Source organism: Pedobacter mendelii (assembly GCF_014635725.1).
In the GTDB taxonomy this organism is placed as follows: Bacteria; Bacteroidota; Bacteroidia; order Sphingobacteriales; family Sphingobacteriaceae; genus Pedobacter; species Pedobacter mendelii.
This window is the reverse complement of record NZ_BMDJ01000006.1, coordinates 173,014-222,533: the sequence shown is the minus strand read 5'-3', so window position 1 is coordinate 222,533 and position 49,520 is coordinate 173,014. Positions and strand designations below refer to the sequence as shown.

Here is a 49,520-nt window from a genome sequence, read left to right as displayed (position 1 = left end):
TAAACAGGACTTAAAAGATCGATTCTAAAAAGCCTTTTTGCACAACAACTTCTGCTTTTTTCAAGCAACAACTCTGGGGGTCAATTTAAAATTGGCGAAAGGGGGTCAAATTTATTGGTATATGCAGTATACCCTTTTTCGAGACTTAATCTGCTCTGAATGGTTTTAAACCTATCTTGGAAGTGGACAAATGATGTCTTAACAGGCGCAAAGATTGATTTCTCAGTTCTGGCTTTAGGGTTTCTAATGGCATGACCTAGGAAATAATCGGCTTGATTGTACTTACCAACCATCATACCTTGCAATTCTGCAACAAGGTCTCCATTAAGATATGTTACTTGTGTCCTGTCTGTTTTAATCTTTTCTCTGCTGAAAGTGACGCTACCAGTTGTAAAGTCGAAGTCCCTTAGTTGCAGTTTAAGTAACTCATCTGGTCGCCTTAGAGTTATAATAAGCAATCGAAGTAATAAATGAAAGTGGGGATCAAGCCGTTTCGCTTCATCCATGACTTTTTGCTGAAGTTCGGGGGAGTATGCTTTGTTTGTCTGTGTATCTTCGTTATTGATATTCTTAAGCGTCTTAATCGGACTCTTTGATATTATCTCTAAATGATCAATGCAATAATTAAAGAATCCCTTAAGATATCTTAAATAGTGATCTCGTTGCGCTTTTGAAGATTTACCTTGAATCTTGGCTAATACTTTCTCCACTATAGAACGGTCGACCTCATTCAACGAAGCATCTTGGAGACCTAATTCACTAAGTACAGCTTCAATGCGATTATTATATGATTTGTAAATAACTTTAGTGCTATCTCTTCTAACCTTATTAGGCGAATAATTTAGATAGTCAGCAAGCAAAGACACAAAGGATTGATCCGATTTATCAAGTGATTCAAACTCCTTTGTAATTGGATTGAAGTACATTGAATTCAAACGAGCAACTTCCTGTTTAATAAGTTCGGCAGCATAGAGAAGCCTGTCAGATTTGTTAATTGCTTTGTTAGCTCCTTTATCTTTCTTCAAGAAATCTGCACCATTTAAACCATAATCTTTCTTTCTGGTCTTGGTTTCGCCATCTACCTTATAATAGAAACGAATGCTCCAACGGAGTTTGTCCTTCAATAATTTGGGCTGACTACAGTGCGGATTTAATATACTTCTTTGTTCCATAATTGCTATAAACAAAGATAATAATTTGGGACTGTATTTGGGACTTTCAGGGACTAAATTGTATGATTTATATTGATTTTTATGCTTTTAAAGCTAGGTAAAGGCTGTCAATTAAAACAAGTAATTTATGGGGTTTGTATTTTGCTCCGTTAAACGGATTGCAAAGTTAGTAAATTTTTTCTGAATAATTTCAACCAATAAATTTGAGGTAAATTGTTCAGTTTCAAAGTGTCCTATGTCGGCAATGATTAATTTTTCCTCTGCATCAAAAAACTCGTGATATTTAAAATCTGCCGTAATAAAAGCATCTGCTCCGGCAGCAATTGCTTCCTTTAAAAGAAAGCTTCCCGACCCGCCGCAAACTGCAACTTTTTTTATCCTCTTAGTTAAAACAGAAGTATAGCGTACAACTTTTGCCTGCATTCTGTCTTTTACCATGTGCAGAAAATCATAGGCCTCCATATCATATTCTAACCAGCCAACCATTCCTGAACCAACCTGCTGATGCTTATTTTCAAGGTTATACAAATCGTAAGCAACTTCTTCATAAGGATGGTTTTCGAAAAGGGCAAGCAATATCTTTCTTTCTGATTGAATAGGATAAATAACTTCTATTCTAACTTCAGGCTCATGATGACGAATGCCTTTTTCACCAACGAAGGGATCGGCATTTTCATTTGCTTTGAATGTTCCAAAACCATCTGCATTAAAACTTGCTTCGCTGTAATTGCCAATGTTTCCTCCTCCTGCATAAAAAAGAGCTGAGCGTAATTGCTCGGCCTGCGCCTGCGGACAAAATGTAACCAACTTTTTTAATAACCCTGATTTTGGGGAAAGTACCTTTATCCCTGTTAACCCAAGCTTTTCACAAATTCTTGCATTAACACCGGTATGCACAGCATCGAGGTTGGTGTGAATGGCATATAATGCAACGTTGTTTTTAATCGCCTTTAAAACAACTCTTTCAACATAGTTTTTGCCATTTAACTTTTTTAATCCTTTAAAAACAATAGGATGATGAGTAATTATCAAATTACAGCCTGTAGAAATCGCTTCATCAACAATTTTTTCTACACAATCTAACGCAACCAATGCCGCGCTGATTTCCATATTTGGGTCGCCTACAATTAAGCCTGAATTATCGTAATCTTCCTGATAATTCAATGGCGCAATACTTTCAAGATAATTTGTTATTTCTGATAACCTCATGGTATAAAGATAGAAATTTGGGCAAACTTACGAAGTTTAAAAGGCAGGGCAAGCGAAAAACTCCGTAAGTTTTGGAGAAACCGATTTCAATAAATCAGACAGAAACAAAAAGCCCGCAAACCCGATTTTTCATCGGGTGCGGACTTGTAGTATATGGCGGGACTAACTTTAAAAATTGTTCTGTCTTTGCTTTTCTAAAAATTTTACATTTTACTGAAACCCACCCATTCTAACCATTTGCAAACTTTCAAAAACCATTTTTTGGTTGTGTTCAAAAGAAAGAGTTTTGTGGTTTATAATATCTACAATTGAGCCGATAAAACATAAACCTAATGTAAAAAAATACAAAATTCCCATGCCTACTTGTCCAATTATAAACCTTTGCAGTCCCGGCACAATTAACAATCCAATAATACAGAAAATTAACATGTCTGATGGGTTTTTTCTTTTACTGCTGTAAACCATCAGAAAGTTACGCAATTGTTGCTCGGTTAAGCCTGTTGTTGCTTGTTGTAAGTACGAATATTCCTCTGGTGTTATACCTGGTAACGACATTAGAGGTGATTGATATATATCCATGATTTCTATGTGTTTATTATTAAATATTTTTTATTTGTTATTAACGTTATTATTCTATATGCTATAATTATTAATGCCGGGAAACCAAACCAATGCTCTGAAAAGCTTTCGGTAAATTCGCCGTGTAAAATATGGCTTATCGACCTTCCTATCCCGCATCCCGGACACCAATCTGCAAAGCCTAAATTTGCCAGCGGACAAAGTGTGAAATGATGCTCATGCGAGTTTGCTGTTGCCAACAAAACCAATGCGGTTGCCCAGAAAAAAAGTTCTAAAGGGAAGCTTTTAAAGTGTCTCATCTCTTTAATATTTCTTTTTAATTGTGATGAAGCTGTCATGATTTTCTTGTTTATTATCCTCCTAGGTAAATCAATGATGGTCTCATGTTTCGCTTTTTATATAGTTTAGAAGTAAAGGAAAAAGTTTTGTTACAGGAAGAAGCATTAATTCGACCAACCGTAAAAAATAAACGACCAAGTGCTTTACAGGTTCGAAGAAATATTTTGAATATAACAAAAATAAAGCTGCAAACTTAAAAAAACCTTTACATAAGTTTTGCAGTTAAATATAAAAGATAAACTTATTTTTGTGCCTTGAACATTCGCGATTTAATAAACAGATACAAAACCGACGACAGGGTAACCCAATTTACCAAGGCGTTGAATATTTCGAAAAACCCGAAAATACAATTAAAGGGATTGGTAGGCTCTGCTGATGCTATAGTTGCACTCTCATCATACTTTTTACTACACAAACCTTTGCTTTTTATTCTTCCAGATAGGGAAGAGGCGGCATATTTCCTTTCTGATTTGGAAAGTGCTTTGGATAAACAAGTTCTGTTGTTTCCATCCTCCTACCGTAAATCTTTTGATTTTACGCAGGTAGATACTGCAAATGTTTTAGCCCGTGCCGAAGTTTTAAACGAACTTAACCACGATTCTGAATATGGAAAGATTGTGGTTTCTTATCCCGAAGCCATCGCCGAAAAGGTTATTGACCGCTCTGCTTTAGAAAAAAATACTTTAGAAATTAGCCTTGGAGCAAAGCTGGGCATCGATTTTATAAATGAGTTTTTGATTGATTACGATTTCGACAGACGGGATTTTGTTTACGAACCGGGGCAATTTTCTATTCGTGGCGGCATTGTAGATATTTTTTCTTTTTCTTCTGATTTACCTTACCGAATAGAGTTTTTTGGCGATGAAGTAGAAAGTATCAGAAGTTTTGAAATCGAAAGTCAGCTCTCAGTGGCCGATGTTAAATCGCTTACGATTGTACCAAATGTGCAAGCAAAATTTTTAACAGAAAGCAACATTAGCATACTGGATTATATTGATAAAGATACCCAACTCTGGTTTAAAGATGTCGAATTTACACTGGATATAGTTAAGGCAGGTTATAAAAAAGCCGTTGAACTTTGGAAAGCTTTATCATTAGCAGAGAAAACTCAAAACCCTGATTGGATTGACCCAAAGTTTGCGTTTACGGATGAGAAATTGCTTGGCGATCATCTTCAGGATTTTCCGATTATAGAGTTTGGTAAACAGTTTTTTTATCAAACAGAAAATCGTTTTGAATTTGAAACCCGACCACAGCCTTCGTTTAATAAAGATTTTAACCTGCTTATTCATAACCTGAAAGAGAATGAAAAAGCAGGTATCGTAAACTTTATTTTTACCGATTCGCCAAAGCAAATTGAACGTTTATATGCCATTTTAGAGGATATTGATAAAACAGCAAAGTTTACACCAATTAACAGCATGTTGCGTGAAGGTTTTGTTGATGGACAAATACAAACTGCTTTTTATACCGATCACCAAATTTTTGATCGTTATTATAAATACAAGCTTAAAAAAGGCTATCAGAAAAGTCAGGCGATTACACTTAAGGATTTACGTGAGTTAAAATCAGGTGATTACGTTACACATATCGATCATGGCATTGGAAAATATGCCGGGCTTGAAAAGGTAGAAGTTAACGGCAAAACACAGGAAATGATTCGCCTTATTTATGCTGATAATGATTTGCTTTACGTAAACATTAACTCTCTAAATCGCATTGCGAAATATAGCGGCAAAGAAAGCGGTGTGCCAAAAATGAATAAGCTTGGTACCGATGCCTGGGATAAGCTGAAGAAAACTACAAAAAAAAAAGTTAAAGATATTGCCCGCGACCTAATTAAGCTTTATGCTATACGAAAAACGCAGGCCGGAACAGCTTTCTCTCCCGATGGTTACCTACAAACTGAACTCGAAGCTTCTTTCATTTATGAAGACACGCCCGACCAGTTAAAGGCCACGCAAGATGTTAAAAAAGATATGGAATCTCCATATCCAATGGACAGATTGGTTTGTGGTGATGTTGGTTTTGGCAAAACCGAAATCGCTGTTCGTGCGGCTTTCAAGGCAGTTGCAGAAGGAAAACAAGCAGCCATTTTGGTTCCAACTACCATTTTGGCTTTACAGCATTTTAAAACTTTCTCTTCACGATTAAAAGATTTCCCGGTTACAGTAGATTACATTAATCGTTTTAAAACCAGCAAACAAATTAAAGATACTTTAGCCGAAGCCGCAGCAGGAAAAGTTGATATTTTAATCGGCACACACCGCTTGTTAAGTAAAGATGTTAAGTTTAAAGACCTCGGCATCATGATTATTGATGAAGAGCAAAAATTTGGCGTTACTGCCAAAGAAAGGTTAAAAGCTGTACGTGTAAATGTTGATACCTTAACGCTTACCGCTACGCCGATTCCCAGAACATTACACTTTTCTTTAATGGGCGCTCGCGATTTATCCATAATTAGCACACCTCCACCAAACCGCCAACCGGTTAGTACCGAATTACATGTTTTTAATGACAAACTGATTCAAGAGGCTATTCAGTTTGAATTGGATAGAGGCGGGCAGGCTTTCTTTATTCATAATCGTGTCAACGATTTAATGCAACTCGGTGGGTTAATTCAAAAATTAGTTCCAAAAGCCAGAATCGGCATTGCTCATGGTCAGCTAGATGGCGACGCATTGGAAGATGTAATGCTTGATTTTATTAACGGCGAAAAAGATGTTCTAGTTGCGACAACAATTATTGAAGCCGGATTAGATATCCCGAATGCTAATACAATTATCATTAACCACGCTCACATGTTTGGCTTAAGCGATTTGCATCAAATGCGTGGTCGCGTTGGGCGAAGCAATAAAAAAGCTTTTTGTTATTTGCTTTCTCCGCCATTATCAACTTTAACATCCGAAGCTAGAAAACGATTAAGTGCTATTGAAGAGTTTTCTGATTTAGGTAGTGGATTTAATGTGGCCATGCGTGATTTAGATATCCGAGGAAGTGGAAACTTATTAGGTGCAGAACAAAGTGGTTTCATCGCTGAAATTGGCTTTGAAATGTACCATAAAATTTTAGATGAGGCGATTCAGGAATTGAAAGAAGCTGAGTTTAAAGGTTTGTTTGAGAACGAACCTGCTCGTGCGTATGTGGGCTTTACGCAGGTTGATACCGATTTAGAACTTTACATTCCTGACGCGTATATTACCAATATTACAGAACGCTACAACTTATATACCGAACTTTCTAAACTGGATAACGAAATAGAACTCGCTGTTTTTGAGAAACATTTAGCAGACAGATTTGGGCCGGTTCCGCCACAGGTAAAAACCATGTTAAGTGTTGTTCGTTTACAGTGGTTAGGCAAAAAGTTAGGTTTCGAGAAAATTAGTTTTAAAAAGAACAGTTTACGCGGTTACTTTCTTAGTGATAAACAATCGAGGTATTTTGATTCAGAAACTTTTACTAAAATTTTAACTTTCGCACAAAATCACCCGCGAATGTGTAATTTGAAAGAGGTAAAAAATACTTTAAGAATCGCCTTTGATAATGTTGTTACTATTGAAGAAGCTATACAAACTTTAGAACTCATTGATTAAAAACATTAATTCAGCCAATCTGCTGACTGAATTAACATTAATTGAGTCAGCCTGCTGACTGAATTAATGTTTTTTAGTTATATTTGACTATGAAAAGTCAGATTTCAAGATATTTAAAATCTACAATCCTTACCAAAATAGGGAGGAACAAGGTTATTTTACTATTTGGAACCAGGCGAGTTGGTAAAACATGGCTAATTGAACAAATTACTAATGAGGCTAGCATTGAGCATCTTTTTTTAAATGGAGAGGATCAGGATGTTCAAACCCTGCTTGCCACAAGAACTATGGCTAATTATAAACGAATTTTAGGCAACGCCAAATTATTGGTTATTGATGAAGCACAGGTTATTCCGGAAATTGGCAAAATTTTAAAATTACTTATTGATAGCTTTAAAGATTTAACTATTATAGCCAGTGGCTCATCGGCATTCGATCTTTCAAATCAAACTGGTGAACCTTTAACAGGCCGAAGTTTAACCTACCATTTATATCCGATTGCGCAACTAGAATTGACGAAATATGAAAATGGATTACAAACCGCTCAAAACCTGGAAGAAAGGTTGATTTTTGGCACTTATCCAGAGTTATTTCAACTGGAAACACTGGCAGAAAAATCTCAATATTTAACGGAATTAGTAAAATCATATTTGCTTAAAGATATTTTGATGTATGAAAACATTCAGAATAGTAGTAAATTATTAGAATTGTTAAAGTTAATTGCATTTCAGGTTGGCTCAGAAGTATCTATTGATGAGCTTTCCCGTTCTTTAGGGATTAGTAAAAACACGGTAGACCGGTATCTTGATTTACTTTCAAAAGTATTTATAATTTATAAAGTTGGTGGCTACAGTAATAATTTGCGTAAAGAGGTAACCAAATCTTCTAAATGGTATTTTTATGATAATGGGATTAGAAATGCCATTATAAATGATTTTAGATTACTGGCGCTCCGTAATGATCAGGGAATTTTATGGGAAAATTATGGTTTTAGCGAGCGCATTAAAAAAATGTCGTATCAGCAGGAAAATGTTCAACATTACTTTTGGCGCACATATGATCAACAAGAAATTGATTTAATTGAAACCAAAAACGGACAAATCAATGCATTTGATTTTAAGTGGGGAAATCAGAAGAAGAAAATACCTGGTTTTTTTGCTAAAAACTACTCGAATGCTTCATTTTCAATCATTAACAAAGAAAACTACTTAGATTTTATACTTTAATGGATCCTACTCTATTACTCGATTTAGTCAAAATGCAAATGCCTTATGGAAAATACAAAGGTTACCTGATCTGCAATATTCCTGAAAGTTATTTGCTTTGGTATAAGGATAAGGGTTTCCCGAAGGGAAAATTAGGCGATTTAATGGCTACCATGTTCGAAATTAGAGTTAATGGCTTAGAATATTTGTTAACGCCATTGAAGGGGAGATAATTTTGTTTTGATTCATCTAGACCTAAAATGATTTTTTTAGCCACAGAAGCTCAGAATTATCGAAATACTTTTTCATGTGATGGTGATTTCTCAACATGCAAAATCTGCGTAATTAGCGTAATCTTCGGCGAAAAAATCTATATCTCACAGCCATTTTCATCGCAAATCGCATTATCATTTTTATTCAACGAGGTTAGGTTTGTTTTCGGCTGAGATGATTTCCACTCTGTAAAACTTTGCGTTAATACATCGGTAAAAGTCTGAATGGGTTGTGCTCCTGAAACAGCATATTTTCTATCCATTACAAAATACGGAACACCCCGAATACCTAAATTCTGACTTTCATATACATCATAGCGAGCGGCTTCAGCGAATTTATCGCTCTTCAAAACATCTTCTGCTTCCATTTTATCCAAACCTATTTCTTCTGCCAGTTGCAATAAAATGGCATCTTCTCCAATATTTAAGCTTCGTACAAAATGGGCTTCGAAAAGTTTTTCCTCTGCTAAATCCTGAAGATTATGTTTAGCTGCCAAATGAATTAAACGATGTGCATTAAAAGTATTTGCAGGGATGTTTTTATCAAAATCCATTTTTAACCCCGCATTAGTAGCCATCTCCACAACCTGTTTAGTCATTTGTTTGGCTTGTTCAATTGGCATGCCTTTGCTTCTCGACAAATAATCATAAACATTTTCGTTGTTTGTATTATGGTATTCAGGATTTAGCTGATAGCTTTTCCACTCCACTTCAATCTCATTTTTAAAGGGTAAAGCTTCTAAAGCTTTTTCAAAATGACGTTTCCCTATATAGCAAAACGGACACATTACATCCGACCAGATTTCAACTTTCATAATTCAAAAATACCTGATTAATAAATGGTGAGGGTAATTCAAAAGTCAAAAGCAATTGTGAGAAATATGTAAAATTTTATATGTTTGATTAAACAAATTTATAATGATGAAAAAATTCTTATTAACGCTCTTAGTCGTTGGCGCATCTTTTGGTGCATTTGCACAATTTGAAGGATCCAAACAAATTTTTGAAAGTCCAAAGTTAAATGCTGAAAAAGCAAAGCACAAGGTAGTGGCAATTTTACCTTTTGCTACAAAAATTTCTTACAAAAAAATGCCTAAAAATTTTAACGCAGAGGCAAACAGAGATCAGGAAAAAACAATGTCGAAATCCATCCAATCAAGCATGTATACTTTCCTGCTTCGAAAAGCGAGCGACTACACAGTTGAATTTCAAGATGTAGACAGGACGAATATTTTATTAAAAAAAGCAGGTATAGCCGATAAGCTTGAAGAAACGACTAAAGATGAAATAGCAAAAATTTTAGGTGTTGATGCCGTTTTAGGGGGAAGTTTTGAAACGGAGCAAACCAAAAGCGAAGCTGGCGCTATTGCATCTGCAGTATTGTTTGGTGGTTTTGGTGGCAAAACCGGAACAGGCACGCTAACCTTAACGCTAAACAATGGTTCAACCGGAGATTTACTTTGGCGTTTCTTTAAAACAATGAACGATAGCATAACAACATCAACAGATGATTTGGTTGAACACATGATGAGGAAAGTTTCGCGAAATTTCCCTTACTCAAAATAGAGAAAAGATAATATCAAAAGCAAGAAAGGCCACCAATTGGAGGCCTTTCTGTTTACGAACTATTTATATAACTGATTAAAAATCAGTTTAAATGTTCCATGTGTTTGAGCTCTGAAAGCAATCTCCGGACCAAATGCATAAAGTTTTCCTTTTCCAACATTGGCTTCGAAAGCGGTTACACCATCTTGCAAATAAGCTTGCCCCCAAGCCCATCCGCTACGCAGTGGCGTTGCAGAATTAAACCACATTAAAGGTTTTATTTTTCCTGATGTAATTGCATCACCTGTTAATTTGAACACCGGGCTATTGTCAAAATAAACATCGGCTTCGTGTTCCATTCCCCAGTTTGCCTGCTGTTTGTTATCAACTTTTACGTTAAGCACGCTACCAGGTACATAGTATTTTTCATCAGGCAATCTTTTTTCCGTTCCGTTTACAATTTCAACCATCGCATTACGAACAGGTAATTGTAAGTGGTAAGCTAGGTTTGTACTGGAGCCAATGGTTACAATTTTACCTCCATCCTCAAGGAATTTTTTTAATTGAGGAATTGATTTTTCTGCAGTAATTCTACCAGTTTGTTTCTTAAATTCATCAGGAACATCCTGTGAACTTGATGCACCAAAACCTCCTCCACCTCTACCTGTTGCGCCAGCATTTGGTAAAGCCGGAATTGCACCACCAACAAAAATAATTACATCATATTTCGACTTTAAATCTCCGGCATCAATATCTTGCGGATAAATTACTGTTGCGTTGTAATGGTACTGCTCCATCATCCAGCGCACCCAGCCAGAAGCCATTGAACCGCCATAAGTGTCCCAGAGTGCGATTCTGCCTGCTGTAATTTTAGTTTTGTTTTTTGGCGCAGAAGCCGCTTTCAGTTTTATGTTAGCTTTTTCTAAAATGCTCTTTGCATTTCCTGAAGAAGAAACGTAGAAATCGCCACTTTCTGTAGAACGATAGACATCTACTTTACCTTTTAAAAGGTCGTTTACTGCTGTATAAGAATCGTTTTGAGCAGCACTCAACACATAACTCGATCCAGAAACCAACTTGTTCTCTGGCTTTAATAATTGCCCGAAAGGAACTCTTTCAAAAGGGCCAGAAAAATCGTCAAGTAGCCTGTCGAATTTAACATCCATCATATAAGCTAATGTCCAGCCAGCGGCATCATAAGGTGGGGTTGGAGCGCTTCCTTCATACTTGAAATCATTTGGATGATCTTGTGGTTCAAACATGTCCAAAACATGCGGTCTAAAAGCTTGATCGGTTTTAACCACATAACTTCCTGTCGGATAACTTTTGCCTGCAACTGTAAATGGAGCGCTTGCTTTTTGAACTAAAATTCCCGTTCTAATTAAGGCATTCAAAAATTTAATCGCCGAATTAAAGTCAGGTTGATCTGCCGATAAAATATAACCTCTTGCGTCGCGATTTAATGGCGCCTTCATTACCGTATCAAAAGCTTTAATGCTCATTCCTCTTCCTCTGCCAAATTCTCCTGGCGCAGTTGCTGATGCCGATGTTTTACCCGCAGCATTTATCGCATCTATCTTTTTAGGTGAGAAAGACCAGTTATCTTTTTTACCCCTATCAATAGAGTTTTTTCCCATTTGATAAATGTTGTACAGCAATTCATCGTGATAACGTTGTGCATAACCTAAAACAGCGTAGTTTAAAGAAACTGAATAATCAATGGAGTTTTTGAAATACCATTTTCTAGGTGTAATTGGGTTTGGCGAATCGCCATTTGGCAACAACCTTGCCGGAACCAAAGGAATTTCTGAAGGAGTTGGGCTGCCAATAATTTCGGTCAACAAACCAATCATATTATGAAAATATGTTGTTGTTCTTAAGCCGCCATTGTACCAGGTAGAATAAACTGAACCACCTCTTTGCGTGTAACCTGGCTTATTTTCTACGTTCATTCTATTGTGCATTGCGGCACCAACAGCATCCAAACTGGTTAAAACGGTTGGATCGAAAACATAATTGAATGGATCGCGGTAGGGTGGACCAGCAACAACTGTTCCGGCCGGACCAGCCTGATGATGATTATACATAATCTGAGGCAACCATTCTACAAAAAGCTGGCGCCCCATATTTTGCGTTTCCTTTAAATTGAGCATAAAAAAATCGCGGTTATTATCATGCCCGGCATATTTTTCGTACAATCTTGGTAAGCCAGATATCGTTCTTTTCTTCTGATCTTTTTCCTTCATATACCAGTTACTTACCAGTTCTTGTCCATCAGGATTAGCATGAGTGAAAAGAATGATAACATTATCTAATATTTTCAGCGTTTCTGGATCTGTTTTCGATGCAAATTCATAAGCTGTTTGAATAAGCTGATGAGCACCAACAACTTCGTTAGCATGTAAACCTCCGTCAATCCAAACTACAGCTTTACCTTCTTGAGCTAAGGTTTTAGCCTGTTCGGGTGTTATTTCTGCATGAGCCAGCTGCTGCGAAATTTCTTTGTATTGATCTAATTTTTTTAAATTTTCGGGCGAGGTTATAATTAACATATATTGCGATCTGCCTTCTTCGGTTTTACCAATATCTACAAGCTTAACACGCTTTGATGTTTCTGCAAGTTTTTTAAAGTAAGCTTCTGTTTGTGTATAGTTAGCGAGTTGGTAATCGTCGCCAATATCAAATCCAAAATGTGATTTTGGTGTTGGTACATCTTGTGCAAAAACAGTTGCACAACTCAACACCAAAAAGGCAATACAGAACCTTTTGAAGTAGTTTTTTATCATAGTCGGGAAAATTTGGTTGGTTAATACCAAATATATAACAGAAAAGCATCTCTAACATCCATGCTGTAAATTTGTTACAGTTTAGTTGGCTAATTTGTATAAAAACTAAATTGATTAACAATTCTTATCCATATTGCATACATTTGCCATTGATGTAAGTTCTTAACTTTATTTTTTCATCAACCGATATCGGTTTTACTTAGCTGTAGATTAAAAGGGAATCGTGTGTAAATCACGAACTGTCGCGCAACTGTAAGTTCTGTCTTTGTATAAATAGAGACAACAAATTATCAAAAATGCCACTGTACTTTCGGGTATGGGAAGGCGATAATTTGGGGATAAGTCAGGAGACCTGCCAAATATCGAATTGACGATGCTTTCGCGTTAAAAAGCAATTGGTCAGGTCTGATTTGTACAATAAAATTACCGTTTTATTAGGTGCTAACTTTAAGCTTTATTGCTGCGAAGATGGATTGCTGTGCATTAACCTTACCTTTTAAATTTTATCTCGAAACATTTAAAATACTGTTTCAAGGACTTTTAAACGATTTATTTACTTAATCTTTAAAAGAAATGCTAACGCAAAATCTGGGTTACCCGCGTATTGGTAGCCAACGAGAACTAAAGAAAATCTGCGAAAATTATTGGGCAGGTAAAACCGGGTACAAAAATGTGCTTCAGGTTGGAAAAAACATTCGCCATGAGAACTGGCTGATGCAAAAAGAATCGGGAATAGATGTAATCCCATCAAACGATTTTTCTCTTTATGATCATGTACTTGATCACTCCTTAACTTTTGGTGCGATTCCGAAAAGGTACAATGAAGTTATCCTTAAAAAAGGAAACTCCGAACTAGATTTGTACTTCGCCATGGCTAGGGGTTATCAAAAAGATGGATTAGATGTAGTTGCGATGGAAATGACAAAATGGTTCGATACCAATTATCATTACATCGTTCCGGAGTTTTACAAAAATCAACCATTCAAGCTTTTCTCAACCAAAATTATTGATGAATTTTATGAGGCTAAACAGTTGGGTATTCTTACAAAACCTGTTTTAATTGGCCCTGTTTCTTATTTATTACTGGGGAAAGAGAAAGAGGTAGGCTTCGAAAAAATCGACTTAATTAAAAACCTACTTCCGGTATATATAGATATTTTAACCCGTTTAGATGCTCTAGATGTAGGATATGTTCAGTTCGATGAACCCTTCTTAACTCTCGATCTATCTGAAAAAGAACAAAAAGCATATCAATATGTTTATAAAGAAATCAGAAAGGCTTTCCCTCGATTAAAAATTGTTTTAGCAACTTACTTTGAGGGATTAGGTAATAATCTTTCTTTAATTTCTTCACTTTCGATTGATATTTTGCATGTAGATTTAGTAAGATCGCCGCAACAATTAGAAAATGTTATATCAGTCTTAAATGATAAAACTATTCTTTCTTTAGGTTTGGTTGATGGTAGAAACATCTGGAAAAATGATTTTAAACTTTCTCTTGAAACAATAAATAAAGCAACCGAAAAACTAGGCCGGGAGCGCGTCTGGATTTCACCATCTTGCTCTTTAATTCATTCGCCTGTCGACTTAACTAACGAAACAAATGAGGAGAACCTCTCTTCAGAAATAAAACAATGGCTTGCCTTTGCGAAACAAAAGGTAGCCGAAGTTGTAACGCTGAAAGAACTTGCATCAAATGAAGACCCTGCATCTACCCTGCAAAAACTCAAAGCAAATAAATTGGCGATCGCGAATCGAAAAAATTCAACCTTAATTCATAATAATGAAGTTAAACAAAGGGTTCAATCATTAAAAAGTGAAGATTCAAAACGCTTGAGTTCTTTTTCATCAAGAAAAACAAAACAGAAAGGCCTTAATTTACCGCAATTTGCAACGACAACAATTGGATCTTTTCCGCAAACGGCAGAAGTTAGAAGTTGGCGTGCAAAGCTGAAAAACGGAACCTACTCAATGGAAGAATATAACACCTTAATTGCTGAAGAAACCGCAAAAGCGGTGAAATGGCAGGAGGAAATCGATCTGGATGTTTTGGTTCATGGCGAATTTGAGCGTAACGATATGGTTGAATATTTTGGCGAACAACTTTCGGGCTTTGCATTTTCAAAAAATGGATGGGTACAGAGTTATGGCTCCCGCTGCGTAAAACCGCCAATAATTTTTGGCGATGTTTCTCGTCCGAAGGCGATGACCGTAAAATGGACTGCCTATGCGCAATCATTGACAACCAAGCATATGAAGGGCATGCTCACGGGTCCAGTTACTATTTTGCAGTGGTCTTTTGTGCGTAATGACCAACCGCGTTCTGTAACCTGTACGCAAATTGCTTTGGCCATTCGAGATGAGGTATGCGACCTGGAAAAAGCCGGAATTAAGATTATCCAGATTGATGAACCAGCGATTAGAGAAGGTTTACCTTTGCGCAAGGCCGAATGGCAAAGTTACCTTAATTGGGCGGTTAAAGCTTTCCGGATTTCGGCAAGTGGTGTTCAGGATGAAACTCAAATCCATACGCACATGTGCTATTCTGAATTTAACGATATTATTCAAAATATTGCAGATATGGATGCCGACGTAATTACAATTGAAACATCACGTTCGCAAATGGAATTATTGGATATTTTTGCTGATTTTAAATACCCGAATGATATTGGTCCTGGAGTTTACGACATTCACTCGCCAAGAGTACCCAAAAGGGAAGAAATGATAGCTTTGCTCGAAAAAGCAAAAGCCGTTATTCCGTCTGGCCAACTTTGGGTAAATCCCGATTGCGGATTAAAAACCCGTGGCTGGGATGAAACGAAAAAGGCTTTAATTGAAATGGTTGAAGCCGCAAAAGAAATGCGTAAAGCAGAGCGTGTTTTAATGGCCGAGCCACAGATAAACTAATCTTTTGCCACGGAGACCCGGAAGCTATGAAAGAAATTAAAATTCCATGCCTTCTGTATTTCCGTGGCTAATTTATACAAAAACTAATATGACCTTAGACGAAAGGATCAGCGCATCAAAAACCAGCGTTTTCAAAGCTGTATTTCCAAACACAACCAATCACTATGATACACTCTTCGGAGGAACTGCAATGCACATGATGGATGAAGTTGCTTTTATTGCGGCAACTCGGTTTAGCAGGCAAATTATGGTTACGGTAAGTAGCGACAGAATTGATTTCAAAAAATCTATCCCGGCCGGAACGATAGTTGAATTAATTGGACAAGTTACTAAAGTTGGAAATACTAGCTTAAAAGTTAATGTAGAAATCTATATCGAACAAATGTATGCCGAAGGGCGAGAACTTGCCGTTCATGGAGATTTTACTTTCGTCGCAATTGATGAAAATAAGAAGCCGGTACAGGTGATAAAATAAAAACAAATATGTGATAAAAATGTGTCAAGTGTATTGCCCTAAATCCTAACAGATAAAATGATGTTGACCATATTAGAAACGTAAGTTAGTCAAAATAAGAATAATCAGGAAAAAAGATGCTCTTACATTTTTTAAAATGTCTTATAAATTTAAAATTAGCCCCCAGCTTTGTGTTGCTTTGTGCATCTCTCAGCGACCTCTGCGGTAAAAACTATGTTTAAATAAATTAAATAGTAAATTGCCTAATTTCGAATCATTTATATTAAAATTTTTGGAAAACAAAGGAAAGAAGCCTTTCGGAAACTGTAGTCCCGCTAACCGCTGTAGCCCTCCTAAAAAAAAGTCGGGGCTGCCGCTCATATCGGGTTTAGGAACAAAGGATAGGTAATCTATGGTTAATTTAGAGGCAAGCTTATATGTTCTTAAATGTATTATATGGTAAAGAATTATCTGCCTACCTTTGTGTTCTCTGTGAACTTCTTCGCGACCTCTGCGGTAAAATTCATTTAGGGAGATTGACCTTTAAATAACTTATATTTATATGATTAATTATGAAAACTGCCCCCAACTTTGTGTTGCGCTGTGCATTTCTCACCGACCTCTGCGGTAAATAATTCTAACTCAAATTAATTTTTTTTCAAGAATTGTATTTTCCTTCTATCCAATCTTCAAAGCCTGCATACTTTAAAGTAAGCAAACGATTCTATATTTTCTTAAATAACTTATATGGTTAAATTCTAACCACATACAAATATTTATTCCTCGATGAATTTTTTCGAAATAAAATTTCTAGTACAAAATTAAATATAGATACGCGTAAACAACAGGAGCGGCAAGCAATAAACCATCGAAACGATCGAGTAAACCGCCATGACCAGGAAGCAATCCTCCGCTATCTTTTGTATCCAGGCTCCGCTTAAGCATCGATTCTACCAAATCGCCTAATGTACCAAAACTTGCTATTAAAATAGCCATACCTACCCAAACAACAGGTGTTGTTTCTTTAAACAGAAATGACAAGCCATAGGCAACCAATGCGCTTGTAAACATGCCGCCAAAAAACCCTTCCCAGCTTTTCTTTGGCGAATGGCGCTCAAATAATTTCCGCTTGCCGTATTTTACACCAAACATATACGCACCAGTATCATTTGCCCAAAGCATTAACAGAAAAGCCAAAGGAAAGTGAAAGTTATATTCATTCCAGTTGCTTAGAAACCCTAACGCGTGGAAAAAGCAAAAAGGAAAAGTTATGTAAGCAAAGCCAACAAATGTGTATGAAATATTTGCAAAAGGAATTTTATTCTTCTTATAAAGTTCTGTTATAAAAACGGAAAAAATTAATGGCACACAAAGTAAAAGGTACTTAACATCATATTTTAAATAATGTAAGCCAGCTGCCATTAAAAAAATTAAAGCACCTGCAGCTAAACCAATATTTCTATGCGGCCTTATTCCCGATGTTTTTATCAGCTTATAAAATTCGAAAAGAGACAGTAAACTCAAAATCAAGTAAAACGCAGTGAAAGTGTATGTTCCTAAAAAAACAGACCCTAACATAACAATTGTAAAAAAGAAAGCAGTTATCGCCCTGATTTTCATGATGAAATTTGGAAAAGGATAGACGGAAAAAGGAAAATATACATCGTATTATTCAATTTCGTTTTTAACAATGTACTCAATCGCCTTATCAAAATCAACCTTATTTACCAAAACCGTAATCTCGCCGATATTGTAGGCAGAAAGTTGTTTATTAATAACAACCGCAGGAATATCGTCTTCAATTAATCCCTGCTTTAATACTTCGGCTGCAAATGCATCACCGGTTGTATATACTTTAACCCAGTTTTCGCTCACGTTGTGCTATATCTTTAAAAAATTTAAACAAAGCTATGGTTAATATTGCACTAATTAAATAGCCATACCAGGGAAAACCTATCGGATCTTCAGCTTTATCAAGTGGCATATTATGTTTCTGCATATATAATGCAACGCAAACGGCGTAAGCATTATTAATAAAATGTGCCAACATTGCATACCAAATGCTTCCGCTGAAATAATATAAATAACCGAAGCCCGCACCAAGTAGTAATCTTGGCAAAAAACCATAAAATTGCATGTGTATGGCGCTGAATATAATCGCAGAGATCCAGATGGCTGCATGGTGGTTGCCAAACATTTTATCAATAGATCTTTGTACGCCACCACGAAACATTAACTCTTCTCCAATTGCTGGTAAAACAGCAATCATAATAAGGTTTATAATAAAATCCCAATTATTACGAACAGTTAAAAGCTGAATAGTCATCTTCATTGCCGCTGCTTCACTGTCTTTCATCCAATTTTCAAGCCATTTCAATCCTGATGGCAAAGTCATTTTTTGATTCCAAACTGCACTCCACTCCATAAAAGGCATGGAAACAATCATAATTGCTAAAACCAATATCAGCAGCATAAATTTAGGGCTGCCGAAAGCATAAAAGTTTGTAGGTTTTTTTCCATTTGTATAAGCAAGCGCCAGTGGCGGAACAATGAACATTCCTATTGATGTGCCAATCTGAAGAATTTTAAGTGCATCAGTAAACCTTGGATCTCCAGTGGTAATGAGGCTAATATCTTTAACAATTCCAAAGCCGTAAATGGCTAAAATTATTACACAAGATAAAACTGTAAATATTAATGCGCCTAAAACTGCGTAAAATAAAAGTAAAAGTAATTGCAGAAAAGGGTTGATTTCTTCCTGATTAGATGTTACAACATTCATTATTTGTACATTTGTATGTTTTTATTAATCGTTGAAGATAGAAAATGTCTGTTAAGATAAGAAATATAGATTTAGGTGAATTCCCTTTATTGCTTGCGCCAATGGAGGATGTAAGCGATCCGCCATTCCGTTTTGTTTGCAAACAGAATGGTGCAGATTTGATGTACACCGAATTTATTTCTTCTGAGGGATTAATACGAGATGCGGCAAAAAGCATTCAAAAACTAGATATTTTTGAGTACGAGCGCCCTATTGGCATTCAGATTTTTGGTGGTGATATCGAGCACATGCGTGAGGCATCAGAAATTGCTTCGGCAGCAGGACCGGATTTAGTAGACATTAACTATGGTTGTCCGGTAAAAAATGTTGTTTGTAAAGGAGCAGGATCAAGCCTTTTAAGAGATATTGATAAGATGGTAAAAATGACTGAAGCCGTTGTTAAAGCTTCGCATTTACCTGTTACGGTTAAAACACGTTTGGGCTGGGATGATGATAGTAAAAATGTTTACGAGGTTGCTGAGCGATTGCAGGATGTAGGCATTCAGGCGCTAACCATTCACGGTAGAACAAGGGCACAATTGTACAAGGGCGAAGCCGATTGGTCTTTAATAAGAGAAATTAAGCGCAATCCCCGTATTAAAATTCCCATTTTTGGTAATGGTGATGTAGATAGCCCAGAAAAGGCTGCAAACTGGCGAATGGAATATGAAGTTGACGGCATTATGATTGGCAGAGCCGCCATCGGTTACCCATGGATTTTTAGAGAGGTTAAACATTTTTTTAAAACAGGTGAGCATTTGGCCGGGCCAACTATTGAAGAAAGAATTGATGTTTGCCGAACGCATTTAGAAAAATCAATTGAGTGGAAAGGGCCAAAAACAGGCGTTTTTGAAATGCGAAGACATTATGCAAATTATTTTAAAGGCCTGCCTGATTTCAAGCCTTACCGCATGCGATTGGTTTCTGAAGGAGATATCAGTAACATTTACAGTATTTTAGACGAAGTGGCAGAAAAATTTGCCAACTACGATTCAGTCAATCAAATGGCTTGATTTTTGAAAAGCTTTTATTACATTCGTTAAATCATCATGGTTACAGCAATTACAGATGGGGTTAAAGTTTCAGTAGAAACGATTTATCAGCCGGAATATTCAAATCCTGCTAACGAGCATTTTATGTTTGCTTACCGCGTAGAAATTTCAAATCTTTCTGATTATCCTGTGCAATTAATGCGCCGGCAATGGTTTATTTTCGATTCGAATAGCAGCCGCCGCCAAATAGAAGGTGAGGGGGTTGTGGGTTTGCAACCAATAATTAATCCAGGCGAAAGCCATGTTTATGTTTCAGGTTGTAATTTAAAAACTGATATTGGCAGCATGAAAGGTACTTACTTAATGAAACGTATAGTTGATGATGCTGAATTTGAGGTAGGTATTCCTGAATTTCAATTGATTGCGCCATATAAATTAAATTAAAAATCGTACTTTTTTATATATCATATTTTCGATAAAATAAAGAAAATGAATGGTTCTAATTATATGCAAGTATGCAGTGCTCCTGTAGCCTGTAATTCTCGTTACTACCGCTCTTCGGGCCAATTGCCTCTATATGCTTATTAAAGTTTGTTTCTATTGATTAGGTTGTTTTATAATTAACTATTCGATTTCTGCCACACACCAGGTACGAAAATATTTTGTTAATTGGCCCCGACATAAACGTAAATACTTTTGGTTGCAAACCCTTTAATGTTTAATACAGACAATTACCAAAAGATTGCAGTATTGGCGGGACAGAACTAGCCTGAGCACTACAGGTTGTGCGCTTCTAAAAAATAACTTAATTAAAGTAGCAGGTATTTATATTCTAAAAATCAAAAGCGGCCAAAATTAATTTCATACCGCTTTCTAAATTTTAATAAGTATATTAAAATATCTTAATCTCTACTTCTACCAAAAAGCATTGATGCGTAATAGAGTAAGTTTGCTAAGGCACCAATTGCTGCAACAACATACGTCATTGCGGCCCACCAAAGTGCATCTTTAGCTTGTATATTTTCTTCTTGCGTTTGCATAACGCCCTGATTATTTTTTAACCATGCTAATGCTCTGCTGCTCGCATCAAATTCTACTGGTAGTGTAACAATACTAAATATGGTTACAAGAGCTAAGCCAACTACGCCAATAGCCAAAACAACTGGTGTAACCGAAAATACCAACAACATTACACCCAATAACATTACCCATTGAAGTAAGTTTGATGAAATGCTTACAACCGGCACCATTGTGCTACGCAAATTTAGCCAGGTGTATGATTTGGCGTGTTGTACTGCATGCCCACATTCATGTGCAGCTACTGCAGCTGCAGCTACGCTTCGGCTATAATATACGTCGGTACTTAAATTTACGGTTCTATCCGTCGGATTGTAATGATCTGTAAGTTGTCCTTCGGTACTCATCACCTTCACATCGAATATGCCGTTATCATGCAGCATCCTTTCTGCCACTTCCTTGCCCGATAAGCCCGAGCTTAATTGCATTTCTGCGTATTTAGAAAACTTATTTCTAAAACGCCATTGTACAAACATGCTCAGCAATAATACCGGGACGATTAAAATTAAATAAACTCCCATTTTCTTTTGTGTATGTTTTTCATTTACTGTTATATCAAAAAGCGATCCCATATTATAAGTGCCCGAAATTTTCTATTTTTAGTTATGAGTATGAACCTTTCTTATTGGGAAAAATCAACATTTTTTAACTTCGATATAATTGTTATTGGTAGTGGTATTGTTGGCTTAAATGCAGCAATTCATTTAAAAAAGGCTTCGCCTATGCTTAAAATTCTAGTGTTAGAAAGAGGCTTTTTACCATCAGGAGCTAGTACAAAAAATGCAGGTTTTGCCTGCTTCGGAAGTGTTTCTGAACTGATAGAACAAGAAGGTGTTTGCGGAACAGAAGGCCTCCAGATATTAATAGAAAAGCGTTATAAAGGCTTACTTAAACTTAGAAATCTTTTAGGCGATGTGATTATCGACTATAAGCAATTTGGTGGTTATGAACTATTCAGAAAAAGTGATAATGAGCTGACTGAACAATGTGTATCTAAAATTGAACATTTCAATAAACTTATTTCTGAAATCGTTGGTACGAAGGCGTTCTGTTCAAAGAATGAAAAAATAAACTCCTTTGGATTTAAAGGAATAGAAAATCTAATTTTTAATCAATACGAAGCACAAATTGATACCGGTAAAACGATGTTCGCCCTTATTCAATTTGCACAGTCAATAGGAATTAGCATTTTAAATAGTTGTGATGTTGAGGAAATTTTACCGGAAAGCAATCGTATTGTTATAAATACAAATCAAGGGCAGTTTTCTTGTAAAAGAGCAATTGTAGCAACTAATGCTTTTACAAAATCTATTCTGCCAGATTTGGATGTTGTACCGGGCAGAGGGCAAGTTATTGTTACAAAACCCATCAAAAATTTAAAGTTAAAAGGAACTTTTCACTATGATAAAGGGTTTTATTATTTCAGAAATATTAACAATAGGGTTTTATTGGGCGGAGGGCGAAATTTAGATTTTAAAACTGAAGAAACGACAGCATTCGGGCAAACACCTGTTGTTCAAAAGGCTTTAGAAACCTTGCTTCGCCAAACCATTATACCAAATACGCAGTTAGAAATAGACCACCGCTGGAGTGGTATCATGGCATTTGGAAAATACCTTGAACCTATAATAACTGAAGCCCTACCAAATGTTTTTTGTGCTGTGCGATGCAACGGCATGGGCGTTGCAATGGGCAGCCAAAACGGTACAGATGTTGCAGAATTGGTAGTGAAAAGTTTATAGTTTATCAATTTCCGCTTGCATTAATTTTAGTTTTTTTGCGTAAACATCCGATGGGTTTGTATTCTTCGAAACCTCTTCTGCCCAATAATTAAACCTAGTTTTATTTTTTAAAAGATAATAACGATAGGCAATATTATGTGCCATCTCTCCTTTATACTCCTTACTCAAGCATTTTCCGTCGGCATCTTTGAACGTTGCTTCTGCGTCAGTTAGTTTATTTTCTAATTGAGCATAAACAAGTTCTTTGTATAGCAAACAATCACTTGGATTGCTTTTAAGAGCTAGCTTTAAAACCTCAATGGCTTTTTCATAATCTTTTAGAACATTATATGCAAAGGCAAACTCGAATGCAAGTCCGTTATAATTTGGATTAATTTTTTTTGCTTTTTCCAAGTAAGTTAATGCCTTTTTAGCTTCATTCCATTGATTATACATAAAGCCCTGATTAAAATAATAAGTTACATCTTCACTTACATTTTTATACGTTGCCAACCAATCTGGTATTGCCTGAACTTGAAGTTGAACTAATTTAGTACTCGGAATTACTGCGACCGAGATGTTGGTTGGAGGAATTCTATGTTTTACAGCTGAATTGGTAATTTTATTTGCTTTATAATTTCCACCTGCAACAATTTTGAAATTTCCAGCTACATCAAGGGTTAACCCGGCAACTTTATCAATATAAACAAAACCAAAAGTATAAGTGGTGTCTTTATTCATTGGAAGAGCAATCCATTTATCTTCGCAATCGATTAGCTTTTGATTAAATGTTAGCAAATCTTGTGCACCAGCAGTTACCGAACACAGTATAAAAAAAATTAAAGCATATTTCATAATTTATAATTTACTTAAACACAATAGTCTTATTTCCGCTCACAAAAACCCTGTTCTCAAAAATTAATTCTAAAGCTTCCAGCAAAACTTTTTTCTCGTTTTCCTTTCCTGCACGAACCATTTCCTTTACACCAAAATTATGATCGACATGCGTAGTATGCTGCGTTATAATTGGTCCTTCATCCAAATTATCGGTTACGAAATGAGCTGTAGCACCAATAATTTTAACACCGCGTTCAAATGCTTTTCGGTACGGATTTGCACCAATAAAAGCAGGTAAAAATGAGTGGTGAATGTTAATAATTTTGCCAGCATACTCTTTAACAAAACCTGTAGAAAGGATTCTCATAAATTTTGCAAGCACTATGTAATCGATATCGAACTGGTTGATAATCGTTTTCATTTCTTGCTCAAATGCACTTTTATCTTTATCTGCATGGCTTACATGAAAATACGGAATGCCTAGCTGCTCCGTAAAGTCTCTCAATTCTTCATAATTCCCAATTACAGCCTTAACGTTAGCGCCTAAGCTTTTAAACTGGTTTTTTATTAAAATTTCGGCCAGACAGTGGTATTCTTTTGTTACTAAAACAACTATTTGCTTTTCTTTTTTTGCTATCAGATCCACTTTTGCATTATTGGGCAAATTTTCTAATAATTTATCTTTAAGTTTTTTGGTTTCTTCAAAAATGCCAATACACGCAATTCTTGTAAAAAAAGCTTTATTCGGCTCATCTACAAATTCTCGCATTGCAATGATATTTAATTGGTGAGCAGCCAAAACTCTGGTAATATTAGTTACCAGGCCAACCTGATCGGGACAAGAAATAAGAATTGTTAATTCGTTCATTTAGAATATAGAAAGCTCAATTATATAAATTTTTTTTCGTTATACCCTGCTCATATTAACTAATATTTTTTGGTATATCTGTTTTTAATCTTCATTTTTACTAAAATTTTTATCATTATGGAAATCGTTGGCATTGCTTTACTAATTGTTATTTTGGTTGTTTTAATAATTTTACTTTTTAAAAAACAACAACCTTTAATACCAATAATTTCTATTGAAGAGTTTGAAAAAATTAGACTAGACAACGAACAATTAAAAATAAATTTAGCAAGGGCAGAAGAAAGAGTTTCCAGCTTATCGGCAGAAAAAGATAACATTACAAAATTGCTTAAAGATGAACAGCAAAGGTTGATAGATGAGCTGCAATTAGAAAGAGATAATTTGGCAGATGCAAATCGAGAATTAGAAGGTACACGTTCATTTTATCAGGCAGAAAAAGAAAAACTAGCCGAACAAAAGTTAAATTTTGAGCAATCGCAAGAAAGGTTGAACAAAGATTTTCAGTTAATAGCCAATAAAATATTAGAAGAAAAATCTACCAGATTTGTAGAGCAAAATAGAACAAATTTAGATTTGATTTTAAATCCGTTAAAAGAGAATATAAAGGCTTTTGAAGAAAAGGTGGAAAAGGTTTACAAGGCCGAATCAGATGAACGTAATATTTTAAAAGGTGTAATATCTGAATTACAAATTCAAAGCAAACTTATTCAGGAAGATGCTAATAACTTAACCAAAGCCTTAAAAGGCGATAATAAAAAACAAGGAAACTGGGGTGAAATCATCTTGGAAAAGGTTTTAGAACGTTCAGGTTTAGTTCGCGATCAAGAATATCGGATCCAATCTACTCACTCTTCTGCCGAAGGTGTTAGATACCAACCTGATGTGGTAATAGATTTACCTGATGATAAACACCTTGTTGTAGACGCTAAGGTTAGTTTAATTGCTTATGAGCGTTATGTATCTGCCGAGACCGATGAAGAGCGTGAAGGACACGTAAAAGCGCATTTGGCTTCCATAAAAAATCATATTCTTTCCTTATCCTCAAAAAACTATCAAGAATTATATAAAATCAATTCTCCTGATTTTGTCTTGCTTTTTGTTCCGATAGAGTCTTCCTTTAGTATTGCCGTTCAAAAAGATGCCAAGCTTTTTAATTTTGCCTGGGACAGAAGGGTGGTGATAGTAAGTCCATCTACTTTATTAGCCACTTTACGTACCATAGCCAGTATGTGGAAACAAGAAAAACAAAATAGAAATGTATTTGAAATAGCCGAACAAGCTGGTTTCTTATATGAAAAGTTTGTGGGTTTTTTAAAAGATATGGAAGATATTGGAAAGCATATCGGTTCTACGCAGAAAGCTTATGATGGCGCTTTTAATAAACTAAAAGATGGCTCTGGAAATATGATAGTAAAAATTGAAAACCTTAAAAAATTAGGTGCGAAGGTTAAAAGCAATAAGCAGATTGATATCAAGTATTTAGAAGGGGAGTAGATAACAATGAAACCAACTCCGTTTGAATTCCGCAGACAGTGTCTGCGTTTTTGAATAGCTTAGATAAAAAATTCTCTTTTGTTTGATGTTCTTTCAGAATATCTTTACCAAAATCACTTGCAAGCCTACCATCCTGAGTTCGATTTTAAACTTAATATTTTGCTGTTTTACCACCGTATTGCTTGTACGACACGTCTTGGTGAATTTATTTCAGCATCTTTCCTGCAAATAAGACCCTGAAATAAATTCAGGGTGGCGTTAACTAAAAAAAAGCAGCTTACTAATAATGTGAAGAATACGTTCTATGAAATCTTGATGTATTAATTCTTTACTCATTTACCTACTTATTAAAAGCGTTCCATCCCTGCGCCTTCAATTCATGTACATTGTTTGATTTAGAAACCATTTTACACCCCGAATTCTTATCCGTAACATGACCAATAACCGTAATATCTACATCATGTTTCAACTTTTTATAATCTTCCTGACTGATGGTAAATAACAATTCATAGTCTTCTCCACCACTTAAAGCGCAAACAGTTGGGTCGATACCCAATTCGCGAGCGGTTTCATAAGTCATTGGATCTAAAGGAATTTTATCTTCATAAATTGTAATTCCTTTATCGCTTTCAGTAGCTAAATGCAAAATTTCTGATGCTAAACCATCAGAAACATCAATCATAGATGTTGGCTTAATATTCATATCTTCTAAAAGCGCAACAATATCCATTCTTGCCTCTGGTTTCAACTGTCTTTCTATAATATAATCTTTGCCTTCTAAATCTGGTTGAATTTGAGGGTTCTCCAAATAGATCAATTTTTCTCTTTCTAATATTTGTAAACCAACATAAGCACCTCCCAAATCGCCAGAGACACATAATAAATCATGTTCTTGGGCACCGTTTCTGTAAGTAACTTTATCCGCATCGGCATAACCAATACTTGTAATGCTTATTACCAAACCTTGCTTGCTTGATGAAGTATCACCACCAATTAAATCAATATTAAATTTATTGCAGGCCAATTCAATTCCTTTATATAATTCTTCAACGGCTTCTAAAGGAAATTTACTTGATAAACCAAGTGAAACTGTAATCTGACTTGCTTTACCGTTCATGGCATAAATATCACTCAAATTAACCTGAACCGCTTTATAACCTAAATGCATTAAAGGAACATAAGCTAAATCGAAATGAATTCCTTCTAACAATAAATCGGTAGAAACCAGCACTTGCTGGCCTTTTGCATCTAAAACCGCTGCATCATCTCCAACCCCTTTAACAGAATAATCGTTTTTTATTTTGAAATTATTTGTAAGGTGTTTGATCAAACCAAACTCTCCTAACTCGTTAATATCGGTACGTTCTTTATTTTCAAACATATTTTTTATTTTAAACTAAATAGGGCTTCGCCCCGCAATTTCTATTTTTCTCTTTCATGCTGAGCCGATAGTTATCTTATTTATTTCAGCACTTTTTAACATTTAATATCCTGAAAATAAATTCAGGGTGACGAACTTTCTAATCAACTCCCTTATCAACCATCCAATTTTTTCCTTCGGTAAATCTTGCAATTAACATTGCCGCAACATTATCTCCGGTAGCATTTAATAAAGTAGCCATCGGATCAACCAATGTTCCAATTATCATAGCTGGTGGTAATGCTTCAGGTGGAAGCTGATATGCTGATATCATCAATAATTCTCCAATGTAACCTCCATTGGGTATGCCGCCTTCGACAATACTCACTAAAATTGTAATACCTAATGCTAAAACTATGGTATCAACATGCACCAGATCTTTACCAAAAATTGCAAAAACAACAGCTATTTTTATAATAGAACTTATGCTCGAACCATCTTTATGCAAAGTTGAACCTAATGGAATGGTAACATTTGTTATGTAGGCAGGAACACCCATTTTAGCTGCACCTTCCAAGTTTGCCGGAATAGTAGCAATGCTACTGCAGGTGCCGATTGATGTTAATGAAGGGACAATATTATTCTTCCAAAAAACTTTAATGGCTTTAAATCCACCTGCTACGAAGGCATATAGTGTAAAAAAAACGATAAAGTAAAATGCGCCAACTCCATAGTATAAGCCTAATGCTTTTGCGTAGGTACCAAAAAGCTGCGGACCAAAAACGCCAACCTGATAAGCAAAGTAGGCACCCAAACCAATTGGTCCGAGTTTCATAATTAAAATAATGAGTTTTTTCATTACCTCATTCCCAGAAACCAGAAAGTTCTTAAAGCCATCACCATCTTTACTTGCGTATAATGTTGAAAAACCAACCAAAACCGAAAAAATAATTAGCGCAAGCATATTTTTTCTACTTCCAATTTCATAAAATTCCCCAACGGTTAAAAGCTGGGTCATTTGTTCGCCCACAGATTGTAATTTTTCATTTTCAATAGGTAAAGTACTATTGCCCAATTGCTGATGGATGGGGAATACCCTTGTAGCGACTAAAGTTAAAACTGCTGATATTAAGATAGTAGATAAGAATACTAAAACCATTACAGTTAATAGTTTTCCTAATTTTTTAGTTCTATCAATATTTGCAATAGCAGATGAAACTGCAAAAAATACCAACGGAATTACAGCGGTAAACAACAAATTCAAAAATATATCACCAAGCGGTTTAATACTTTCTACACTTTTCCCAAAAATTAAACCAACTATACTCCCAACAGTAATACCTGCCAAGAGCCATAATAAGCCCGAGTAATTTTTAAGAATGTTGTTTATTTTCATTTTGTATTCACAGTGTCTGTGGCAGTTTTTTATAATCCCAGTTCTGCCGAAATATCAAGCATTCTTTGAATTGGTTTACGTGCAAGTTCTATAATATGTTCTGGTACAGTTACTTCTGGTAAACCATTTTTTAAACATAAATATAGCTTTTCTAAAGTATTTCGCTTCATATATGGACAATCGTTACAAGCACAACTGTTATTTGGTGGTGCCGGAATAAAGGTTTTTGTAGGATTTGCCTTCTCCATTTGATGAATAATTCCACTTTCTGTTGCTACTATAAATTCTGAAGCAGGATTATTGATGGTATATTTTAGAAGTCCAGTCGTTGAGCCGATATAATCTGCCATTTTTAAAACAACTTCCTCGCATTCGGGATGTGCAATAAATTTAGCATTAGGATGGCGCTCCTTTAATTTCGTTATTTTCTCCTGCGAAAATATTTCATGAACCATACAAGCTCCATTCCAAAGTACTAAATCTCTCCCCGTTTTTTTTGCTACATAAGCCCCTAAATTTCTATCAGGACCGAATATAATTTTTTGATCTTTTGGCAAGCTTTCTACAATTTGAACTGCATTGGTAGATGTACAAACAATATCACTCAAAGCCTTTAACTCTGCAGTGCAGTTCACGTAAGTAATTACCAAATGATCGGAGTATTTTTCCTTGAACTTTCTAAACAAATGTGGTGGGCAGCTATCAGCTAAAGAACAACCAGCTTTAACATCGGGCAATAAAACTTTTTTTGATGGCGATAAAATCTTTGCTGTTTCGGCCATAAAATGTACACCCGCAAATACAATTACATCTGCGTCGGTTTTTGCAGCTTCTTGAGATAAACCTAAACTATCGCCAATGTAATCTGCAATATCTTGTATATCAGGTTCTTGATAATAGTGTGCAAGTATAATCGCATTCTTCTCTTTCTTTAATTTCTCTATTTCAACAAAAAGGTCAAGCGTTGGATCTATTTCTTCCTCTACGAATCCTTTTTTGTTAATTTCTTCTAAGACATCAATGTTCATTATTAATTTTCCTTTTTTGAATTTAGACGTTGGTCAAAGATAACAGTTTCCACATTTCAATAATTAATAAGTTATTTTAAATAAATAGATCTTGTTTGTTTATTAGTGTGTTAGTAATGTTGGCAAGTTTCGAAAAAAAGTTCTTTTATGTAAGTTGTTAATCGTTTACTAACATTCAAATTACAATTTAGTAACATGATAAGATTGATTTACAGCACTATCGAAAAATGACTTAAATTTTATCAATACTGGAATGTTAATTGTTTAAAAAGTTTAAAAAGTTAACTACTTATACAAAGGTGCTTAAAAATTGCGCAAAAGATTGTGGCAAATTGTCTTTTTAGAGTAGCTTTAAACATTAAAATTTATTTGTTAGTATAATTTAGACATAGTGTTAACACTTTTTTGTAGTTGTTAACATCATAGATAATTAAAGTTTTTATTTAATGAGAAAGGTTGATTTTCTGGTAATTGGTTCAGGTATAGCTGGTTTGAGTTTTGCACTTAAGGCTGCTAAGTTTGGTAAGGTTTTAATTGTAACCAAATCGAATGAAGATGAATCCAACACAAAGTATGCACAAGGTGGTGTTGCAGTTGTTGTAGATAAAGGTGATTCTTTTGAAAAACATATTCATGATACTTTGATTGCTGGAGATGGTTTGTGCGACGAAAAAATTGTTGAAATTGTTGTAAAAGAGGGTCCTCAACGCATTCAGGAGATTATTGACTATGGTATAAATTTCGATAAAGATAATTCAGGTTTCTATGATTTAGCTAAAGAAGGTGGTCATTCTGAACACCGAGTTTTGCACTATAAAGACATTACAGGATATGAAATTGAGCGTGTATTGTTAAAAGAGATTCACGAAAATTCAAACATAGAGATATTAACACACTACTTTGCACTAGAGTTGATCACACAACACCACCTTGGTGAATTTGTTGATAAACGTACTGAAGATATTAACTGTTATGGTATATATGCCTTTAACACAGAGCTTAACGATGTGGAAAAGATTGTTGCAAACGTAACTGTAATGGCTTCTGGAGGTGCCGGACATGTATATTCTGCAACAACAAATCCTGTAATTGCTACAGGCGATGGTATGGCAATGGTGTATCGTGCAAAGGGAAAAGTTCGTAACATGGAGTTTATTCAGTTTCATCCAACAGCTTTATATCACCCTGGAGAGTATCCTTCCTTTTTAATTTCTGAGGCAGTTCGTGGTTTTGGTGGTGTACTTCGACGTAAAAACGGAGAAGAGTTTATGCATGAATACGATGAACGTAAATCTTTAGCTCCTCGTGATATTGTGGCAAGAGCTGTAGATAATGAGATGAAGAAATCTGGTGATGATTTTGTTTATTTAGATATCACCATGCGTAATAAAGCTGATATTTTGAAACATTTTCCTAATATATATGCAAAATGTTTGTCTATTGGTATTGATATGACGAAAGACTTTATTCCGGTTACACCTGCATCGCATTATATGTGTGGCGGTATTTTGGTTGATGAATATGGTCGTTCATCAATAAATAATCTTTATGCTTGTGGTGAGTGTTCATCAACTGGTTTACATGGAGCTAATAGATTGGCTTCCAATTCTTTATTAGAAGCAACAGTATTTGCACATCGTATTTATCAGGATGCTATAGAAAATTTTAAAAACAACATTATACCTGATAATATACCTGAATGGGATGCTCAAGGTGTTACACAAACCAACGAAGATGTTTTAGTTACACATAACCTTAGAGAATTACAAAAAGTTATGGGTGATTATGTTGGAATAGTACGTTCAGATTTTAGATTAGAAAGAGCACACAGGAGATTATTTTTAATCCATCAGGAAACTGAAGAATTTTATAAAAAGAACAAGGTTTCCGTTCAGCTTTGCGAGTTAAGAAATGTGATACAGACTGCTTATTTGGTTATTAAATCAGCGATGCAACGCAAAGAAAGCAGGGGATTACATTTTACGACTGATTACCCTGACCATGCAGATAAGTTAATAGATACAGTTTTTTAATTCCTAAATCCCTTGAATATAACTTTAAATCCTTAGGACATTTTACATATACCATCTCACATTTTTAATATGCCTTTAATACTTCCTGTAAAAGATAAATATCCTGAATTTGGAAAAGATAATTTCATAGCTGATAATGCCACTATAGTAGGTGATGTTATTATTGGTGATAATTGTTCAGTTTGGTTTAATGCGGTTGTTAGAGGCGATGTAAATGCCATAACAATTGGAGATGAATCAAACATACAGGATGGTGCTGTAATTCATGCTACCTATTTAAAGGCATCTACTCATATAGGCAATCGGGTTTCTGTTGGTCATAATGCAATTGTTCACGGTTGTACCGTTCAGGACAATGTTTTAATTGGCATGGGTGCCATTGTTATGGATCACGCTATTATAGAAGAGTATTGTATTATAGCTGCAGGATCGGTTGTGTTAGAAAATACCATTTGTGAAACAGGATACCTTTATGCCGGAACACCTGCAAAAAAAATAAAGCCCATTACTGAAGAGCAAAGGGCTTTATTAAATAAGCTACCAGATAATTATATTATGTATTCTGGCTGGTTTACAACATAATATAAAAGATTATTAATTTAAGGGCTTTGAGGCTTAGGTATTGTCATACTATTTTCTACCTCCCAATTGGGGCGTAATGATTGCTCTTCTGGAGAATACCAAATTTTTTCTGGTTGTGTACCCAATTTTACATTTCCTGTATCCCAAACTCCGTTTTTATTTTCGTCGTAAATTACTCTAACAAAATACTTTCCTGCCAAGAAATTGGCCAAAACGATTTTAGTTTTTTTATTGATGATATACTGCTTTACAGGTAGTTTTTTTTCATTGATAAATTCTACTATATAACTTTTAGTCGTATCTGGTACATCTATAATTAATGTTCTTGTACCATAATTTTCTGTTGGGTCCAGGTTAAATTTCTTTATAAACTCTTTATTTTTTGAATTAAATATTCCAGTAAAAGCTCCTGCAGAAAATCTTAAATCGTATGACCTCTTCGTTTTCCAAGGGAATTTAATGTAGTATTTTAAGAAATTGGTAGAGTCTTTTATCAGTTCAAAATTTGTTCTTTTAATTGAATCGTCTAACAAAATAATTTTAGATGCATCCGCTGCGGTAATTGGTATAGGAAATGTAAGTGTATAGGTCTGGTAGGGGTTTAATTTACCATTTGCTGCGTTATCAGTAGGCGTTAAATCTCTTGTGTAGCTGTCTTTTTTTCCACGTGTTAAGTTTACTACTTGCAATAATTTTCCCTGGTCTTGTATCGCTACTTTAACCGAATCAAAACTTAAATCGTTTAGCCAAATCTTTGCCGTGTCATTTGTACTGTTAAGCGTTAACCTTTTACCTACATCTAATGCTGCGGGTTCTGTAACTGTAAGCTTAGGATTGATTAATTGCTGTGAAAAAGTTAATAGAATGCTACCATCGCTATTTATCTTTCTTTCTAATATTCTAAAGTCTGCTGACTTTTCTTTAAAAATCTGCAGGTTTATGTTATCAATATTTTTATCTATTGTAACTGGCGATTTCAAAAAGCCTATTTCGTCAGAAGTTTGCTGATATATTTTATCGCCACCACCTGTTGCTTCTTTCAATGCATAAACTTTATAGTTGCCTTTGCGCAAATTATTGAGTTTATAATTTCCGGAACTATCAGTTAGTGTATAAATGGATGGACGCCTCTTACCAAATAAAGTATCGCGTTCAACTGGGAGAATAAAAACTGTTACATCTTTTTCTGCTTCACCGGTTAAAGCGCTATTTACCTTTCCACTTAGTGTTAATGAATCTATCTCATTTCCTGTAGAAAACACATAAGTTAAGTTTTTAATTACATTGCTCTCGTTAATATCAGCAATCGCTTTTCCGAAATTTAAAGTGTAGGTTGTATTTTTTTCGAGTGTATCAGGTAAGGTTATATCTAAAACTTTTTTCTTTATTTTTAATATTGGCGCCTTTTCTAACTCCGGAGAAATATTAAATTCTTTGGTTTCGTCCTGAATTTTAAAATACTCATCAAATTCTATCAGTATTTTTTTTGCTGAGAAATTTCTAGTTAGATTTTTTGGTATCATATTTACAACCTTCGGTGGGATTCTATCTTGAGGTCCACCAGTTACAGGTTGAGGGGATGCACATCCAAAAAGCTGCATGATTACAGCAATTATGAATAAACTTATACAGCTCGAAAATGGCTTATTTAATTTTGGCATATTTTACGCGTTCTGACGAATTTTCACTGATTTTGGATTAATAATATTGAAAAATAAAAATAGTCGTTTATATCGTTTTAAATTAACCCATTTAATTTTAACATAAATTACTGATTATCAACTACTTATTTATATAAACCATTAAAACAGAAATATCTGATGGAGAAACGCCTGAAATTCTAGATGCTTGACCTAAAGTACGTGGTTTTATTTTAAATAATTTTTCGCGTGCTTCTTTTGAAATGGAAACAATCTTGTTGTAGTCGAAATCCATCTTTATTTCCTTGTCCTCCATCTTCAACATTTTTGCTACAATTTCATTTTCCTTTTCAAAGTAGCTTTCATATTTAATTTTGATCTCTGCTTGTTCTATCGTTTCGTTGTCTAAGTTTTTGGTGGCTTCTGCTAATGGTTCGCTAACCTTTATAATATCTTGCAAACCAACATGAGGCCTTCCGATTAAGCTATGAATTTTAACATTCTGGTTTAAGGCACTCGAACCCAAACTTTCCAACATCGGGTTAGCATCAACCATATCTATTCCTTGACTTTTTGTAAACTTAACCAGCGCATCAGCATTTGCTACTTTTTGATTTACTTTTTCCAAACGCTCATCTGAAATTAAACCTAACGCATGTCCAGTAGGAGAGAGGCGAATATCAGCATTATCTTGTCTTAATAACAAACGATGTTCTGCCCTAGAAGTAAACATGCGATATGGTTCTTCTGTTCCTTTGGTAACCAAATCATCAATCAGTACGCCGATATAACTGTCAGACCTCTTCATTATCAATTCTTGTTTGTCATTGATTTTTTGGTGTGCATTTATACCCGCCATAAAACCTTGACAAGCCGCTTCTTCATAGCCAGTTGTTCCGTTTATTTGTCCAGCTAAAAATAAATTATTAATTAATTTTGTTTCTAGGGTTAATGAAAGTTGTGTAGGAGGAAAGAAATCGTATTCAATGGCATAACCTGGTCTAAACATTTTCGCCTTTTCGAAACCAGGTATTAGGTGTAGTGCCTTTAGCTGGATATCTTCAGGAAGAGAAGTAGAAAAGCCGTTCACATAAATTTCACATGTATTCCAACCCTCAGGCTCTACAAAAATTTGATGCCTATCTCGCTCTGCGAAGCGGTTAATTTTATCTTCAATGGATGGACAATACCTAGGGCCTAAACCTTTAATTCTTCCGGTAAACATTGGAGATTTTTCAAAACCTTCTTTTAAAGTTTCATGAACTTCGTTGTTTGTATAAGTAATCCAGCAGCAACGTTGGTCTTTTGAAACTTGTGTATCAGTAAAAGAAAACTTATTAGGATTTTCATCCCCCCATTGTTCCTCCATTTTTGAATAATCTAAACTTCTGCCATCAACACGAGGGGGAGTACCAGTTTTCATACGTCCGGCTTCCATGCCAAGCTCAACGAGTTGCTCAGTGATACCGGTTGATGCTCTTTCTGCCGTTCGACCACCGCCGAATTTCTTCTCTCCAATGTGCATTACTCCATTTAAGAAAGTTCCATTTGTTAATACAACTGCGGTAGATTCAATCTCAATGCCTAATGATGTTTTAACACCATAAACTGTGTTGTCTTTTACTAATAAAGCAACAACACTATCTTGCCAGATATCTAGGTTGGGTGTTCTTTCTAAAGCTAAACGCCATTCTTCTGCAAAACGCATCCTATCAATTTGAGCCCGAGGACTCCACATTGCTGGGCCTTTAGATTTGTTTAGCATTCTAAATTGAATGGTTGACTTATCGGATATTATTCCTGAATAACCACCCATAGCATCAACTTCACGAACAATTTGTCCTTTAGCTACGCCACCCATTGCTGGGTTACAACTCATTTGGGCAATAGTACCCATGTTCATTGTTATTAATAGAACTGATGATCCTAAGTTAGCTGCTGCCGCTGCTGCTTCACAGCCTGCGTGTCCAGCACCAACTACTATTAGATCGTATTTTGAAAACATGTTGTCATCTTTTTTGATTGTTCCACGTGAAACAATTGTTTATTTATTCTTTCAAACATTGAAAAGCTTTTCTAATATTTAATGTTCCACGTGAAACATTAATAAATTTTTTATTCCGAAAGTTCCAACCAACGCATTGTATATTCGTCGAGCTTAATCTTTAAATCTTCTATCTGTAAAGAAACTTCCTGAATTTTAATATAATCTGAACTGTCAATTTTTAACAGATTATCGCTTAAGTCGGCGATTTTATTTTCAGTCTCTAGCATTAATTTTTCGCTGTCATCAAGCTCTTTTCGCTCCTTAAAACTTAACTTTTTGGCTGTTACAGTTGGTTGTAATTCGATCGTTGAACCGTTAGTTTTTTTCGACTCAACCTTTGCTTTTGGTTGATCCAAGCTTAATCGATATTCAGAATAATTACCATTGTAAATTTTAACAACACCTTCGCCTTCCATTATAAAAAGCTGATCGCTCATTTTATCAAGTAGGTATCTATCATGAGAAACAAGCATTAATATGCCTGGAAAATTTTCTAAAAACTCTTCTAGAACATTTAGTGTATCGATATCTAAATCGTTAGTCGGTTCATCCAAAATCAAAAAGTTTGGATTCTGCATCAAAACCTTCATCAAATTTAAACGCTTCTTCTCTCCACCACTCAGCTTCTCAACCATACCATGCTGTTTCTTTGGAGGAAAAAGGAAAAGCGTTAATAGGGCAGATGCTGTAATAACGGAACCATCTGCCATTTTAATATATTCAGCATCAGATTTTACGATATCAATTACTCTTTCTTTCGGATCAAAGGTCAAACCTCCTTGTTTATAATAACCGAATACTGTTGTGTCGCCTGTATCAACTTTACCGCTATCAGGATGTAGTTGACTAGTGATGATATTAAGCAACGTAGATTTTCCAGTACCGTTCTTTCCGGCAAGACCAATTCTATCTCCTTTTTTAAAGGTATAACTGAAATCATTTATAATTGGTCGTCCATCAAATGATTTAGATATCTGCTCAACCTCAATAATTTTTCCGCCTTGGCGAGACATTTTCATTTGAAGTGTAACACTTTGATTATCAGACTTTTTCTTTGATTTTTCTTCTAAATCGTAAAAAGCATTAATTCTTGCGTTAGATTTCGTTCCACGAGCTTGCGGCATGCGCCTCATCCACTCCAATTCCTTTTTTAGTAGCTGTTGGTTTTTATGTAAAACGGTAGCATCAAGCGCTTCTCTTTCCGATTTCTTTTCCAGATAGTAGGCATAATTTCCGTTATAATTAAAAATCTTTCCTCTATCCAATTCTACTATTGTATTACAAACATTATCCAAAAAATATCTATCGTGAGTAACCAAAAGAATAGTTTTCTGTCCGGTTGTTAATAGTTTTTCCAGCCACTCAATTGTATCAATATCTAAATGATTGGTTGGCTCGTCTAACACTAAAATCTCTGGGTCTTCAATTAAAAGTTTGGCTAAAGCCAAACGTTTCTTTTGTCCACCAGATAGCGTAGCAATTTTTTGCTGCAAGTGCGTAATTCCCATTCTATTTAAAATGGTTTTTATCTCGTGCTCATATTCCCATGCATTGTGTTCACTTAATTCTTCGTATAATCTATTAAGTATTTTCTCATCAGGATTTGGATTTTCAATCAGTTCCTCGTATTCTTTAATCAACTGCTGTTGTTTATTCTCTAAAGAAAATATATGGTCACTAATAGAATATCCTTCATTAAACTGAGGTTCCTGGTCTAAGAAACCAATTTTTACGGCTTTATTTTTAACTATTTTACCCTCTAGCGGAGGAAACCTTTCGGCAAGTAATTTTAATAAAGTACTCTTACCCGCACCATTTATTCCAACCAACGCCACACGCTGACCAGAGTTAATACCCAGGGTTAAATTTTTAAATAGCCATTCATCATGATAACCATGACCTAAGCCTTCTGCCGCAATTAGTGTGCTCAATTTTTTTGTATTTCGGATTTATAAAGGAAAATTAGTGCAAAAGTAAGTATAAAATATTTGGGAGTGTATATAGAAGTGACAAAGCTAATCTGTATCCGCTAAAAATGGCAGAATGCTGATATGTGGTTAGCCGCAGATGCGAATCTTCGGCAAAAACCTTACAAACGAAAACAGCGGCTGGAATCGCTCCGCCGCTGCTTCAATCATTAACTAAAACTAAACTTTATCTTTCTTGTGATGACTAGAAAATAGATTCTAAAACATCAACTTTTATTTCTTCATATCTATTTGCACTGTATCCAGCGACAATTGGTGAGGTGCTTATGTTTTTGTTGTTTGCGGTAAAATCGTTCATGCTCACTTTAGCAATTGAACTTAAAATAGCAGTATAACTTTCAGTAGAACCACTTAAAACTAAATTAGATGTTCCATTAATGTTAGTCCTTAAGTTTACGGTGTTTGCTTTAATATCGGCAGTTGCATTATCGTTTAAAACCACATTCAAATTTAATAGGTTAAAGTTTCCTGATGTTTTAACGCTTGAAGTGTTTGAAGCTTCAATAGATGATAAATTATTTACATGAGCAATAACTGTTAAAGGAGACGAAGTGAAAGAACTGATTCTTAACTCGCCATTTTGTTGTTGCACTAAAGCATTTTTGGCGAAATAGTTATCATAAACCTCTACACTTTCTTTAGCATCCTGAACCAAAATTAATTTTACGTTACCGCTGATTTTAATTTTGCTAATGTTTTTAACCGAAGTTAAATTTGTGTAGTTGTTATTGTTTTCGCTTGCAATTGCTACAACGCTTGCAGTACCTAAAATAACTGTTGTTAAAGCTGCTGCGAATAATGTTTTAATAGAGGTTTTCATGATTGTATATCTTAATATTTTTAAGTCTTTTTATTGTTGTTTTGAATATAAGACTGCAAGAGGACAGAAAGGTTGCATGCAGATTTGCGTTAATATACCAGTGTAGATAAATTATCGACCAACTCCCGTAACTTTTAGACGAACAGGAATAAAAAAATTAATTTGAAAAGCAATTTCCTGTGCGAATACGGAAGAGCAGCCCCGCTCATTGCTTCAGCAAAAGCAGAAAATGCTTTTGGTTTTCGCGTCAATCGATTATGGACAAAAGAGATTTATTGTTGGTTTAAATGCTATTTAATATATTTTGTGTATTGCGGCGTTTTCACCGTTATAAGTATTAACCAACCAATAAGGAAGTCATTGTTAAAGAACCACCAACAGCTTTATCATTGAAGAAAAAAACATCTTCCTTATCGTTTTTCATACCCAATGTATATATCAATGGTAAATAATGTTCGGGAGTTGGGATGGCCAGCATCGCCTCAGAACCTAAATTCTGGTAATCGATTAAGGATTTATGATCGCCATTTACGATTAGATTTTTGAATTTATCATTCATCTCATTTGCCCAATCGTAACCGCCACCACTAATCATTTCCCAGCTTAACATTCTAAGGTTATGCACCATATTTCCACTTCCTATTATCAAAATTCCTTTTTTACGAAGCGCAGAAATTTCGTTGGCAATTTCGTAATGCTGTTCTGGTGATTTTGTATAATCAATACTTATTTGAAGAACAGGAATTGTTGCCTCGGGATACATGTGTTTTATCACTGTCCACGTGCCATGGTCTAAACCCCAATCGTGGTCTAAACCAATATTGGTAGAATGAACCATGCCAGGAATTTCTGCGGCCAATTTTGCATTTCCTGGCGCAGGATATTGAACATCAAAAAGCGCTTGGGGGAAACCACCAAAATCATGAATGGTAGAAGGAAAATCCATTGCTGTAACGAAAGTCCCATTGGTGTACCAGTGTGCTGAAACTACTAAAACAGCTTTTGGAATCGGAATATACTTTGCCAAGTCAGCCCAACTCTTGCTAAACTCATTGTTTTCTATGCCGTTCATCGGCGAGCCATGACCGATAAAAAGTGTTGGCATTAAATCAGTTTGAGGCAAACGCTTAGTAAAGGCTCTAAGTTGAGATAAAGTTGACATCCTGTAGAATTTGAGCTTAAAAGTACGGCGAGATAAATATTTTCCACTTGAGGTATGGTAAGAAAGGAGAGTGGCTAAAGCTATGGAGTTTTTAATCTAATCTCAGAATGAAGGCAACCGCAATTAAATGGAAGATTATACGCTCCAAAACATTGTTTTTTCTGATGCCGCATTTGCCACACAGCTATTCTTTGCTTTCAGTTTTAACTGAAATTTTAGTAATTATTTAAACCTCATCCAGAGTTTTTCTTTTACCTAAATTTTCTCTTTTATATGCCGATGGGGTTAAACCAGTTACCTTTTTAAACTGAGCAGAAAGGTGCGCAACGCTACTGTAATTAAGTTGATAAGCGATTTCGCTTAGGGTAAGCTCATCATATGTGAGCATCTCTTTTGCTTTTTCAACTTTTTGAGCAATGAAATATTTCTCTATAGTTTGGTTTTCAACTTCAGAGAAAACGGAACTAATTTGAGCATATTCCAAACTAAGGTTTTCGCTTAAGTAAGAAGATAAGTTCATTTTTAATGGCTCTTTGGTGTAATGAACTAGGTTTATAATTGAAGTTTTAACCTGCTCAGCAACTTGGGTTTTCCTATCTTCCAGTAATTCAAAACCGAAATAATTTATTTTTTCGGCTATTTTTAATTTATCATCAGAAGAAAGGCTTTCCGCTAACGACACTTTACCTAACTCAACCGAAACAAGGTTAAAGCCAAGCTTTTCCAGCTCGGCCTTAACCACCATTTTACAACGGTTGCATACCATATTTTTGATATGAAGCAGCATTATTTCGATTTTATCGTTTCAGAAATGTCACCACAATCAAACATCATACTTCCATAATATGGATTTTCGATATTTTCTTTTTCATTTAACCAACTCGCTTTAGCCATTGGGCAATGCTGAATATAAACAGTAGCATTATTAAATTTTATAGTTTTTACTGTTTTAATCATGGCATAGGAAATCCCCTCGAAAGATTTTCTTTGTGTTTTAATGTCATTGCTGCCAGCTAATTGGGCTGCTTTACTTTTGATAATCGATGATTGTTCCATCCAAACTTTTTGTTGTGCTGTGGTTAAATCTTTGTTTGGAACATCATTTACTTTTGCTGTTAAAACCTTTACTTTTTCGATGGCTGCATCTTTTTTGTCGGTTGATAAGGCATTCTTAACATCGTAATATGCAAGTAATACTTGATTAAAAGCTGCGTCTGTTTTACTTTGTGCAAAAGTTATTTTAGTAGTTGCAATGGCGATTATAGCCACTATAATGATTATTCTTTTCATGATCATTTCTATTTTAATACGTTAAAAAAATTGAATTCTGCCCTAATCAAGTACATGTTTTTAGTGTATCGATTGGCTATATTCCCTGTTGCCTGAAAGCGGTAGCCTAGATCAATTCTGGTTGTACTGTTCAAAATCACTTGAACTGCAGGAGCTAAATCTAAATAAGATTGGCCCGAACTTGGGTCGGTTTTACCTAACATTTCGAAATACAGATTGAAATTAGGCTCCTTGTAATTTTTATAAACAAAAGGTAGAACTAAATAGCCCGAAGACAAGCTGTAAGATAACATATTATTCGGTCTCGGCATGCCGCTAACCTGTCCTTCGTTATCTTTAAATGCATGTGCGTAACCCAAAGTTGCCGATAAAGCCAGTTTATGCAAAAGTTGCGTAAGAATTAATCCACCTTGTACCCCACTATTATCACCCTCTAAATTTATATCTCTGGTAAATGTTGGTCTTTTACTTGTACTAACCCTTCCAAATGCAGCTGCTCTGAAATGAGAATGTGCCTCATCCAGAGATAAAAAACGATATTTGGCGTATAGACTTCCACCCTCTAAACGGTAATTCCCGTCCATATCAGATAAGAAAGCTTGAGCATGCATCATTAGGTTTTTATTAAAGCCAATCATGACCTCGGGAATGGTTCTGCTCATAAAATCAGGGTTATTCATGCCCTCATTTGTGATTCTTACACCAATTGACTTCGTTGGCATGTTGCTTGCAGGCTCAGTAAAAACGTATAATTCTTGACTGAACGCGGCCATGTAGGTACCAATAAAAATTAGTGCCGATATTAAAACTCTTTTCATGTTAAGAAAGAACTAGGTGATAAACACGAGTTTTCTTTCCATTAACAACAGCGGTTCCGTTTGTGTAAGCATCAGAATTTAGTGTCGCAGATTGCTTTTTAAAAGCCGAACCTGAGATAAAATTTTTATCAACTACTGATGCTTTTACCGTCCCGTTTAAGGTTTTGTTTTTCGCATTTACAAAACGATACACATTACCATCAACAATGGCCTGACCTTTTTCATCAACCTTGATCTGGTTAAAAGTGAAATCGGCAGTTAATCCACCAACAGAAAATCCAGCATCCTGAACTTTTTTTCGAATTAAATCAATATTAATATCTGCACCTTTTTTAAAGGTTAAAACGAAGATGTTTTTATTTAAGTCGGGTTTTACCGAGTTGATAAAGCCCAAAGTTTCTAAAGATTTCTGGGTGGCTTTTGAACACATTGAACAAGTTAAACCCGTTACCTGTAAATCTGCAGTTAATATTTGTTGGGCCGAAACTTTAACGGCAAAGAAAAGCATGATAATGCTTAATAATTTTATTGTTTTCATTGTTTTTTTGAATTAGAATAAACCTTAGGCTATCGTTACACTTGAATTTATTCAGCGCCTTAATAGCAAAATAAATACTGAAACGAGTTCAGCATGACGGATTTATTTAATCCTAATTCCTAAAAATACAATTGAAAAGATGAAGGGCAATCCGCGAGGAAAGTGGCGGCACCTTGTTGCTAATTTTTCTGAAAAAAGCAGGGGTAATGTCGGTAAGAAATTCTAAAACTGGTTGATGAAGAAAAAGCTGAATAGAAAACAACTTCGGCATTTGTATTTGTGCCTCGGTTTGGTGACTATCTTTCACTTTAACGGTTACTTGTGTGTTTTTGCAACAGCCATCGTCTTTTATCTTTTCGACAGGAATATCCTTGCAGAATTTGCAAGAAACCTCATTACTGAACAGCTTTACATTCTCTAATTTACCACTGCAGAAATGCAAACTTAAAGCCAAACCCATAACACTAACTGCATATAATACAGCCAAAGAAAGTGCTATTTTTTGTTTTAACTTCATTACTACAAAGGTAAAGCAAAATAATACGAATAATACAAGCTTTTATTTATTGAATTTCATTTTTTAGTTTAATTTAGCCTCAAACCCATTAAAATGAAGAAATTATTATTGTTTATCTGCATTTTCTCCGTGCTTTCTACCTTTGCAGCTAAGCCGAAAAATCAATATATCCGAATTAAAACTGAATTTGGCGAATGTGTTGTGAGATTGTATAATGAAACACCTTTGCATAGGAATAACTTTTTAAAGCTTACTAAAGAAGGATATTACAATGGCACTTTATTTCATAGGGTGATTAAAGATTTTATGATTCAGGGCGGCGACCCAGACTCAAGGAACGCAAAACCAGATTCTTTACTTGGTGAAGGTGGACCTAAATATACTATTCCAGCAGAATTTAGAGATAGTTTATTTCATAAGAAAGGTGTTTTGGCTGCAGCACGAGATAATAATCCAGATAAAGCATCAAGCGGAAGTCAGTTTTATTTGGTACAAGGAAAAGTTTTTACAGATGAGCAGTTGAATAGCGTTGAAGAAAAACGATTGAAATTTAAAATACCAGAATGGCAAAGACAAGTTTATAAAACTGTTGGAGGAGCACCTCATTTAGATAGAAATTATACCGTTTATGGCGAAATTGTTGTTGGTTTGGATATGGTTGATAAAATTGCGGCTTTAATTACCGATAAAAATAACAGACCTAAACAAGATGTAAAAATGGTTATTACAATTTTGAAAAGGAGAGCGGCGAAAAAGTTAGAAAAGCAATTAGGGCAGGATTCATTGAAGGACAAAATGGTTATGTAATTAATGGGTTCTTGCCGATTATAAAAAAAGAATAATTTTATTGGAAATTTGGAATGAAAATCATCTCCTACAACGTTAATGGAATCCGTGCCGCAAGCACAAAAAACTTCTTCGGTTGGTTGCAAGCTGCTAATGCTGATATGGTTTGCTTACAAGAAGTAAAAGCAATGCCATTACAAATCCCTGAAATTATTGGTTTAATAGAGCAATTAGGCTATCATCACTATTGGTTTCCGGCGGAGAAAAAAGGATACAGTGGGGTGGCCATATTAACAAAAATAAAACCTACTCATGTTGAGTATGGCTGTGGCGAAGAATGGATCGATAAAGAAGGGAGAATTTTAAGAGCTGATTTTGATGATTTCTCACTGATGAGTTTGTATATGCCATCTGGCTCAAGTGGCGATGAGCGCCAAGTGAAAAAGTATGAGTTTATGAAATTCTTTGATGTTTACATTGGCAAATTGCGCAAGGAAATCCCCAGCTTAATTGTTAGCGGCGATTACAACATTTGCCATACATCAATTGATATTCACAATCCAAAGTCAAATGCCAATTCATCTGGTTTTTTGCCAGAAGAACGAGAATGGATGCAGTTGTTTTTAGATAATGGATTTATTGATACTTTCCGTTATTTTAACCAAGACCCACATCATTATACCTGGTGGAGTTATCGAGCAGGTTCGCGAGGAAAAAACTTAGGTTGGCGTATTGATTATCATTTAGCTACAAAACCAATGGAAGGCCGATTAAGAAATGTAAGAATTTTACCAGACGCAATTCATTCAGATCATTGCCCGGTTTTGTTGGAAATGGATTAATTGAAAAAAACTATAAGTGTTCTGCTTCGTATTTTTCTCCAGCCTTTAACATCAATTCAATTTGCTTTAAGTCATCGGCTGTGAGTTCCTCTTTTTCCTGCAATTCGAATACTGCAATCATGTTGTCTTCGTATTGTTTTTCGGTTTTAATAACGATTTCCTGTGGCATGATTACTAATGTTAAAATTTGATAATTTCTGTTGGTGTAATGCAAAAATCTAACCGGATGTCGTATTCGTTAACATCATCAATTTTATTTCCTGCAGATGATAAAGATAAGCCTATTTTTTGAGCATTTAAACTTTCAAGAAAACGGTCGTAGAAGCCTTTGCCATAACCAACACGATAACCTTTTTTATCAAATGCTAAAAGAGGAATTAAAACCATATCAACGGCACCCTCATAAACATTTCCTCTTTGTGGCTCCAATATATCATAAAGGTTTTTCTGCAAATCATCTATACCTAAATATTCATGATTAGTCATTATTACCATGTCAAAATCAGCTTTCGGAACGATGATTTTAATTTCTGGATGATTTTGAGTAAGCCACTCTATTAGTAAAAAAGTATTTGGCTCTTTTTTTTCGGTAATTGGTAAAAAAACATGAATCGTTTTTACACGATCGAAATCTAAAGCAATAAACTGTTTCAGTAATTCGTTGTTTAGCGTTTTATACTCTTCGTCACTTAATGATAATCTACTTTTTAAGGCTTGTTTTCTGATTTCAGACTTTAACATAATACCATTTAGGTAAATATAACGCGAAGAAAAAAGCCCTTGAATTTTTTTCAAAGGCTTTTTCAAAATTTAATAAACTATTTCACACGTTCAACATATTCTCCGGTACGTGTATCAACTTTAATTTTATCGCCTTGGTTTACGAACATTGGTACCTTAACTTCAACACCATTTTCAAGCGTTGCTGCTTTCAATGCATTGGTAGAAGTATCGCCTTTAACAGCAGGCTCTGAGTAAGTAATTTCAAATTCTGCGAAGTTTGGTAATTGACCCATAATTGCTTCGTCGCTTTCCATAGAAACAATAACGTTCATGCCTTCTTTTAAGAATTTAATTGCCGAGCCAAATAACGTTTTTTCAACATTGTACTGTTCGTAAGTGTTATTATCCATTACCACCAAATAATCACCATCTTCGTATAGATATTGATAATCGCTAGTTTCTACGCGACAAATTTCTACAGCTTCGTCGGTATTCATACGAGCCTCGACAATTCTGCCCGATTTAATGTTACGAAACTTGCCGGTGTAAAATGCACCGCCTTTTCCTGGTGTGCGGTGGTTCCACTCGTCAACCGTAACCAATTCGTTGTTTACGCGAAGAATGTTGCCTGTTTTAATTTCTGATGCTTTTGCCATATTATTTATCCTATTTGGATTTATATTTCAGTTTTTCGTGACGGCAAAGGTAAAATTATTTTAGTAAAAAAGTATATGTAAATATTACAGCTAAGCTTTGAAAAAGCAGCAGTTACGAATACCAAAATTGAATTATTGAATTTGATTTGGAAAGTAAGGCCTATATTAATCGGTTGCTGTAGCCCCGCTAATACTTCTTGTGATGAAAACCTCGATTCATGCAATCGGGTTTAAATAATTTAGTTTTATAAAAGAAACTTTGGTTTGCTATTAAGCGAAGCTAAAAAAACCTAAGTAAAAAGAAATGCCTTTGGGAACCACTCCAAAGGCATAATCAACCTAAACCTCAAACTAAACTATGAAAAAACTTATGCCTTCAAAGGCTTATATTTTTAACTCCGCGATGCGGAAAATGCTGTCATTTACTTAAAGAGATAAATTAAATAATTGTTTCTCTTTTTGGTGGTGCAAAGGTAAGAACTATTTTCCAAATTCAAAATATTTTTTTTAAATTATTAATATAATACAAATTTATGACAAAACAGTTGATCGATGAGAAGAATATATCAACATTAAGTTACTTAAAATCAGATATTTGAATCTGTTTATTGCAAAAATTGTATTCTTGAATTTGGTTAGAACCAACTATAGTAAGTCTATTTTTTGTGAATTTTTCAATCAATTCGAGGTACCAATTTATCCCTTGAACATCTAAATTGCTGGTTGGCTCATCTAAAAATAAAATTGGTGAATTAGAGCAGCAAGCCAAAGCAAGTTTGGTTCTCTGTTTCATTCCAGATGAAAAGTACTTAATTTCTTTATTTGATGATTTCTCTAAACCAAGAATTGAAACAAGAGATTTTGCATCAACACCAACTGCAAAACTTTTGAATTTAAAGTGGAAATCGATAATCTCCTTTAACGTAAAAGTTTCTACCAGCTCTAAATATGGAGCGGCTAAACTAATATATTTATAAATATTCTCTACGGGAACATTTTCAATATCTGAAAATGAAATTTCTCCCTCCGATGGCGTTAAACTTCCAGTCAGAACACTCAATAATGTTGATTTTCCTGAACCATTTGGCCCCAAAATAGCATAACTATTACCTGACGTAAACTCGGTGCTAAGATTTCTAAATATCCATTCCTTGTTAAATCTCCTGCCAACATTATTTAAAGCTATCTTCATTTTTAAAGTATCGAGATTTGAGTATCAAGATTTAGCAAGCTTTTTGGCCATGCAAAAGCTATTAGCTACTCCAATATACTGCCCATAGTTCGGGGTAATAAGATAACCGACTTTTTGATATAAAGCGATTGCCTCTGGTTGCATTTTACCGGTTTCTAATATACATTCAGAAAAGCTTAGTTCTGTAGCCCAATTTTCCAGTTCTGTTAAGATTTTAGCTGCAATCCCTTGCTTTCTGTAATCAGGATGAACAAACATACGTTTAACTTCAGCTGCGATTTTAGAGAAAAGTTTTATCGCTCCGCAACCAACGGGAATTTTATTTTGATAAGCAACAACCACTTCTTTAATGGAATCGACTTTGTTAAATTGTGAGTAAAAGGCATGTTCATCACCATCTCTAACTGCCAAATCTTTATCCAACAAAATAATCAATTGCCTAAAATCGGAATTGTCTGAATCGGTTCTGACTATCGTTAGATTACTCATAAATATTAGTGTTTTTTGATTCCAGCTTTGTAAAGCTTAGCTTCCCATGCCGAAGCCTTTCATCACACCACGGTTAGAATTACGAATGAAATCTACAATCTCATCACGAATTTCAGTTGGCTTGAACTCTGCTTCAATCATATCTAAAGCTTTGGTTACATTATTATGTTTCACAAAAAGCACACGGTAAATCTCCTGAATCTCATCAATCTGCTCGTTTGTAAAACCTCTTCTCCGTAAACCAACAGAATTGATTCCAGCGTAAGAAAGCGGTTCTCTAGCAGCTTTAACATATGGAGGAACATCTTTACGCACCAATGAACCACCAGTTACAAAGGCATAAGAACCAACCTTAACAAATTGGTGAATTGCTACTAAGCCCGCTAAAACTACATTGTTGCCAATAGTAATGTGACCAGCCAATGTGGTGCTATTTGAAAAAATACAATTATTTCCAACTTCGCAATCGTGAGCGATATGAGAATATGCCTGAATTAAGCAGTTGCTACCAATTGTTGTTTTCCACTTATCTTTCGTACCGCGATTAATTGTTACACACTCACGAATGGTAGTATTATCGCCAATTTCAGCGGTAGTAACTTCACCTGCAAATTTTAAATCCTGAGGTTCCCCAGAAATAACAGCACCCGGAAAAATACGGCAATTTTTCCCAATACGAGCACCATCCATAATGGTAACGTTCGAGCCAATCCAGGTTCCCTCTCCAATAACAACGTCTTTATGTATTACTACAAAAGGTTCAATTACTACGTTTTCGGCAATTTTTGCTTGAGGATGTATGTATGCTAAAGGCTGTATCATTATTAGGTAGGTTCTGTTTGTTTAACTTTTGAAATTTGAGCCATCATTTCGGCTTCTACAACGATTTTTTCGCCTACCATACCAACACCTTTCATTTGGGCAATACCTCTTCTAATTGGCTCCATTAAATCGCAACGAAAAACTATTGTATCGCCAGGAGAAACTTGAGCCCTGAAACGTACGTTGTCGATTTTTAAGAAATATGTTAGGTAGTTACTAGGATCGGGAACGGTACTTAAAACTAAAATACCTCCAACCTGAGCCATTGCTTCTATTTGAATTACCCCAGGAAAAACAGGGGCGCCAGGAAAATGACCTTTAAAGAATTCTTCGTTTATGGTTACATTCTTAACACCAACAACATGGTTTTTAGAAAGTTCTAATATTTTATCGACAAAAAGAAAAGGTTGGCGATGAGGTAGAATTTCCATTATTTGAACTACATCATATAATGGTTTTGCACAAGGATCGTAAATCTTTTGAAGTTTTTTGTTTTTTTCTTTTTTGATGGCTGCTTTTATTTTTTTTGCGAAGGCTACGTTTGCCGCGTGACCAGGTCGAGCGGCCATAATATGGCCTTTTAGGTGCATGCCTACTAAAGCTAAATCGCCAATCATATCTAATAACTTATGGCGTGCCGGTTCGTTTTGATAACGCAACTCCATATTATTCAAGATACCTTGAGGTGCAACGTCAATATCTTTTCGGTTAAATAGTTTGGCAAGATGGCTCAGTTCATCCTTTGTTACTTCTTTATCAACTATAACAATAGCATTGTTTAAATCACCACCTTTAATAAGATTGTGTTGTAATTGATATTCTAATTCGTGTAAAAAACAAAATGTACGGCAGGAAGCAATTTCTTTTTTAAATTCAGCAATCGTATTAATTCCTGCATGTTGGCTACCCAAAACAGGAGA

47 protein-coding genes and 1 riboswitch (1 of these 48 running past the window's edge) are annotated in these 49,520 nt (G+C 35.2%); of the genes, 15 read left to right on the top strand and 32 right to left on the bottom strand.

Translation table 11 applies throughout. The annotated features are described in order from the left end of the window. Nucleotides 1–80 precede the first annotated feature (80 nt). The 4 genes from IEV50_RS12675 to IEV50_RS12660 form a co-directional block, all read right to left on the bottom strand. Entirely contained in the window at nucleotides 81–1,172 is a 1,092-nt protein-coding gene (locus IEV50_RS12675; RefSeq protein WP_188414847.1) for a site-specific integrase, read from the bottom strand. Nucleotides 1,173–1,283: 111 nt separating this feature from the next. Further along, complete coding sequence (locus IEV50_RS12670; RefSeq protein ID WP_188414845.1) at nucleotides 1,284–2,381, bottom strand: Nif3-like dinuclear metal center hexameric protein; 1,098 nt, start codon at nucleotides 2,379–2,381, stop codon at nucleotides 1,284–1,286. Between the two features lie 210 nt (nucleotides 2,382–2,591). Then, nucleotides 2,592–2,960: an NINE protein gene (locus IEV50_RS12665; RefSeq protein WP_188414838.1), complete on the bottom strand. Its 369-nt coding sequence runs from the start codon at nucleotides 2,958–2,960 to the stop codon at nucleotides 2,592–2,594. Between the two features lie 5 nt (nucleotides 2,961–2,965). Beyond that, nucleotides 2,966–3,259, bottom strand: a complete 294-nt coding sequence (locus tag IEV50_RS12660) for a DUF2752 domain-containing protein (protein ID WP_188414836.1) — start codon at nucleotides 3,257–3,259, stop codon at nucleotides 2,966–2,968. 84 nt (nucleotides 3,260–3,343) lie between these two features. Here IEV50_RS12660 and IEV50_RS12655 point away from each other — a divergent pair, with 84 nt between their 5' ends. From IEV50_RS12655 to IEV50_RS12640, 4 genes are all read left to right on the top strand, one after another. Then, nucleotides 3,344–3,496 (top strand): hypothetical protein, encoded by a 153-nt coding sequence (locus IEV50_RS12655; protein WP_188414833.1) that lies wholly within the window; start codon nucleotides 3,344–3,346, stop codon nucleotides 3,494–3,496. A gap of 57 nt (nucleotides 3,497–3,553) precedes the next feature. Further along, nucleotides 3,554–6,892 (top strand): transcription-repair coupling factor, encoded by a 3,339-nt coding sequence (gene mfd / locus IEV50_RS12650; RefSeq protein WP_188414831.1) that lies wholly within the window; start codon nucleotides 3,554–3,556, stop codon nucleotides 6,890–6,892. Nucleotides 6,893–6,981: 89 nt separating this feature from the next. Beyond that, the gene (locus IEV50_RS12645) at nucleotides 6,982–8,118 is read left to right on the top strand and encodes an ATP-binding protein (RefSeq protein WP_188414829.1); all 1,137 of its coding nucleotides are present in this window, start codon (nucleotides 6,982–6,984) and stop codon (nucleotides 8,116–8,118) included. After that, nucleotides 8,118–8,330: a DUF3820 family protein gene (locus IEV50_RS12640; protein ID WP_188414827.1), complete on the top strand. Its 213-nt coding sequence runs from the start codon at nucleotides 8,118–8,120 to the stop codon at nucleotides 8,328–8,330. The genes IEV50_RS12645 and IEV50_RS12640 overlap by 1 nt, the downstream gene beginning before the upstream one ends. A 137-nt stretch (nucleotides 8,331–8,467) precedes the next feature. Here the strand turns inward: IEV50_RS12640 and IEV50_RS12635 are convergent, their stop codons facing one another. Continuing rightward, a complete protein-coding gene (locus tag IEV50_RS12635; RefSeq protein ID WP_188414825.1) occupies nucleotides 8,468–9,184 on the bottom strand; it encodes a DsbA family oxidoreductase in 717 nt (238 codons plus the stop codon). Nucleotides 9,185–9,287: 103 nt separating this feature from the next. On the opposite strand from IEV50_RS12635, the gene IEV50_RS12630 reads away from it, so the two are divergent. After that, a complete protein-coding gene (locus tag IEV50_RS12630; RefSeq protein ID WP_229746723.1) occupies nucleotides 9,288–9,935 on the top strand; it encodes a hypothetical protein in 648 nt (215 codons plus the stop codon). Between the two features lie 59 nt (nucleotides 9,936–9,994). Here IEV50_RS12630 and IEV50_RS12625 read toward each other — a convergent pair whose 3' ends face one another. Beyond that, the gene (locus tag IEV50_RS12625; protein WP_188414823.1) at nucleotides 9,995–12,700 is read right to left on the bottom strand and encodes a M14 family metallopeptidase; all 2,706 of its coding nucleotides are present in this window, start codon (nucleotides 12,698–12,700) and stop codon (nucleotides 9,995–9,997) included. Nucleotides 12,701–12,873: 173 nt separating this feature from the next. Then, a riboswitch (cobalamin riboswitch) is annotated at nucleotides 12,874–13,075 on the top strand. Between the two features lie 198 nt (nucleotides 13,076–13,273). Here IEV50_RS12625 and metE point away from each other — a divergent pair. Together metE and IEV50_RS12615 are read left to right on the top strand one after the other, a co-directional pair. After that, on the top strand, nucleotides 13,274–15,607 hold the full coding sequence (metE, locus tag IEV50_RS12620) for a 5-methyltetrahydropteroyltriglutamate--homocysteine S-methyltransferase (protein ID WP_188414822.1): 2,334 nt from the start codon (nucleotides 13,274–13,276) through the stop codon (nucleotides 15,605–15,607). Nucleotides 15,608–15,695: 88 nt separating this feature from the next. Then, complete coding sequence (locus IEV50_RS12615; RefSeq protein WP_188414820.1) at nucleotides 15,696–16,082, top strand: acyl-CoA thioesterase; 387 nt, start codon at nucleotides 15,696–15,698, stop codon at nucleotides 16,080–16,082. 789 nt (nucleotides 16,083–16,871) lie between these two features. On the opposite strand, the gene IEV50_RS12610 is transcribed toward IEV50_RS12615, so the two are convergent. Genes IEV50_RS12610 through IEV50_RS12600 form a run of 3 tightly spaced genes read right to left on the bottom strand, consistent with a single transcriptional unit; the run spans nucleotide 16,872 to nucleotide 18,843 of the window. Continuing rightward, nucleotides 16,872–17,681: a phosphatidate cytidylyltransferase gene (locus tag IEV50_RS12610; protein ID WP_188414818.1), complete on the bottom strand. Its 810-nt coding sequence runs from the start codon at nucleotides 17,679–17,681 to the stop codon at nucleotides 16,872–16,874. A gap of 48 nt (nucleotides 17,682–17,729) precedes the next feature. Further along, nucleotides 17,730–17,936 (bottom strand): putative signal transducing protein, encoded by a 207-nt coding sequence (locus IEV50_RS12605; RefSeq protein ID WP_188414816.1) that lies wholly within the window; start codon nucleotides 17,934–17,936, stop codon nucleotides 17,730–17,732. Then, the gene (locus tag IEV50_RS12600) at nucleotides 17,917–18,843 is read right to left on the bottom strand and encodes a CPBP family intramembrane glutamic endopeptidase (protein WP_188414814.1); all 927 of its coding nucleotides are present in this window, start codon (nucleotides 18,841–18,843) and stop codon (nucleotides 17,917–17,919) included. The genes IEV50_RS12605 and IEV50_RS12600 overlap by 20 nt, the downstream gene beginning before the upstream one ends. Nucleotides 18,844–18,887: 44 nt before the next feature. On the opposite strand from IEV50_RS12600, the gene dusB reads away from it, so the two are divergent. Next, nucleotides 18,888–19,895, top strand: coding sequence for a tRNA dihydrouridine synthase DusB (dusB, locus tag IEV50_RS12595; RefSeq protein WP_188414812.1), 1,008 nt, complete (start codon nucleotides 18,888–18,890; stop codon nucleotides 19,893–19,895). A gap of 36 nt (nucleotides 19,896–19,931) precedes the next feature. Further along, nucleotides 19,932–20,318, top strand: a complete 387-nt coding sequence (gene apaG, locus IEV50_RS12590; RefSeq protein WP_188414810.1) for a Co2+/Mg2+ efflux facilitator ApaG/CorD — start codon at nucleotides 19,932–19,934, stop codon at nucleotides 20,316–20,318. 458 nt (nucleotides 20,319–20,776) lie between these two features. Here apaG and IEV50_RS12585 read toward each other — a convergent pair whose 3' ends face one another. Next, nucleotides 20,777–21,472: a zinc metallopeptidase gene (locus IEV50_RS12585; RefSeq protein ID WP_188414873.1), complete on the bottom strand. Its 696-nt coding sequence runs from the start codon at nucleotides 21,470–21,472 to the stop codon at nucleotides 20,777–20,779. Between the two features lie 84 nt (nucleotides 21,473–21,556). Between IEV50_RS12585 and IEV50_RS12580 the strand changes: the two genes are divergently transcribed. Beyond that, entirely contained in the window at nucleotides 21,557–22,693 is a 1,137-nt protein-coding gene (locus tag IEV50_RS12580; protein ID WP_229746722.1) for an NAD(P)/FAD-dependent oxidoreductase, read from the top strand. On the opposite strand, the gene IEV50_RS12575 is transcribed toward IEV50_RS12580, so the two are convergent. Then, nucleotides 22,688–23,527, bottom strand: a complete 840-nt coding sequence (locus IEV50_RS12575) for a tetratricopeptide repeat protein (protein ID WP_188414808.1) — start codon at nucleotides 23,525–23,527, stop codon at nucleotides 22,688–22,690. The two genes, IEV50_RS12580 and IEV50_RS12575, sit on opposite strands and share 6 nt — an antisense overlap. 10 nt (nucleotides 23,528–23,537) lie before the next feature. Beyond that, a complete protein-coding gene (purU, locus tag IEV50_RS12570) occupies nucleotides 23,538–24,377 on the bottom strand; it encodes a formyltetrahydrofolate deformylase (RefSeq protein ID WP_188414806.1) in 840 nt (279 codons plus the stop codon). 117 nt (nucleotides 24,378–24,494) lie between these two features. Between purU and IEV50_RS12565 the strand changes: the two genes are divergently transcribed. Continuing rightward, on the top strand, nucleotides 24,495–25,871 hold the full coding sequence (locus tag IEV50_RS12565) for a DNA recombination protein RmuC (RefSeq protein WP_188414805.1): 1,377 nt from the start codon (nucleotides 24,495–24,497) through the stop codon (nucleotides 25,869–25,871). 340 nt (nucleotides 25,872–26,211) lie between these two features. Here the strand turns inward: IEV50_RS12565 and thiL are convergent, their stop codons facing one another. The 3 genes from thiL to nadA all read right to left on the bottom strand — a co-directional run bounded on the left by thiL (nucleotide 26,212) and on the right by nadA (nucleotide 29,655). Beyond that, nucleotides 26,212–27,252 (bottom strand): thiamine-phosphate kinase, encoded by a 1,041-nt coding sequence (gene thiL, locus IEV50_RS12560; protein ID WP_188414803.1) that lies wholly within the window; start codon nucleotides 27,250–27,252, stop codon nucleotides 26,212–26,214. Between the two features lie 139 nt (nucleotides 27,253–27,391). Beyond that, nucleotides 27,392–28,627: a dicarboxylate/amino acid:cation symporter gene (locus IEV50_RS12555; protein WP_188414801.1), complete on the bottom strand. Its 1,236-nt coding sequence runs from the start codon at nucleotides 28,625–28,627 to the stop codon at nucleotides 27,392–27,394. Nucleotides 28,628–28,656: 29 nt separating this feature from the next. Further along, nucleotides 28,657–29,655 (bottom strand): quinolinate synthase NadA, encoded by a 999-nt coding sequence (nadA, locus tag IEV50_RS12550; protein WP_188414799.1) that lies wholly within the window; start codon nucleotides 29,653–29,655, stop codon nucleotides 28,657–28,659. Nucleotides 29,656–30,101: 446 nt separating this feature from the next. Between nadA and nadB the strand changes: the two genes are divergently transcribed. Continuing rightward, nucleotides 30,102–31,688: an L-aspartate oxidase gene (gene nadB, locus IEV50_RS12545; RefSeq protein WP_188414797.1), complete on the top strand. Its 1,587-nt coding sequence runs from the start codon at nucleotides 30,102–30,104 to the stop codon at nucleotides 31,686–31,688. Nucleotides 31,689–31,757: 69 nt separating this feature from the next. Then, nucleotides 31,758–32,270, top strand: a complete 513-nt coding sequence (locus IEV50_RS12540; RefSeq protein ID WP_188414795.1) for a gamma carbonic anhydrase family protein — start codon at nucleotides 31,758–31,760, stop codon at nucleotides 32,268–32,270. Between the two features lie 17 nt (nucleotides 32,271–32,287). Here the strand turns inward: IEV50_RS12540 and IEV50_RS12535 are convergent, their stop codons facing one another. The 10 genes from IEV50_RS12535 to IEV50_RS12490 form a co-directional block, all read right to left on the bottom strand. After that, complete coding sequence (locus tag IEV50_RS12535) at nucleotides 32,288–33,931, bottom strand: Ig-like domain-containing protein (RefSeq protein ID WP_188414793.1); 1,644 nt, start codon at nucleotides 33,929–33,931, stop codon at nucleotides 32,288–32,290. A gap of 121 nt (nucleotides 33,932–34,052) precedes the next feature. After that, nucleotides 34,053–35,915: a tRNA uridine-5-carboxymethylaminomethyl(34) synthesis enzyme MnmG gene (gene mnmG / locus IEV50_RS12530; protein ID WP_188414791.1), complete on the bottom strand. Its 1,863-nt coding sequence runs from the start codon at nucleotides 35,913–35,915 to the stop codon at nucleotides 34,053–34,055. Between the two features lie 110 nt (nucleotides 35,916–36,025). Next, complete coding sequence (locus IEV50_RS12525; protein WP_188414789.1) at nucleotides 36,026–37,888, bottom strand: ABC-F family ATP-binding cassette domain-containing protein; 1,863 nt, start codon at nucleotides 37,886–37,888, stop codon at nucleotides 36,026–36,028. A 241-nt stretch (nucleotides 37,889–38,129) separates the two neighbouring features. Then, nucleotides 38,130–38,765 (bottom strand): GIN domain-containing protein, encoded by a 636-nt coding sequence (locus tag IEV50_RS12520; protein WP_188414787.1) that lies wholly within the window; start codon nucleotides 38,763–38,765, stop codon nucleotides 38,130–38,132. A 337-nt stretch (nucleotides 38,766–39,102) separates the two neighbouring features. Next, nucleotides 39,103–39,927, bottom strand: a complete 825-nt coding sequence (gene ygiD / locus IEV50_RS12515; protein ID WP_188414785.1) for a 4,5-DOPA-extradiol-dioxygenase — start codon at nucleotides 39,925–39,927, stop codon at nucleotides 39,103–39,105. 226 nt (nucleotides 39,928–40,153) lie between these two features. Beyond that, entirely contained in the window at nucleotides 40,154–40,714 is a 561-nt protein-coding gene (locus IEV50_RS12510; RefSeq protein ID WP_188414783.1) for a helix-turn-helix domain-containing protein, read from the bottom strand. Continuing rightward, nucleotides 40,714–41,217: a DUF3347 domain-containing protein gene (locus IEV50_RS12505; protein WP_188414781.1), complete on the bottom strand. Its 504-nt coding sequence runs from the start codon at nucleotides 41,215–41,217 to the stop codon at nucleotides 40,714–40,716. Before IEV50_RS12505 ends, IEV50_RS12510 begins: the two co-directional genes overlap by 1 nt. An 8-nt stretch (nucleotides 41,218–41,225) precedes the next feature. Further along, a complete protein-coding gene (locus tag IEV50_RS12500) occupies nucleotides 41,226–42,035 on the bottom strand; it encodes a hypothetical protein (protein WP_188414779.1) in 810 nt (269 codons plus the stop codon). A 1-nt stretch (nucleotide 42,036) separates the two neighbouring features. Beyond that, nucleotides 42,037–42,573 (bottom strand): heavy-metal-associated domain-containing protein, encoded by a 537-nt coding sequence (locus IEV50_RS12495; protein ID WP_188414777.1) that lies wholly within the window; start codon nucleotides 42,571–42,573, stop codon nucleotides 42,037–42,039. Nucleotides 42,574–42,685: 112 nt separating this feature from the next. Then, the gene (locus IEV50_RS12490; protein ID WP_188414775.1) at nucleotides 42,686–43,090 is read right to left on the bottom strand and encodes an HYC_CC_PP family protein; all 405 of its coding nucleotides are present in this window, start codon (nucleotides 43,088–43,090) and stop codon (nucleotides 42,686–42,688) included. A gap of 93 nt (nucleotides 43,091–43,183) precedes the next feature. Between IEV50_RS12490 and IEV50_RS12485 the strand changes: the two genes are divergently transcribed. Both IEV50_RS12485 and IEV50_RS12480 read left to right on the top strand, forming a co-directional pair. Next, a complete protein-coding gene (locus tag IEV50_RS12485; protein WP_188414773.1) occupies nucleotides 43,184–43,897 on the top strand; it encodes a peptidylprolyl isomerase in 714 nt (237 codons plus the stop codon). A gap of 53 nt (nucleotides 43,898–43,950) precedes the next feature. Beyond that, nucleotides 43,951–44,718 carry an exodeoxyribonuclease III gene (locus tag IEV50_RS12480; RefSeq protein ID WP_188414771.1) on the top strand — a complete coding sequence of 256 codons (768 nt, stop codon included), beginning with the start codon at nucleotides 43,951–43,953 and terminating at the stop codon, nucleotides 44,716–44,718. 10 nt (nucleotides 44,719–44,728) lie between these two features. On the opposite strand, the gene IEV50_RS12475 is transcribed toward IEV50_RS12480, so the two are convergent. The 7 genes from IEV50_RS12475 to IEV50_RS12445 form a co-directional block, all read right to left on the bottom strand. Beyond that, nucleotides 44,729–44,887, bottom strand: coding sequence for a hypothetical protein (locus tag IEV50_RS12475; protein WP_186828576.1), 159 nt, complete (start codon nucleotides 44,885–44,887; stop codon nucleotides 44,729–44,731). Between the two features lie 11 nt (nucleotides 44,888–44,898). Beyond that, nucleotides 44,899–45,459, bottom strand: a complete 561-nt coding sequence (locus IEV50_RS12470; RefSeq protein ID WP_188414769.1) for a 5-formyltetrahydrofolate cyclo-ligase — start codon at nucleotides 45,457–45,459, stop codon at nucleotides 44,899–44,901. A gap of 77 nt (nucleotides 45,460–45,536) precedes the next feature. Beyond that, nucleotides 45,537–46,097 (bottom strand): elongation factor P, encoded by a 561-nt coding sequence (gene efp / locus IEV50_RS12465; RefSeq protein WP_123207031.1) that lies wholly within the window; start codon nucleotides 46,095–46,097, stop codon nucleotides 45,537–45,539. A 577-nt stretch (nucleotides 46,098–46,674) separates the two neighbouring features. Further along, entirely contained in the window at nucleotides 46,675–47,289 is a 615-nt protein-coding gene (locus tag IEV50_RS12460; RefSeq protein WP_188414767.1) for an ABC transporter ATP-binding protein, read from the bottom strand. A 24-nt stretch (nucleotides 47,290–47,313) separates the two neighbouring features. After that, nucleotides 47,314–47,778, bottom strand: a complete 465-nt coding sequence (locus tag IEV50_RS12455; protein WP_188414765.1) for a GNAT family N-acetyltransferase — start codon at nucleotides 47,776–47,778, stop codon at nucleotides 47,314–47,316. 36 nt (nucleotides 47,779–47,814) lie between these two features. Then, nucleotides 47,815–48,600, bottom strand: a complete 786-nt coding sequence (gene lpxA / locus IEV50_RS12450; protein WP_029274294.1) for an acyl-ACP--UDP-N-acetylglucosamine O-acyltransferase — start codon at nucleotides 48,598–48,600, stop codon at nucleotides 47,815–47,817. A 2-nt stretch (nucleotides 48,601–48,602) separates the two neighbouring features. Continuing rightward, nucleotides 48,603–49,520, bottom strand: partial view of a bifunctional UDP-3-O-[3-hydroxymyristoyl] N-acetylglucosamine deacetylase/3-hydroxyacyl-ACP dehydratase gene (locus IEV50_RS12445; RefSeq protein WP_188414763.1) — the 3' portion only. The gene runs 492 nt beyond the window's last position; 918 of the gene's 1,410 nt are visible here — the last part of the coding sequence; its start codon lies beyond the right edge, outside the window; its stop codon occupies nucleotides 48,603–48,605.

Coding starts and splice junctions, on each gene's coding strand:
- IEV50_RS12675 (WP_188414847.1), bottom strand. CDS start 1,172: ATGGAACAAAGAAGTATATTAAATCCGCACTGTAGTCAGCCCAAATTA.
- IEV50_RS12670 (WP_188414845.1), bottom strand. CDS start 2,381: ATGAGGTTATCAGAAATAACAAATTATCTTGAAAGTATTGCGCCATTG.
- IEV50_RS12665 (WP_188414838.1), bottom strand. CDS start 2,960: ATGGATATATATCAATCACCTCTAATGTCGTTACCAGGTATAACACCA.
- IEV50_RS12660 (WP_188414836.1), bottom strand. CDS start 3,259: ATGAGACACTTTAAAAGCTTCCCTTTAGAACTTTTTTTCTGGGCAACC.
- IEV50_RS12655 (WP_188414833.1), top strand. CDS start 3,344: ATGTTTCGCTTTTTATATAGTTTAGAAGTAAAGGAAAAAGTTTTGTTA.
- IEV50_RS12645 (WP_188414829.1), top strand. CDS start 6,982: ATGAAAAGTCAGATTTCAAGATATTTAAAATCTACAATCCTTACCAAA.
- IEV50_RS12640 (WP_188414827.1), top strand. CDS start 8,118: ATGGATCCTACTCTATTACTCGATTTAGTCAAAATGCAAATGCCTTAT.
- IEV50_RS12635 (WP_188414825.1), bottom strand. CDS start 9,184: ATGAAAGTTGAAATCTGGTCGGATGTAATGTGTCCGTTTTGCTATATA.
- IEV50_RS12630 (WP_229746723.1), top strand. CDS start 9,288: ATGATGAAAAAATTCTTATTAACGCTCTTAGTCGTTGGCGCATCTTTT.
- IEV50_RS12625 (WP_188414823.1), bottom strand. CDS start 12,700: ATGATAAAAAACTACTTCAAAAGGTTCTGTATTGCCTTTTTGGTGTTG.
- metE (WP_188414822.1), top strand. CDS start 13,274: ATGCTAACGCAAAATCTGGGTTACCCGCGTATTGGTAGCCAACGAGAA.
- IEV50_RS12615 (WP_188414820.1), top strand. CDS start 15,696: ATGACCTTAGACGAAAGGATCAGCGCATCAAAAACCAGCGTTTTCAAA.
- IEV50_RS12610 (WP_188414818.1), bottom strand. CDS start 17,681: ATGAAAATCAGGGCGATAACTGCTTTCTTTTTTACAATTGTTATGTTA.
- IEV50_RS12600 (WP_188414814.1), bottom strand. CDS start 18,843: ATGAATGTTGTAACATCTAATCAGGAAGAAATCAACCCTTTTCTGCAA.
- dusB (WP_188414812.1), top strand. CDS start 18,888: ATGTCTGTTAAGATAAGAAATATAGATTTAGGTGAATTCCCTTTATTG.
- apaG (WP_188414810.1), top strand. CDS start 19,932: ATGGTTACAGCAATTACAGATGGGGTTAAAGTTTCAGTAGAAACGATT.
- IEV50_RS12585 (WP_188414873.1), bottom strand. CDS start 21,472: ATGGGAGTTTATTTAATTTTAATCGTCCCGGTATTATTGCTGAGCATG.
- IEV50_RS12580 (WP_229746722.1), top strand. CDS start 21,557: ATGAGTATGAACCTTTCTTATTGGGAAAAATCAACATTTTTTAACTTC.
- IEV50_RS12575 (WP_188414808.1), bottom strand. CDS start 23,527: ATGAAATATGCTTTAATTTTTTTTATACTGTGTTCGGTAACTGCTGGT.
- purU (WP_188414806.1), bottom strand. CDS start 24,377: ATGAACGAATTAACAATTCTTATTTCTTGTCCCGATCAGGTTGGCCTG.
- IEV50_RS12565 (WP_188414805.1), top strand. CDS start 24,495: ATGGAAATCGTTGGCATTGCTTTACTAATTGTTATTTTGGTTGTTTTA.
- thiL (WP_188414803.1), bottom strand. CDS start 27,252: ATGTTTGAAAATAAAGAACGTACCGATATTAACGAGTTAGGAGAGTTT.
- IEV50_RS12555 (WP_188414801.1), bottom strand. CDS start 28,627: ATGAAAATAAACAACATTCTTAAAAATTACTCGGGCTTATTATGGCTC.
- nadA (WP_188414799.1), bottom strand. CDS start 29,655: ATGAACATTGATGTCTTAGAAGAAATTAACAAAAAAGGATTCGTAGAG.
- nadB (WP_188414797.1), top strand. CDS start 30,102: ATGAGAAAGGTTGATTTTCTGGTAATTGGTTCAGGTATAGCTGGTTTG.
- IEV50_RS12540 (WP_188414795.1), top strand. CDS start 31,758: ATGCCTTTAATACTTCCTGTAAAAGATAAATATCCTGAATTTGGAAAA.
- IEV50_RS12535 (WP_188414793.1), bottom strand. CDS start 33,931: ATGCCAAAATTAAATAAGCCATTTTCGAGCTGTATAAGTTTATTCATA.
- mnmG (WP_188414791.1), bottom strand. CDS start 35,915: ATGTTTTCAAAATACGATCTAATAGTAGTTGGTGCTGGACACGCAGGC.
- IEV50_RS12520 (WP_188414787.1), bottom strand. CDS start 38,765: ATGAAAACCTCTATTAAAACATTATTCGCAGCAGCTTTAACAACAGTT.
- ygiD (WP_188414785.1), bottom strand. CDS start 39,927: ATGTCAACTTTATCTCAACTTAGAGCCTTTACTAAGCGTTTGCCTCAA.
- IEV50_RS12510 (WP_188414783.1), bottom strand. CDS start 40,714: ATGCTGCTTCATATCAAAAATATGGTATGCAACCGTTGTAAAATGGTG.
- IEV50_RS12505 (WP_188414781.1), bottom strand. CDS start 41,217: ATGAAAAGAATAATCATTATAGTGGCTATAATCGCCATTGCAACTACT.
- IEV50_RS12500 (WP_188414779.1), bottom strand. CDS start 42,035: ATGAAAAGAGTTTTAATATCGGCACTAATTTTTATTGGTACCTACATG.
- IEV50_RS12495 (WP_188414777.1), bottom strand. CDS start 42,573: ATGAAAACAATAAAATTATTAAGCATTATCATGCTTTTCTTTGCCGTT.
- IEV50_RS12490 (WP_188414775.1), bottom strand. CDS start 43,090: ATGAAGTTAAAACAAAAAATAGCACTTTCTTTGGCTGTATTATATGCA.
- IEV50_RS12485 (WP_188414773.1), top strand. CDS start 43,184: ATGAAGAAATTATTATTGTTTATCTGCATTTTCTCCGTGCTTTCTACC.
- IEV50_RS12480 (WP_188414771.1), top strand. CDS start 43,951: ATGAAAATCATCTCCTACAACGTTAATGGAATCCGTGCCGCAAGCACA.
- IEV50_RS12475 (WP_186828576.1), bottom strand. CDS start 44,887: ATGCCACAGGAAATCGTTATTAAAACCGAAAAACAATACGAAGACAAC.
- IEV50_RS12470 (WP_188414769.1), bottom strand. CDS start 45,459: ATGTTAAAGTCTGAAATCAGAAAACAAGCCTTAAAAAGTAGATTATCA.
- efp (WP_123207031.1), bottom strand. CDS start 46,097: ATGGCAAAAGCATCAGAAATTAAAACAGGCAACATTCTTCGCGTAAAC.
- IEV50_RS12460 (WP_188414767.1), bottom strand. CDS start 47,289: ATGAAGATAGCTTTAAATAATGTTGGCAGGAGATTTAACAAGGAATGG.
- IEV50_RS12455 (WP_188414765.1), bottom strand. CDS start 47,778: ATGAGTAATCTAACGATAGTCAGAACCGATTCAGACAATTCCGATTTT.
- lpxA (WP_029274294.1), bottom strand. CDS start 48,600: ATGATACAGCCTTTAGCATACATACATCCTCAAGCAAAAATTGCCGAA.